This is a genomic window from Corynebacterium sp. CTNIH16, assembly GCF_032821655.1.
In the GTDB taxonomy this organism is placed as follows: Bacteria; Actinomycetota; Actinomycetes; order Mycobacteriales; family Mycobacteriaceae; genus Corynebacterium; species Corynebacterium marquesiae.
Genome location: NZ_JAVBIG010000006.1, coordinates 1 through 57,671, shown reverse-complemented (window position 1 = coordinate 57,671; position 57,671 = coordinate 1). Strand labels below are relative to the sequence as shown.

Annotated in this window: 52 protein-coding genes (1 of these 52 running past the window's edge); 22 read left to right on the top strand and 30 right to left on the bottom strand. The window is 60.9% G+C overall.

All coding sequences use genetic code 11. The features are described 5' to 3' along the window. The 10 genes in view from RAE04_RS07080 to dacB are tightly spaced (at most 39 nt apart) and all read right to left on the bottom strand, a layout consistent with a single transcriptional unit that may run on beyond the window. Window positions 1-457, bottom strand: partial view of a DUF6779 domain-containing protein gene (locus tag RAE04_RS07080; protein ID WP_284787296.1) — the start only. The gene continues 587 nt to the left of window position 1, outside the view; only the first 457 of its 1,044 coding nucleotides appear in the window; its start codon is at window positions 455-457; the stop codon falls past the left edge of the window. A 5-nt stretch (window positions 458-462) separates the two neighbouring features. After that, complete coding sequence (locus RAE04_RS07075) at window positions 463-936, bottom strand: DUF3180 domain-containing protein (protein ID WP_317026888.1); 474 nt, start codon at window positions 934-936, stop codon at window positions 463-465. Continuing rightward, complete coding sequence (gene folK / locus RAE04_RS07070) at window positions 933-1,418, bottom strand: 2-amino-4-hydroxy-6-hydroxymethyldihydropteridine diphosphokinase (RefSeq protein ID WP_317026887.1); 486 nt, start codon at window positions 1,416-1,418, stop codon at window positions 933-935. Before folK ends, RAE04_RS07075 begins: the two co-directional genes overlap by 4 nt. Further along, window positions 1,418-1,798, bottom strand: a complete 381-nt coding sequence (gene folB / locus RAE04_RS07065; protein WP_317026886.1) for a dihydroneopterin aldolase — start codon at window positions 1,796-1,798, stop codon at window positions 1,418-1,420. Before folB ends, folK begins: the two co-directional genes overlap by 1 nt. Window positions 1,799-1,801: 3 nt before the next feature. Next, on the bottom strand, window positions 1,802-2,764 hold the full coding sequence (gene folP, locus RAE04_RS07060; protein WP_317026885.1) for a dihydropteroate synthase: 963 nt from the start codon (window positions 2,762-2,764) through the stop codon (window positions 1,802-1,804). A 39-nt stretch (window positions 2,765-2,803) separates the two neighbouring features. After that, window positions 2,804-3,397, bottom strand: a complete 594-nt coding sequence (folE, locus tag RAE04_RS07055) for a GTP cyclohydrolase I FolE (protein WP_005325658.1) — start codon at window positions 3,395-3,397, stop codon at window positions 2,804-2,806. Further along, window positions 3,397-5,745 carry an ATP-dependent zinc metalloprotease FtsH gene (gene ftsH / locus RAE04_RS07050; protein ID WP_317026884.1) on the bottom strand — a complete coding sequence of 783 codons (2,349 nt, stop codon included), beginning with the start codon at window positions 5,743-5,745 and terminating at the stop codon, window positions 3,397-3,399. The genes folE and ftsH overlap by 1 nt, the downstream gene beginning before the upstream one ends. Before the next feature lie 12 nt (window positions 5,746-5,757). Beyond that, window positions 5,758-6,345, bottom strand: coding sequence for a hypoxanthine phosphoribosyltransferase (gene hpt, locus RAE04_RS07045; RefSeq protein ID WP_198492084.1), 588 nt, complete (start codon window positions 6,343-6,345; stop codon window positions 5,758-5,760). A 12-nt stretch (window positions 6,346-6,357) separates the two neighbouring features. Then, window positions 6,358-7,305 (bottom strand): tRNA lysidine(34) synthetase TilS, encoded by a 948-nt coding sequence (gene tilS, locus RAE04_RS07040; protein WP_284811474.1) that lies wholly within the window; start codon window positions 7,303-7,305, stop codon window positions 6,358-6,360. Then, a complete protein-coding gene (dacB, locus tag RAE04_RS07035) occupies window positions 7,295-8,581 on the bottom strand; it encodes a D-alanyl-D-alanine carboxypeptidase/D-alanyl-D-alanine-endopeptidase (RefSeq protein WP_317026883.1) in 1,287 nt (428 codons plus the stop codon). The genes tilS and dacB overlap by 11 nt, the downstream gene beginning before the upstream one ends. A 67-nt stretch (window positions 8,582-8,648) precedes the next feature. On the opposite strand from dacB, the gene RAE04_RS07030 reads away from it, so the two are divergent. From RAE04_RS07030 to RAE04_RS07010, 5 genes are all read left to right on the top strand, one after another. Next, entirely contained in the window at window positions 8,649-9,137 is a 489-nt protein-coding gene (locus RAE04_RS07030) for an inorganic diphosphatase (protein WP_251068681.1), read from the top strand. 256 nt (window positions 9,138-9,393) lie between these two features. Further along, on the top strand, window positions 9,394-10,215 hold the full coding sequence (locus tag RAE04_RS07025; RefSeq protein WP_317026882.1) for a hypothetical protein: 822 nt from the start codon (window positions 9,394-9,396) through the stop codon (window positions 10,213-10,215). Window positions 10,216-10,270: 55 nt separating this feature from the next. Then, entirely contained in the window at window positions 10,271-10,567 is a 297-nt protein-coding gene (locus RAE04_RS07020; protein ID WP_239236070.1) for a rhodanese-like domain-containing protein, read from the top strand. A gap of 37 nt (window positions 10,568-10,604) precedes the next feature. Beyond that, window positions 10,605-11,063: a MarR family winged helix-turn-helix transcriptional regulator gene (locus RAE04_RS07015; RefSeq protein ID WP_317026881.1), complete on the top strand. Its 459-nt coding sequence runs from the start codon at window positions 10,605-10,607 to the stop codon at window positions 11,061-11,063. Beyond that, entirely contained in the window at window positions 11,064-14,966 is a 3,903-nt protein-coding gene (locus RAE04_RS07010; RefSeq protein WP_317026880.1) for a Pls/PosA family non-ribosomal peptide synthetase, read from the top strand. It begins immediately after the preceding gene. A gap of 22 nt (window positions 14,967-14,988) precedes the next feature. On the opposite strand, the gene RAE04_RS07005 is transcribed toward RAE04_RS07010, so the two are convergent. The 7 genes from RAE04_RS07005 to RAE04_RS06975 form a co-directional block, all read right to left on the bottom strand. Next, window positions 14,989-16,635 carry a metallophosphoesterase family protein gene (locus tag RAE04_RS07005; protein ID WP_317026879.1) on the bottom strand — a complete coding sequence of 549 codons (1,647 nt, stop codon included), beginning with the start codon at window positions 16,633-16,635 and terminating at the stop codon, window positions 14,989-14,991. A gap of 106 nt (window positions 16,636-16,741) precedes the next feature. Then, window positions 16,742-17,884 (bottom strand): alpha/beta hydrolase, encoded by a 1,143-nt coding sequence (locus RAE04_RS07000; protein ID WP_317026878.1) that lies wholly within the window; start codon window positions 17,882-17,884, stop codon window positions 16,742-16,744. A 276-nt stretch (window positions 17,885-18,160) separates the two neighbouring features. Then, window positions 18,161-19,060, bottom strand: coding sequence for a polyphosphate kinase 2 (gene ppk2, locus RAE04_RS06995; protein WP_023019951.1), 900 nt, complete (start codon window positions 19,058-19,060; stop codon window positions 18,161-18,163). 152 nt (window positions 19,061-19,212) lie between these two features. Continuing rightward, complete coding sequence (locus tag RAE04_RS06990; protein WP_255632127.1) at window positions 19,213-19,347, bottom strand: hypothetical protein; 135 nt, start codon at window positions 19,345-19,347, stop codon at window positions 19,213-19,215. Window positions 19,348-19,382: 35 nt separating this feature from the next. Continuing rightward, window positions 19,383-19,556 (bottom strand): hypothetical protein, encoded by a 174-nt coding sequence (locus RAE04_RS06985; RefSeq protein ID WP_161798934.1) that lies wholly within the window; start codon window positions 19,554-19,556, stop codon window positions 19,383-19,385. Window positions 19,557-20,221: 665 nt separating this feature from the next. After that, window positions 20,222-21,868, bottom strand: a complete 1,647-nt coding sequence (gene groL, locus RAE04_RS06980; protein ID WP_049377919.1) for a chaperonin GroEL — start codon at window positions 21,866-21,868, stop codon at window positions 20,222-20,224. 232 nt (window positions 21,869-22,100) lie between these two features. Beyond that, window positions 22,101-24,071, bottom strand: a complete 1,971-nt coding sequence (locus RAE04_RS06975; protein ID WP_317026877.1) for an OPT family oligopeptide transporter — start codon at window positions 24,069-24,071, stop codon at window positions 22,101-22,103. A gap of 228 nt (window positions 24,072-24,299) precedes the next feature. Between RAE04_RS06975 and RAE04_RS06970 the strand changes: the two genes are divergently transcribed. The 8 genes from RAE04_RS06970 (at window position 24,300) to RAE04_RS06935 (ending at window position 33,987) form a co-directional block, all read left to right on the top strand. Then, window positions 24,300-25,667, top strand: a complete 1,368-nt coding sequence (locus RAE04_RS06970) for a M20/M25/M40 family metallo-hydrolase (RefSeq protein ID WP_317026876.1) — start codon at window positions 24,300-24,302, stop codon at window positions 25,665-25,667. Between the two features lie 331 nt (window positions 25,668-25,998). After that, entirely contained in the window at window positions 25,999-28,980 is a 2,982-nt protein-coding gene (locus tag RAE04_RS06965) for a Na+/H+ antiporter subunit A (RefSeq protein WP_317026875.1), read from the top strand. Continuing rightward, window positions 28,981-29,481: a Na(+)/H(+) antiporter subunit C gene (locus RAE04_RS06960; RefSeq protein WP_198492095.1), complete on the top strand. Its 501-nt coding sequence runs from the start codon at window positions 28,981-28,983 to the stop codon at window positions 29,479-29,481. Continuing rightward, window positions 29,474-31,300, top strand: a complete 1,827-nt coding sequence (locus RAE04_RS06955; RefSeq protein ID WP_317026874.1) for a Na+/H+ antiporter subunit D — start codon at window positions 29,474-29,476, stop codon at window positions 31,298-31,300. Before RAE04_RS06960 ends, RAE04_RS06955 begins: the two co-directional genes overlap by 8 nt. After that, window positions 31,293-31,820, top strand: a complete 528-nt coding sequence (locus RAE04_RS06950) for a Na+/H+ antiporter subunit E (RefSeq protein ID WP_317026873.1) — start codon at window positions 31,293-31,295, stop codon at window positions 31,818-31,820. Before RAE04_RS06955 ends, RAE04_RS06950 begins: the two co-directional genes overlap by 8 nt. Beyond that, window positions 31,820-32,095 carry a monovalent cation/H+ antiporter complex subunit F gene (locus tag RAE04_RS06945; protein ID WP_005325614.1) on the top strand — a complete coding sequence of 92 codons (276 nt, stop codon included), beginning with the start codon at window positions 31,820-31,822 and terminating at the stop codon, window positions 32,093-32,095. The genes RAE04_RS06950 and RAE04_RS06945 overlap by 1 nt, the downstream gene beginning before the upstream one ends. Then, window positions 32,092-32,472, top strand: a complete 381-nt coding sequence (locus tag RAE04_RS06940) for a monovalent cation/H(+) antiporter subunit G (RefSeq protein ID WP_239273377.1) — start codon at window positions 32,092-32,094, stop codon at window positions 32,470-32,472. The genes RAE04_RS06945 and RAE04_RS06940 overlap by 4 nt, the downstream gene beginning before the upstream one ends. A 15-nt stretch (window positions 32,473-32,487) precedes the next feature. Next, complete coding sequence (locus RAE04_RS06935) at window positions 32,488-33,987, top strand: glycosyltransferase 87 family protein (protein WP_317026872.1); 1,500 nt, start codon at window positions 32,488-32,490, stop codon at window positions 33,985-33,987. Window positions 33,988-34,011: 24 nt separating this feature from the next. On the opposite strand, the gene RAE04_RS06930 is transcribed toward RAE04_RS06935, so the two are convergent. From RAE04_RS06930 to RAE04_RS06920, 3 genes are all read right to left on the bottom strand, one after another. Further along, complete coding sequence (locus RAE04_RS06930) at window positions 34,012-35,148, bottom strand: glutamate--cysteine ligase (RefSeq protein WP_317026871.1); 1,137 nt, start codon at window positions 35,146-35,148, stop codon at window positions 34,012-34,014. Between the two features lie 180 nt (window positions 35,149-35,328). Continuing rightward, the gene (locus RAE04_RS06925; RefSeq protein WP_317026870.1) at window positions 35,329-36,129 is read right to left on the bottom strand and encodes a LytR C-terminal domain-containing protein; all 801 of its coding nucleotides are present in this window, start codon (window positions 36,127-36,129) and stop codon (window positions 35,329-35,331) included. Window positions 36,130-36,152: 23 nt separating this feature from the next. Continuing rightward, window positions 36,153-36,428, bottom strand: coding sequence for a DUF3263 domain-containing protein (locus RAE04_RS06920; protein ID WP_198492101.1), 276 nt, complete (start codon window positions 36,426-36,428; stop codon window positions 36,153-36,155). Here RAE04_RS06920 and RAE04_RS06915 point away from each other — a divergent pair. The 4 genes from RAE04_RS06915 (at window position 36,427) to cls (ending at window position 40,401) form a co-directional block, all read left to right on the top strand. Next, entirely contained in the window at window positions 36,427-37,050 is a 624-nt protein-coding gene (locus RAE04_RS06915) for a peptide deformylase (RefSeq protein WP_317026869.1), read from the top strand. The genes RAE04_RS06920 and RAE04_RS06915 overlap by 2 nt on opposite strands. Further along, window positions 37,050-38,039, top strand: coding sequence for a GNAT family N-acetyltransferase (locus RAE04_RS06910; protein WP_317026868.1), 990 nt, complete (start codon window positions 37,050-37,052; stop codon window positions 38,037-38,039). Before RAE04_RS06915 ends, RAE04_RS06910 begins: the two co-directional genes overlap by 1 nt. Before the next feature lie 88 nt (window positions 38,040-38,127). Then, entirely contained in the window at window positions 38,128-38,937 is an 810-nt protein-coding gene (locus RAE04_RS06905; RefSeq protein ID WP_317026867.1) for an exodeoxyribonuclease III, read from the top strand. Next, window positions 38,938-40,401, top strand: a complete 1,464-nt coding sequence (gene cls, locus RAE04_RS06900; protein WP_317026866.1) for a cardiolipin synthase — start codon at window positions 38,938-38,940, stop codon at window positions 40,399-40,401. It abuts the gene before it with no gap. A gap of 114 nt (window positions 40,402-40,515) precedes the next feature. On the opposite strand, the gene RAE04_RS06895 is transcribed toward cls, so the two are convergent. From RAE04_RS06895 to RAE04_RS06885, 3 genes are read right to left on the bottom strand one after another with little or no spacing between them, the layout of a single operon-like run. Continuing rightward, window positions 40,516-41,295 carry an ABC transporter permease gene (locus RAE04_RS06895; protein WP_317026865.1) on the bottom strand — a complete coding sequence of 260 codons (780 nt, stop codon included), beginning with the start codon at window positions 41,293-41,295 and terminating at the stop codon, window positions 40,516-40,518. Between the two features lie 6 nt (window positions 41,296-41,301). After that, window positions 41,302-42,285: an ABC transporter ATP-binding protein gene (locus RAE04_RS06890; RefSeq protein ID WP_317026864.1), complete on the bottom strand. Its 984-nt coding sequence runs from the start codon at window positions 42,283-42,285 to the stop codon at window positions 41,302-41,304. A gap of 29 nt (window positions 42,286-42,314) precedes the next feature. Next, window positions 42,315-42,809 carry an NUDIX domain-containing protein gene (locus tag RAE04_RS06885; RefSeq protein WP_049377936.1) on the bottom strand — a complete coding sequence of 165 codons (495 nt, stop codon included), beginning with the start codon at window positions 42,807-42,809 and terminating at the stop codon, window positions 42,315-42,317. A gap of 70 nt (window positions 42,810-42,879) precedes the next feature. On the opposite strand from RAE04_RS06885, the gene RAE04_RS06880 reads away from it, so the two are divergent. Genes RAE04_RS06880 through RAE04_RS06870 form a run of 3 tightly spaced genes read left to right on the top strand, consistent with a single transcriptional unit; the run spans window position 42,880 to window position 47,908 of the window. Further along, complete coding sequence (locus tag RAE04_RS06880; RefSeq protein WP_317026863.1) at window positions 42,880-44,325, top strand: hypothetical protein; 1,446 nt, start codon at window positions 42,880-42,882, stop codon at window positions 44,323-44,325. Further along, complete coding sequence (locus tag RAE04_RS06875) at window positions 44,325-45,338, top strand: glutamate ABC transporter substrate-binding protein (RefSeq protein ID WP_317026862.1); 1,014 nt, start codon at window positions 44,325-44,327, stop codon at window positions 45,336-45,338. Before RAE04_RS06880 ends, RAE04_RS06875 begins: the two co-directional genes overlap by 1 nt. Beyond that, window positions 45,335-47,908 (top strand): serine/threonine protein kinase, encoded by a 2,574-nt coding sequence (locus RAE04_RS06870; protein ID WP_317026861.1) that lies wholly within the window; start codon window positions 45,335-45,337, stop codon window positions 47,906-47,908. Before RAE04_RS06875 ends, RAE04_RS06870 begins: the two co-directional genes overlap by 4 nt. Before the next feature lie 89 nt (window positions 47,909-47,997). Here the strand turns inward: RAE04_RS06870 and RAE04_RS06865 are convergent, their stop codons facing one another. The 4 genes from RAE04_RS06865 to pta all read right to left on the bottom strand — a co-directional run bounded on the left by RAE04_RS06865 (window position 47,998) and on the right by pta (window position 51,721). Next, the gene (locus RAE04_RS06865) at window positions 47,998-48,552 is read right to left on the bottom strand and encodes a PIN domain-containing protein (protein WP_317026860.1); all 555 of its coding nucleotides are present in this window, start codon (window positions 48,550-48,552) and stop codon (window positions 47,998-48,000) included. Beyond that, a complete protein-coding gene (locus RAE04_RS06860; RefSeq protein WP_288211719.1) occupies window positions 48,552-48,998 on the bottom strand; it encodes a helix-turn-helix domain-containing protein in 447 nt (148 codons plus the stop codon). The genes RAE04_RS06865 and RAE04_RS06860 overlap by 1 nt, the downstream gene beginning before the upstream one ends. Window positions 48,999-49,135: 137 nt before the next feature. Further along, the gene (locus RAE04_RS06855; RefSeq protein ID WP_198492114.1) at window positions 49,136-50,359 is read right to left on the bottom strand and encodes an acetate kinase; all 1,224 of its coding nucleotides are present in this window, start codon (window positions 50,357-50,359) and stop codon (window positions 49,136-49,138) included. Beyond that, complete coding sequence (gene pta, locus RAE04_RS06850) at window positions 50,360-51,721, bottom strand: phosphate acetyltransferase (protein ID WP_198492115.1); 1,362 nt, start codon at window positions 51,719-51,721, stop codon at window positions 50,360-50,362. Window positions 51,722-51,949: 228 nt separating this feature from the next. Between pta and RAE04_RS06845 the strand changes: the two genes are divergently transcribed. Both RAE04_RS06845 and RAE04_RS06840 read left to right on the top strand, forming a co-directional pair. After that, on the top strand, window positions 51,950-53,311 hold the full coding sequence (locus tag RAE04_RS06845) for an FAD-dependent oxidoreductase (protein ID WP_317026859.1): 1,362 nt from the start codon (window positions 51,950-51,952) through the stop codon (window positions 53,309-53,311). A 3-nt stretch (window positions 53,312-53,314) separates the two neighbouring features. Continuing rightward, window positions 53,315-53,800 (top strand): GNAT family N-acetyltransferase, encoded by a 486-nt coding sequence (locus RAE04_RS06840; protein WP_317026858.1) that lies wholly within the window; start codon window positions 53,315-53,317, stop codon window positions 53,798-53,800. Here RAE04_RS06840 and purT read toward each other — a convergent pair. The 3 genes from purT to RAE04_RS06825 all read right to left on the bottom strand — a co-directional run. After that, a complete protein-coding gene (gene purT, locus RAE04_RS06835) occupies window positions 53,797-55,149 on the bottom strand; it encodes a formate-dependent phosphoribosylglycinamide formyltransferase (protein WP_317026857.1) in 1,353 nt (450 codons plus the stop codon). The two genes, RAE04_RS06840 and purT, sit on opposite strands and share 4 nt — an antisense overlap. 151 nt (window positions 55,150-55,300) lie before the next feature. After that, complete coding sequence (locus tag RAE04_RS06830) at window positions 55,301-56,134, bottom strand: class F sortase (protein WP_317026856.1); 834 nt, start codon at window positions 56,132-56,134, stop codon at window positions 55,301-55,303. 155 nt (window positions 56,135-56,289) lie between these two features. Continuing rightward, window positions 56,290-57,671 (bottom strand): VaFE repeat-containing surface-anchored protein (locus RAE04_RS06825; RefSeq protein ID WP_317026855.1); only part of this gene is annotated, 1,382 nt, incomplete at its 5' end.

Here is a 57,671-nt window from a genome sequence, read left to right as displayed (position 1 = left end):
CCGCGGTCTCGGCCTCGAGCTGCATGATGCGGCGCGCCTCGGCGTGCAGAGCTGCCGGTTCATAGGTGAAGTTCTGGCCGGAAAGATCCTCAATCTGCTTGCGGATGGAAGCCAGCTCGGTGCGAATCTCATCCAGCAGTTCCTGATCCGGCAGAGGCTGGCCATCGGCTGTGCGGGCTTGCTTGAGCTCGGCGCGGTGAGCGCGCTCCTGCAGCTCCAGCTTGGTCACGGACTCCTCGGCCTGGCGGCGGTAGCGCATCACCAGGAAGAAGCCAAGCACAGCGGCCCACAGGGCAGCAATGAGGGCAATCTTGAGCGCGGCGGCAGAGCCGGAAATCAGCATGACGATGCTGGCCACCACGGCCAGCACCACGAGGACGATGAGGCCGATCTGGCCCAGATCCGGCTTGGTCGTCTTGGCGGAAGTATTGCTAGAAGAAGAGCGAGGCTCAGTCATGCTCACTAATGTACCGCTTGAACCCCATCTGGTGGGGGCGGGGTCTCGCAGTGTCGCTCTAGCCGCAGGCCAGCGGCGGCCATCGCGAGGCCGCTGAGCGCGGAGGCAATGACCCCCACGAGGTCATCGGAAGCTGCCGCGAGCGTGCCGGCATTGGGGATGACATAAACGGCAATGCCGGCATAGATGCCGCCCACGATGGAACCCGTCCATGCCGAGGCCTTACCCACCAACATGAACTGCGTGATGGTCATGGGGTTGAGCTGCGAATTATCCAGGCCAATGCCATGCTCATCCTCGGTGGCTTGGTCCACCTTCCAGGTCAACGCCACACAGATGACGGCCATAAGCCACAACGTGGCCGAGACCGTTACTGGGATTTGCAGCATGGAGCCATAAAAGCGCGTGGTGAGGATGGCCGCCGCGGCGGCAAAAAAGACCCCGGTGCCGATGAGGGCACCCAGCGAGGTCCGTGTCATAGCTCCTCCATCATGCCCAGCCGGCGAATCTCGGCGCGCTCTTTCGGGTCGAGTGCTGCTACCCGCTTGGCGACGCCCTCCCCACTCAACCTAGCACTAGCATCCGCCGCCAACCACGGAATCAGCACGAAGGCACGCTCGTGGGCATAAGGATGCGGGACGATAAGCTCTGGGTCGTCGGAGGTGAAGCCCTCAATATCGACGATGTCCACATCCAGCGTGCGCGGGCCCCAGTGGCGCACGCGGACACGCTCGGCGGCCTCTTCAAGCTTCTGCCCGCGGCGCAGGAGTTCCTTCGGAGTCTCCTCGACGTCCACGATGAGCACCGCGTTGAGGAATTCGTCTTGGTCCGTCACGCCCCACGGCGGGGTGGCATAGACGGGCGAAGCGGCAACGATCTCGCTGGCAAACTCGTCGAATACCGTGCGCAAAAGCTCCACGCGGTCATCCATATTGGAGCCGATGGAGAGCACCGCGCGCATTAGAGGGTCCTCGCGTGCTTGCGGGAGCGGCGGGCGACCACGGCGACGTCGGCAAAAGTGCGTGGAATCGGCGCCTGCGGCTTGTGCAGGATGACCTCCACGGCATGCAGGCCTTCGAAGGTCTCCATGATGGTATCGGCCACCTCGCTGGCGACGGTCTCAATAAGGTCGCGGGCGGGGCCTTCGATGATTGTGGCGGCGACGTCGGCAAGCTCGGCGTAATTGATGGTCTTGGTCAGATCATCGGTGGCGGCGGCCTCGGCGAACTCGGACCAGCAGGTGATGTCCACGATGAAGGGCTGGCCGGTGCGCTTTTCTTCTTCGAAAACGCCGTGGTAGCCAAAGCATTCTAGGCCGGTGAGCTCGATGCGGTCTGCCATGTATTACTCCTCAGGGTTGCGCGGTAGGGCGGTGGATTTCATGGTGCCATTGCCATCGGCGCCATTGCTATAGCTGCCGGTCGCCCGGGCGCCGCCCGAGTAACCGTTGCCGGCGTTCCACGCGGCCGCAACATCGACGGCATCGCGCGAGACGGCGACCTCGTGCACGCGCACGCCCCACGCGCCCATCTGGGCGGAAATGGCGGTCACGGCCGCAGTCGCGGGATCTGCCAGCAGCGGGCTGGACTCCACGCCGCGGTCCTCCCGGATGGCGGCGAGGAAGCGCTTGCGCGAGGCTCCCACCAGCATGGGGAATTCGGCGTCGAGAAACTCCGGCAGGGCCTTGAGCAGCGCCCAGTTATCCTGCGGGGTTTTGGCAAAGCCCAAGCCCGGATCGAGCACGATATTATCGCGGCGTACGCCAGCCGTCAGCGCGTTATTCGCCAGGCGCTCGAGGGTCTCATGCACATCGCGCACCACATCGCCACCGTGGTCGGCGCTACCGGCCGCGGAGCCAAAGGCGCCTTCCTGCAGCGTGCGCCAGTGCATCAGGCACACGGGCACGCCGGACTCGGCCATCGCGCGATACATCTCCGGATCAGCCAGGCCACCGGAGACGTCATTAATCATGTCCACACCGGCCGCTGCCGCCGCGCGGGCCACCGAGGCGCGCATCGTATCCACGGAAGTGCGGATGCCCAGCTCACTCAGCGCCTTAATGACGGGAACCACGCGGCGCTTTTCCACATCCGCTTCTACCCGCACCGCACCCGGCCGGGTGGACTCACCACCGACGTCAATCATGTCCGCGCCCTGCGCCACGAGTTCGCGGGCGTGGTTGATGGCGGCATCGACGTCCAACCACTTACCGCCATCGGAGAAGGAATCCTCCGTGACGTTGACAATGCCCATCACCAGCGTGCGTTGGGCAATGGTCAGATCCGATACCGAGGTTGCCTGCTGCATGGCGTGCTCCTTCTCGCTTTCGTGGTAACCGGGGTGGGATTAGCTGCGAATCAGGCTGAGCACCTCGGCGCGGGAGGCGGCATTATTTTTGAAGCCGCCGCGCACCGCGGAGGTGGTCGTCGTCGCCCCCGGCTTGCGGATGCCGCGCATGGCCATGCACAAGTGCTCGCACTCAATGACCACGATGACGGACTGCGCACCGAGGACCTCCACCAAGGCGTCCGCTACCTGCTGGGTGAGGCGCTCTTGGACTTGGGGGCGCTTTGCGTACATATCCGCCAGGCGGGCGAGCTTACTCAAACCGGTGACGTGGCCGTCTTTGCCCGGGATGTAGCCAATATGCGCCACGCCGTAGAACGGCACCAAGTGATGCTCGCAGGTGGAATAGATGGGGATATCGCGCACCAGAACTAATTCTTGGTGGTCCTCGGCGAAGGTTTTGTGCAGGACCTCGGTGGGGTCCTCGTGCAGGCCAGCGAAGACCTCGCGGTAGGCGCGGGCCACGCGGGCCGGGGTTTCGCGCAAGCCCTCGCGGTCAGGGTCCTCCCCTACCGCAAGAAGCAGCTCACGCACCGCTGCCTCCGCTCGGTCTTGGTCGAAGGCGGCGCGAGCGGGAATGTGATTATCAGGCATTAGTTATCTTCTTGCTTATCGTCCTCGCGCGCATAGGGGTTCTTGCGGCGATCCTCCTCGTCCCAGCCAGGGGTAAACCACTGGCTGGTATCAGCGTACTGCTCTGCACCGGAATCCGGTTTGTGGTGCTTGCCACCGCCGGTAGCGGGGCGTGCGGCCGGACGGGCGGTTGGCTCGGAAGCCGGAGCAGACTGAGCGTCGTGATCCTGCTGGGCAGGCTGGCCCGGCGTGGAGTCCTCAGAATCCTTTACGGGGCCGCTGCCCAGCTCGCGGGCGGTGTCCGGGTCGACGTAATCGCCGGCGTGCTGGCCAAAGTTGAAGCCCACCTCACCCTTCGGCTCTTCGCCGGCGAGGCGACGCTCGCGGGCGGCCCGGGAGGCATCGAGAAGCGTCATGCGCTTAGGCAGCTCCTCGCCGCGCTCCTTCGCCAGCTCAACCGGGGTTTTTACTGGGGCGTAGCCAATCTGGCGCGGGAAGCGGTCGTCCTCACCTGGGAAGACATCGAAGGCCTCGCGCGGCTCGATGCCGTCAAAGATGCGCTCCAGGTCAGGGCGGCGCAGGGTTTCCCTCTCCAGCAGGGCCTCGGCCAGCTTGTCCAGGTAGTGGCGGTTATTGCGCAAGATGTCATAAGCCTGCTCGTGCGCGCGCTCGAGCAGGTAGCGCATCTGCTCATCAATCTTGGAAGCAACCTCATCGGAGTAATCGATGGAGCCACCGCCACCCATCTGGCTGAAGGGATCGCCCTGCTCCTTGCCGTACTTCACGGTGCCCAGGTCCGGGGAGAAGCCGTACTCGGTGAGCATGGAACGAGCAATCTTGGTGGCGTTTTCAATATCGGAAGACGCACCAGTGGTAGGCGCACCGAAGACCAGTTCCTCTGCCGCGCGGCCGCCCATGGCAAAGACCAAGCGGGAGAAAAGCTCGTCACGGGTGTACATGCCCTTGTCATCTTCCTGCGAGGTCATGGCGTGGCCGCCGGTACGGCCACGGGCCAAAATAGTGACCTTGTAGACCCGCTCGATGTCCTTGAGCGCCCACGCGGATAGCGTATGTCCGCCCTCGTGGTAGGCGGTGACCTTCTTCTCGTGCTCGGAGATAATTTTGCCTTGGCGGCGCGGGCCGCCCACCACGCGGTCGGTGGCCTCTTCCAAGGCGTCATAGGTAATGACGTTGCCGCCGATGCGGGCGGTAAGCAGGGCGGCCTCGTTGAGCACATTGGCCAGGTCCGCGCCGGACATGCCAGCGGTGCGCTTGGCCAGCTGCGCTACGTCAACCTCTTCTGCCAGTGGCTTATTCTTCGCATGCACGCGCAGGATCTCCTCGCGGCCGGCAAGATCCGGGTTGGTGACCGGAATCTGGCGGTCGAAGCGGCCCGGGCGCAGCAGCGCCGGATCGAGGATATCCGGGCGGTTGGTGGCGGCGATGAGGATTACGCCTTCGCGGTCACCAAAGCCGTCCATTTCCACCAGGAGCTGGTTGAGGGTCTGCTCGCGCTCATCGTGGCCGCCGCCGGTACCGGAACCGCGCTGGCGGCCCACGGCGTCAATCTCGTCCACGAAGATAATGCAGGGGCTATTTTCCTTCGCCTGCTTGAATAGGTCGCGCACGCGGGAGGCACCCACGCCGACGAACATCTCCACAAAGTCAGAACCGGAGATGGAATAGAACGGCACGCCGGCCTCGCCGGCCACGGCGCGTGCAAGCAAAGTCTTACCAGTACCCGGAGGGCCGTAGAGCAGCACGCCGCGCGGGATCTTGGCGCCCAGGTCGTGGTAGCGGGTGGGGTCTTCCAGAAAGTCCTTGATTTCCTGCAACTCATCTACGGCTTCGTCCGCGCCGGCCACGTCCGCAAAGGTATTGGTCGGCATATCCTTGGTCAGTTCCTTGGCCTTGGAACCGCCGATGCCAAACATTCCGCCAGCACCCTGCTGCATGCGGGACATGAGCCAGAAGAGCACGCCGAAGAGGATGATCATCGGCAGCAGCATGCTCAGCATGGAGCCCAAGAAGGATTCCTGCGTGACATTGGTCTGGTACTTCTCGGCGCCGGAATCCTTGACGGCGTTAAAGACCTGCTCAGAGGCGCGGGCCGGGTACTTGGCCACAATCTCTTTCACGCCTTCGCGCTCGTCTACCGTGATTTCATCCTTGAGCTTGATGCGCAGGCGCTGCTCGCGGTCATCAATTTCCACCTCATCGACGTTTTTGTCTTTGAGCTGGGTCAGCGCAACCGAGGTATCCGCTTGCACGTAGCCGCGGGCATCGTTGCTAAAGAAGGTAAAGGCGTACAGCGCGATAAGGATGAGGGCCGCAATCCCGCCGTAGCGAAGAATCTTGTTGTTTTTCATTACTGCGCGATTTTAGTTGGTGGTATAGACATCGGGGTGGAGGGTGCCCACGTAGGGGAGATCGCGGTAGCGTTCCGCATAGTCCAAGCCATAGCCGATGACGAATTCATTCGGGATATCAAAGCCCACATCCAGCAGATCAATATCAGCCTTGACTACTTCGGGCTTGCGCAGCAGGGTGACCACATTCAGCGAAGCAGGGCTGCGGCCTTCCAGGTTGCGGATGAGCCACGACAGGGTGAGGCCGGAATCGATGATGTCTTCCACGATGAGCACGTTGCGCCCGGCAATATCGCGGTCCAAATCCTTCAAAATGCGCACCACGCCGGAAGAGGAGGTGGAGGCACCGTAGGAGGATACGGCCATAAACTCCAGCTCGGAGGGGATGGATAGCTTGCGCGCAAAGTCTGTGAGGAAGAATGCGGCGCCCTTGAGCACGCAGACCAACAGCAGGTCGTGCTCAGAGTCGGCATACTTTTCCGAAACCATATCCGCGAGTTCTTGGACGCGGTTTTGCAGTTCCTCTTCTCCAATGAGGATTGCTTCTACATCGTCACCGTAGCGGTTTGCGGGAACGGCGAAGTCTTTCTTGTCGTGCACGTGTGCGCTCCTTTAATGACCAGACAATAGTGCCAGTTTGCCACCTATACGGGCTACTTCCAACCTCTGCCCCACCTGCCGGGCTGATCGCACGGCCACCGGTCCTTGCCCATGCCAGTGGGTACATAGCTTGCCGACGTCTCCCACTGCCCTCCTTGTCACTTCTACCCCCTCGCTGACCAGCCACGCCGCGATTGCCCGCCGGCGCCGCGGTTCTGCCATCGCCGCCAAGTCGGCACAGTCCGTGGTGGGTGGGGTGCGCAGGGCGGCGTCGTCAAGCGCCGCATCGCCTGCTGCTTGAGCCAGCGCTGGCACCGCATCCCCGCCGATGATACGGCTCAACTGCGGAATGACCTCGCGGCGCAGCGCCACGCGGCGGAAATGGGTGTCCGCGTTCTGCGGGTCCTGCCACGCCGATAGGCCCAGCTCCGCGCAGGCGCCCTCGGTATCGGCGCGGCGCACGTTCAGCAGCGGCCGCACCACGCGGGCGCCTTCCACCTCGCTGCGCTCACTCATGCCCGCCACTCGTCCGCGCAGCGCGCCGAGCAGCAGCGTTTCCGCCTGGTCATCGGCCGTATGCGCAACGGCAACCTCTAATCCTTCGTCCGCGCACGCGGCGGCCAGTGCTCGATACCGCGCTACCCGCGCGGCCGCCTCCATCGACTTCTGGCCCGTTGCGCCGGCCTCAACGTTCAGCACTCGCGCTCGCGCGCCTAGCTTTCGCGCCTGTTCGGCCGCGCGCTCGGCCTGCGCCCGCGAGCCGTCCTGCAACCCGTGGTCCACACACAGCGCGAGCACATCGTGACCCTCCGCCACGAGCGCGGCCATAAGCGCCAGCGAGTCCGCGCCTCCGGATAGCCCAACGGCCACCGCGTGGTCGAGGGCGGCGGCGCGCACGCCGCGCCGACACGTTAGAAAGTGCGGCGAAACCCGCGGCCAAAAGGGCTTTTTAGAACTCATGCAGTGCAGAAGCCAACGCGTCTTGAGCCTTGCGGGCGGCCAAGATATCGCCGTCATTCACAAGGAAGGCAAAGGCATACACGCGCCCGGAATTACCCTGCGCGGTGCCGGCCAGGGCGGAGACCCCAGTCAGCGTGCCCGTCTTGGCGCGCACATAGCCCTTGGCCGCGGAATCCCCGTAGCGCTCGTACAAGGTGCCATCACCGCCGGCTACTGGGAGGTAAGACACCAGCGGGCGCAGGCGCGGATCATTGACCGCGCCATTAATGAGCTGCGTCAACAGCCCGGCGGTGAGCCGATTGTCCACCGATAGCCCGGAATTATCCTTAATATCCACGCCGTCGACGTCGAAGCCCTCTTCCCGCAGGACATCCAGCGTGGCCTGCGTATCGCCTTCAAAGCTGGCCTCCTTGCCCCGGGAAACCGCCAGCTCACGCGCAATGGCCTCGGCCATGACGTTATCCGAGTGGCGCACCATCTCCCGGGCGCGGTCCGCTAGCGGCGGCGAATCCACGCTCGCCACCTCCTGTGCATTCTCCGCGACGGAGCCCATGCCTACCTTGCCCGCGCCGAGGCGATCGCCTAGCTGCTTAGCGACGTCCAAAGCAGGCTCATGACTCCTCGGCACATCCCCCGTCGTCGCGCCCAGGCGACCGCCGTAGAGCATGGCCGGTTCCATCGGCGCGACGAAGCCGCCGTCCACGTTTTCCGGATCCCAGCCCGGGGCCTGCGCCTCGCCGGACCACACGGAGGTATCGATGTAGACACCATCGACCTGTTCGACGTTCTTCGAAATCTGCTCAGCTAAGTCATCGAGCTGTTCGTGCGTCATCCACACATCACCCGCGGCCTTGATGACCACGTTCTTTTCGTTCGACCCGCGGTAGACCTTGGTGGTGATTTTCTCATTCTCATCCAGCGCTAACGTCGCTGCCGCAGTGGTGAGGACCTTCGTGGACGAGGCCGGGGTAAGCCGCTTATCCGCCTCGCGCTGCCACACTACGTCACCGGTTTCGGTATCGATCACCTCGCCGCCGAAAGTGGCGAGGTCCTTATTCTTAGCGAGCTCATCCAGCTTCGCCCTCAGCGCATCCAGGTTTGCCTCGCCCGGCTCTACTGCGCTCAACGGCTCCTCAGGAGCCTCGACCGTCTGCGCCTCTCCGTGCGAGAGATCGCCGTATTCGCGCTGAAGGGTAACGCCCAGCGCAGCCGTACCTCCGACCGCTGCCGCTACCACGAGCGCGGTCGCTGACCACCAAACATGCTTTGCTTTCATTGCCTTTAACCCTAGCGCGAATCCGCAACGCGCTAGACTATGGGCAGTAATTGATACCCAATCCCCCATGGAGGACATCGCTGTGAGCGTTGAAGTAACCATTGAAATCCCGAAGGGCTCCCGCAACAAGTACGAGGTTGACCACGAGTCCGGCAAGGTCTACCTCGACCGTTACCTGTTCACCCCGATGGCTTACCCGGCTGACTACGGCTTCATCGACCACACCCTGGGCGAGGACGGCGACCCGCTCGACGCCCTGGTCATCCTGCCGGAGCCGGTCTTCCCGGGCGTAGTCGTTGAGGCCCGCATCGTCGGCGTCTTCAAGATGACCGACGAGGCCGGCGGCGACGACAAGCTGCTCGCCGTCATCGATGACCCGCGCTGGGAGCGCTACCAGGACATCGACGATGTGGAGCAGCACATCAAGGACGAAATCGAGCACTTCTTCGTCCACTACAAGGACCTGGAGCCGAACAAGGAAGTCACCGGCTCCGGCTGGGGCGACAAGGCCGAGGCAGAGAAGATCCTCGACGAGGCAAAGGCTCGCTTCAAGTAAGATTTCTGGGCGCGGGCCCGCGGGCTCCCCTTAAGGCGTGGGCTCCCCTTAAGGCGTTTCGATCAAATAGCACTGCGTAAGCGGCGGTTTTCAAGGTCGTATTTGATCGAAACGCCCCCTTTTTGTCTTTTTCACACCCGCAAGGCCCTCCCCGCGACACAATCCCGTCCCCGCAGTACAATTCGATCACATAGCAGGCCGAAACCACCGGCCTCGGGGGCCTAAATGATCGAAATGAACGCCTAGGGGTGGGCGCATGAGAATCTTCACCACGCGCACGGCCGCGCGCCGCGCTATCGACAACCAAGCCGTGAAAATCTGCCACGGCCTCTATGCCGAACGGAAGCCCTCGCCGCGCGAACTGGCGGAAATCGTCTCCCGCCGCTGGCCCGATTCGGCGCTCGACGGCTACTCGTGCGCCCACCACTACCTCGGCCACGCTTTAAGTTTCCCACTCCATTTCCTGCGCGCGGGAACGATGGCCTCCAGCCCGTACTTCCGCAGCCGCCGCGCCCGTCCGAAGGCGCTGGGCCAGCTCAATGGCATTAACGTGTGCAATCCACTGCAGGCCACAGAAATCATGGCAGAGGAAGACGCCGTCGCGTTCCTTGAAGCCTACTTTGCCGGCCGGTACGGCGCTTCCCAGATGGAAGGCCACATGCTCGACTTCCAGCGCTTTCCGCAGCACACCCGGCGCGTACTGGAAAACACCATCCTCGGCGCTGATAGCGTCCCCGAGCGCAACCTCACCCGCGCGCTTCGGCCCCATGTCACCGTGCACAACAACAAATACATTGGCCCGTACCGCTGGGACTTACTCTTGGAGGAGCACAAGCTGGCCATCGAGGTCGACGGCTACGCCTACCACCAGGGCGAGAACCGGCAACGATTCGAAATTGACCGCCAGAAGCTTAACGACGCCGTCCAAAGAGGCTACAAACCCCTCCACTTCACCGCCGCCACAATCGAGCACCACCTCGACGTAGCCGTAAACCAGGTACTCGCCATTGTTCGGGGGAAGGGCGAGCATATAAACCCACCGTGGCAGTGGCACCACTACTGGCGGTTCCAGCATTAGCACAAGGCCACCGGTCGGCCGATCCACAAGCGCGCTAGTAACTAAGGTGAATGGCATGAAAAACGTTCAACCAACTGAAGTACCAGAAGGCGCACAGCTCATTGATGTCCGCGAGAATGACGAGTGGGCGGTGGAGCGCGCGAAGGGCGCGACCCATATCCCAATGAGCGAGATTACGGGTCGCATCCAGGAAATCGATCCGGACAAGGATATCTACGTCATTTGCCACGCAGGCGGCCGCAGCATGCAGGTCTGCCAGTATTTGGAGCATGCGCTGGGCTGGGACACCATCAATGTGGAGGGCGGCACGGATAATTGGAAGGCTTCCGGGCTTCCTATTGAAACGGATTAATTGGCCTTAACCAATCTTTTGGGATTATGATGATGGTATGTCTTCCACGAATAATTCTGTAATCCCAACGACCCTACTCGAATCCCCGTCGTTCCAGTTGGAGCGCCTCCGCCGCCGCACCCGCGATGGCGTCGAGGCCGCTCTGCAGACCAAGCAGACGACGCTGCGCGAGTACTGGGTCCTTACCTGCCTGGTGGACGCGGATGCCGCGTCGCAGTCCTACCTCTCCGAGACCCTGGCCATTGACGCTTCTGACATGGTGCGTCTTATCGACGCCCTCGAGGACCGCGGCTGGGCCAAGCGCGAGCGCGACCCGAAGGATCGCCGCCGCCAGATCGTCGCGTCTACCAAGAAGGGCGCAAAGGTCCACAAGGACTTGGCGGAGCTTGTTTCCGCCGCCGAGGACGAGGCTTTGGATGAGTCCACCAATAAGCAGCTCAAGCACCTGCGTAAGTTGGCCAAGTCCATCATTGCTGCGGACGAAGAAGAGGCATAAATGGCAGGACCCGAATCGTTCGTCCCGCAGCAGTACCTTCTAGGTAGCGCGGCGCCGCAGCCGCGCACGCTGTGGGACATCATCACGGCCACCGCGGAAATGCATCCAGACGCCGCCGCGCTTGACGACGGCGAGATCATCACCTACTCCGAGCTCATCCACGAGGTCGAGCTGTGGGCCGCCGAGCTGCACGCCAATGGCGTCCGCCGAGGCGATCGCATCGGCATCCGGATGACCTCCGGCAAGCGCGAGCTCTACCTCGCCATTTTGGCGACCCTGGCGGCGGGCGCGGCCTACGTGCCTGTCGACGCCGACGACCCAGACGAGCGCGCTGAGATGGTCTTCGGCGAGGCCGATATCGATGGCGTCTTTACGGACGAGGGCTTCCGCTTCCTGCGCGATTCCGCGCGCCCGGACGCCCCAGCCGAGGAGTCCAATGCCCCGCTCCCAGAAGACACCGCGTGGATCATCTTCACCTCCGGTTCTACTGGCAAGCCGAAGGGCGTGGCCGTGAGCCACCGTTCCGCGGCTGCCTTCGTGGATGCCGAGGCCAGCCTCTTTTTGGTAAACCACCCGCACGGGCCGCTCGGCCCGGAGGATCGCGTGCTCGCCGGGCTGTCCGTCGCCTTCGATGCCTCCTGCGAGGAAATGTGGCTGGCCTGGGGCCACGGTGGCTGCTTGGTCCCGGCGCCGCGATCCCTGGTGCGCTCCGGCATGGATTTGGGTCCGTGGCTCATCCGCCGCGATATCACCGTCGTGTCCACCGTGCCTACCCTGGCGGGCCTGTGGCCGGCCGAGGCGCTGGATAATATCCGCCTGCTTATCGTCGGTGGCGAAGCCTGCTCGCAGGAACTGGTAGACCGCCTGGCCACCGAGGACCGCGAGATGTGGAATACCTACGGCCCTACCGAGGCCACCGTCGTCGCCTGTGCGCAGCAGATGCTGCCCGGCCGGCCGGTGTCCATTGGCTTGCCGTTGAATGGGTGGGACCTGGTGGTCGTCGATAAGCAGAGCATGCCTGTGGAAATGGGCGGCGTCGGCGAGCTGGTGATTGGCGGCGTGGGACTGGCGTCCTACCTGGATCCGGCCAAGGACGCGGAAAAGTACGCCCCGCTGGAGTCGATGGGCTGGCAGCGTGCGTATCGCACCGGTGACCACGTGCGCCTGGAGGAAGACGGACTGTACTTCGTCGGCCGCGTGGATGACCAGGTGAAGATTGGTGGGCGTCGCATTGAGCTCGGCGAGGTTGAAGCGAACGTCGCAGCGCTGGATAACGTCTATAACTCGGCCGTGGCCGTGCAAAAGACCCCGGGCGGCGAGTCCGTTCTGGTGGGCTATGTTTCCCTCGAGGATGAGGCCAAGGGCTTCGATCATGAGGCCGCGCACGCTCGCCTGGCCGATACCATGCCGGCCGCGCTCGTCCCGCGCATCTGTGTGATGGAAGAGCTGCCGGTGCGTACCTCCGGCAAGGTGGATAAGAAAGCCCTGCCATGGCCGCTGCCTGGAGTGGGCGTGGAATCAACCACGCTGACCGAGACTGAGAAGTGGCTCGCGGAACTGTGGGTAGAAACGCTCGGCGTGTCGGTGGAGGACGAGAACGCCGATTTCTTCTCGCTTGGCGGCACCTCGTTGGCGGCCGCGACCCTCGTGGGTCATATCAGAGAGCGCTACCCCAACGTGGCGGTGCGCGACCTCTACGACCACCCGCGCTTGGGTTCGCTGGCCGAGCTCATCGCCGGTGCCGAGCCGCGCCCCGCGGCTGCTGACGTCCCCATGCGCGAGGTCACCAAGGTCGACTTCGGCACCCGCCTCGCCCAGACCCTGATTCAGATCCCCGTCATGACGCTGGCCGCATCCAGCTGGCTGGCCTGGCTCATGTTGGGTTCCACCGTGGCGGCATCGCTGGGTTTCGAGTGGGCCACTGCTTTCCCGTGGTGGCTGGTCATTGCCATGCTCATCGTCTTTGTCACCCCAATCGGCCGCATCCCCATCGGCGGCTACGGCGCGCGTCTTATTACGGCCGGCATCAAGCCGGGCGATTACCCGCGCGGCGGTTCGACGCACCTGCGCATCTGGGCGGCCGAGCGCTGGGCTAATGCCTCCGGCGCGAGCTCCCTGGCCGGTGCCACGCGCGTGAATAACTACGCCCGCGCGCTCGGCGTCAAAGTCAAGCGCGGCGTGGATCTGCACTCCCTGCCGCCGGTTACCGGCATGCTCACGCTGGGCAAGCACGCCGCCATCGAGCCCGAAGTGGACCTTTCCGGTTATTGGCTGGACGGCGATATCTTGCATGTGGGCACCATCGACGTCAAGGAAGGCGCTCGCGTGGGCGCGCGCTCCACGCTGCTGCCTGGCACCGTGGTGGGCAAGTATGCCCACGTGGAGGCCGGTTCCACCGTTACCGGCCGCAAGAAAATCAAGGACGGCCAGCGCTGGTCGGGCTCACCTGCCAAGAAGGTGGGCCGCTCCAAGCACCGCTTCCCGTCCCATACGCCAAAGCGCCGGCCGTGGTGGGTGGCTATTTATGACGCCACCTCCGTCCTCCTCGCCATCCAGCCGGTTGTTGCGCTGGCGATAGGCGCGGCCATCGTCCTCGCCCTTGTGCATTCCACGGGCGGCGATAGCTTCGTCGGCGCGATCTTCTTCGCGCCCGTCGGCGCGCTGGCGGCCTTTGCCACCTATATGCTGCAGACCTGGCTGGGCGTGCGCATTCTCTCGCTGGGTATTAGCCCAAGCGTAGCACCCGTGCGCTCGGTCACGGGCTGGCGCCTGTGGGCCATCGAGCGCCTCATGGACGAGGCTCGCACCAAGCTCTTTCCGCTCTATGCCTCCCAGCTGACCCCAGCATGGCTGCGCTCGCTCGGCGCGGAGATTGGCGCCAACGTGGAAATCTCCACCGCGGTGATGATCCCCAAGCTCACCGAGGTCAAAGAGGGCGCCTTCCTGGCCGATGACACCATGATCGGCGGCTACGAGCTCGGCGGCGGCTGGATGCGCACCGGCGAGACCAAGGTGGGCAAGCGCTCCTTCGTGGGCAACTCCGGCATCACCGCACCCGGCCGCAAGCTATCCAAGAACTCGCTGGTTGCCGTGCTTTCTTCTACCCCGAAAAAGACGAAGGCCGGCGCCAACTGGTGGGGTGCGCCACCAGAGCGCATGCGCCGCGTGACCGTGGAGGTGGACTCCCCCGCCAACTCGGGTGAGGCGCTGACCTATAACCCGGGCTTTGCCGTCAAGGCCGCCCGCGGCGTGGTGGAAACCATGCGCCTTTTGGCACCGATGTTTTCTGCCATGCTGCTCGCGGCAACCCTCAGCGTCTACAACTTGCTTCTCGACTCCCTCGGCTTCCCCCTCACCTGGCTCCTCTCCGGCCTCGTGCTCATGGGCATGGGTGCGGTGGCCATGGCCGTCACCGTCGCGGTGAAGTGGATCTGCGTGGGCAAGCACCGCGCGGCCGACCACCCACTGTGGTCCGCCTTTGTCTGGCTCAATGAGCTGCAGGATACCTTCGTGGAGGTCGTCGCCGCGCCGTGGTTCTTCCAGCACACCTACGGCTCCGGCGAGATCAACCTGGGGCTGCGCGCCCTCGGCGTGGAAATCGGCCGTGGTGCGTGGATCGATTCCTACTGGTTCCCGGAAACGGACCTCATCCGCATCGGTGAGGCCGCCACCGTGGGCCCTGGCACCGTGGTGCAAACCCACCTTTTCCAGGACCGCGTGATGAGCCTGGATACCGTCACCGTCGAAGCCGGATCTACACTGGCCTCCCATTCGGTGGCGCTGCCTGCCTCACTGATTGGCAAGGCCTCCACCGTAGGCCCCGGCTCGCTGGTTATGCGCGGCGACCGCGTTCCCACCAACGCCGTATGGCAGGGCAACCCCATCGAGCCGTGGAAGCGCTAGGCCGCCGGCAGTAACCTGCGCCCTACCGCGCGAAGTCCTGATACTTAATCATTTCGCCGGACTTGAAGTCCCAGGCCTCCACCCGGACACGGTCAACAAAGACCTTGACCCGCAGTCCGGTGGAGGCCTCTTCCTTTTCCTTGACGATTTTCTCGTCATTATCGCCATCCGGCAGGTACTCATTGAGGATGGCGCCGGTGTTGACCACCGGGAAGCCGGTGCGGCCAGCCTCACCGGTACCGTCGTAGCGGCGGGTTCCCCACCAGTTATTTTGGTGCAGCGAGGAATGGCTGTGGCTGCTAAACCACACGATGTTGTTGTATTTATTAACCACATTGGATAGCGCCTCGAGGTCCTCAAAGTCATTCTGGTACCACGCCGAATGCGACATCGATACCGTCTGCGGCAAAAGAGGATGACTAAAGACCAACGCCGGAGTGCCCTTAGCATCCCAATAAGCCAGGCGCTCATCTAGCCAATCGAGCTGCTCCTTGCTGATGCGCTGGAACGGCTCCTTGCCGTGGCGCAGAATATCGGAATAAAACTCGGTATTCACCGAAATCAGTGGCACTCCGTCAACTACCTCTTCCTTCCACGGTTTATCCTGGCCGGAGTATTTGAGGAAGCGCTCGAGGTACGTCTCAGATCCTTCCTTGCCATACATTTCGTGGTTGCCGATGGTCCACAATTCCTTGCCCGAATCGTGCGGCACCTCGCTGTGCGCAGCCAAGAAATCATCCCACTGCTGCTGCGAGCCATCATCGACGAGGTCGCCGTTGAGCACCAGCGCCCCGGCCTTGTCCTCCATACCGTTCAACTGGCGGACCGCGTCTTTGTAGTCTTGGGGGTCACCCTGGACGTCGGAAAGCACGTCCACGGTAGCCTGCGGCGAGCCTTTGAGCTCACCCAGCGGCTTGACGACGCCCACGTTATCCACCGCCCACCACCAGTCATCATTGCCGTTGTTGTAGCTGAAGCTAACCTGCATATTCTTCGCGCCAGCCGGCACGTCCACGCCAATGGACTCATGCTTGGAGAAGACATCCTTATCAAAGACGGCGATTTCCTGGGCTTCCCCACCATCGAAGGAGACAGTCACCGTGGCATTTTGCCCGTCCTTGCCCTGGCGGTAATGGTGGTCGAATTCCAAATTCACCCGCTCCTGCCCCGCTACAGGGATAGCCGGGCTTTCCAACTTGGCGGTCATGGAATCGCCCTCGGCCAAGCGCTGCTGCTTGTTGTCGATGATGGCGAAGGTGTCATGCGCTTGGGTGAAGTAGTGGCGCATATCGGTACCGGACGCCCAAGTCCAGTGGCGCATATCGCCAAAGGTCCAGCCCTTCCAGCGGGCCTCGCCCGAGTCCACGCCCTGCACGTCGGTCTTCCACCCCTCCGGCGCGTGGTGGGTAAACCATGCCGGGGTATCCACCCCGTCGAAGCTTTCCTGCCACAGCACGCGCGATTCTGTGCCTTCCCCCGGCTGCACATCGTCTCCCGCCGAGGACCCCTCGGACGAGCCCTGGGAGGACCCCCAGGAAGAGCCCAACGACGAATCCAAAGAAGAACCAAAGGAGGAACCCGGAAGCGAGGACTGGGCCGCTGCAACGGGCGCGCCCACCATTCCGGTGAGCGCCAGGACAGATGAGAAAGCACAGAGTTTATTTTTCATAATTCAATTTCTATCCGGCCTGGGCAACGACACGGTTACATATACGTAAACTCTTGGCAAGCACTACATGCCTGCCAAGAGTCCTCGCTTTGAGTTCAGCGTGAATTTAGGCGTGACGGTCTAGCCAGTCCACGACGGTATCGAGAGCCTGATCGGCAGCAGGCTCATTAAAAACCTCGTGCTTCTGCCCCTCCCAGGTCACGTACTCCACGTCCTTGGAGGAGATGGAGTTATACCAATCCTGGGAGAAGTACGGCGGAACGATGCCGTCTTTGGTGCCGTGCATGATGAGCGTCGGTGCGGTGAAGAGGTCCGCATTGACGGCGTCATAGTTTGCAATCGCCGCCAGCTGCAGAGCGGTACCTGCGCTGGTCTTCTGCGCGATGAGCGGGCTCGAGGCATACTCGTCTTTCACCGCTTGGTTAGTGGAGATGCCATCCGTAAACGGATTAGAGAACTTAATGTCCTTGCTCCACTCCGGCGATTGTGCGCCGATTTCAGTGCGGTGCGGAATCAGGTTCTGCGCATAGTGCGCGTTAAAGCTGGTGAGCTGGGCTAGCGGCAAGCGCTCAAAGATGGTGGGATCCAGCTTCTTCTGGGTCTCCGAAATATCATCCGGGGTGATATTCTTTCCGGCCACATTTTTGCCCGAAAGGTTCAGCGGCGCCCCGCCACCGTTGGTAATGATGCCATCGACCTTGCCCGGCTCACGGATGCCATAGGCCTCCACGGTCAGCGAGCCCATCGAGTGGCCCAGCAGGAAGGTCTTTACTCCCTGATTTTCCTCCTTGGCCATGTCCACCACATGGTCAAAATCATCGAGGATGTACTGGAAATTATCGATGTGCCCCAGAGGCACGCTGCCGCCAGCGGACTTGCCGTGCCCGCGGTGGTCTACACGGTAGACGTTGTAGCCCGCATCCAGCAGGCGCTTGGCGACGTAATCATATCGCCCCGAGTGTTCAGAAACACCGTGCGCAAGAACCACCGCACCGCGTGGGTTGGCCACCTTCTGCTTGCGGTAGTAGATCTTGACGCCCTCGCCGTGAGCGCTGTCGAAGTAGCCCTCCTCATCGGATACCTGCTTGTCAGAGACGGTCGGGCGCCCCAATACATCTGGTTTCTGGTCTGCCGCTGGCGCCGGTGCCTCTTGGGCGCCCGCGCCTACTGTAAGCGTTCCGGATACCGCCACTGGTGCCGCCATGACAGCAGCCGCCGTCAAGCAAGCGGTTAAATGCTTCTTCATCATCACTGTCTCCTCTTGGTGTTGTAACGCATAATCATTTCCCAGATGAGATTGAGATAACAGTGATGCTAAATATTCTGAGACGGAGACCACAAATAGTTTTCGACAATGCTACCTACGTTTCCGTAACATAACCGCACGGAAATAGCCCTTTAAAATCCCCAAATTTCCGGGAAACTATTCCTCTCCATTTACCCCCTTTTGGTACCCCTAAAACAAAAAGCGGGAAACCCGGACTTACCGAGTTTCCCGCCTAATGTGCGGCTAATTTAGCTCAACCTAGTCACCAATCTGGTCGCGACCACGCTTCACGATGTTCTCATCAACCTCGCCCACCAGCTCGTGGTCCTTGTTCGTGTACTCGAACTTGGACAGTACGTAGCGCATCGCATTAATACGGGCACGCTTTTTGTCGTTGGACTTAATGGTGATCCACGGCGACTCTTCCGTATCCGTGTAGCGGAACTGCTCTTCCTTCGCACGGGTGTAGTCATCCCACTTATCCAGTGAAGCCAAGTCCATCGGGGATAGCTTCCACTGGCGCACCGGGTCGATCTGGCGAATGGCGAAGCGGGTGCGCTGCTCCTTACGGGTAACCGAGAACCACAACTTGGTCAAGGAGATACCCGAACCCAGAATCATGTTCTCCAGCATCGGAACCTCGCGGAGGAACTCCGCGTGCTGGCTTTCGGTACAAAAGCCCATCACGCGCTCCACACCGGAGCGGTTGTACCAAGAGCGGTCAAAAAAGACGATTTCGCCACCGGCTGGGAAGTGTTCAATATAGCGCTGGAAATACCACGAGGTGGACTCACGCGGCGACGGCTTCTCCAATGCCACGGTGCGAGCACCACGCGGGTTCAGGTGCTCATTAAAGCGCTTGATGGTGCCACCCTTGCCGGCCGCATCGCGACCCTCAAAGATAATGATGTGGCGCTGGCCAGTTTCCTTGGTCCAGTTCTGCCACTTCAGCAACTCAATCTGCAGCGCGCGCTTAACGGACTCGTACTCATCGCGAGTCATACGTTCATCGTAAGGATAATTTTCACGCCAAGTCTGAACCGGGGAACCGTCCGGCATGATCAGCGAAGGATCATCCTCATCAGTTCCATCGACGACGTAGCCGTCAGTTTTTGCCAGGTCGATCTCGGGAAGGTCGTCGTCTTTAATATCAGCCATGCATTAAGTGTAACCCGAATATAGACATCTAGCGCGCTAAATTTTCGCTTTTACCCCTGCACGGAATGGTCCACAAAACAAAAAAGAAGGCCTACCAAAATGGCAGGCCTTCTTGCTTCAGTGAGCTTTAAAGCTCAGAGCTGAAGTAGTTCTTATGCGAACATACCGATCAGCTGGGAAGCACCCTTAGCAACCTCGGTCAGCGGCTCAATGAGGGTGTAAGCAGCATTGAACAGGCCACCGAAGATGTCGAAAGCAAAGTTCAGAGTAGAGGAAAGGTTCTCCATTTTAGTGTCTCCTTAGAAAATTAGAGCTGGTTGAATTAGTTGGAGCTGAGAGCCGGAAGAGCTGCGTCAACTACCTCAAGGGAGGTCTTGAAAGAGTCGAAAGCATTAGCAATGCCAGCCCAGTTGGACAGACCCTCGACAACCTTGTGCCAGCCTTCCCAGGTGTTGACGAAGTTGTCCAGGTGCATCTGGATGGTGGAGAGATCCATGTTTGAACTCCTAAAATAGATCCGAAGCTATCTTGCCCCGGAGGGGTTTGCAGTTTGCAGACACCCTCAGTGGGCGTCACAAGAGATATTTTGGCACAAGTTTGAACGAAATCAAGTCAAATTTGCATAGATATCCCGATACGCAGGCAACTTAATAAGGATAAGTTTATACCTTATAGCAGTCGTTAAATATTTTTACCTTAATTGAAAGCCCGCTGAACTGGGCTTTTATTTCACACTTTATATAGCTAAGCTAAATAGGACTTAACACTGTAACGCTTTCCGGTGTAACGAACGATAGGTAGGCGCAAAACCCACCCCCTGAGAGCGAAAAACTTTTTTAATTTCCGCCCCTTCAGTTACCCCTATACGGGGTCAATGGGGCGCATGGTTCGCGTGTTAAAAGTTGTGGCGGCGATTGTCACACCACTTTCCGCGGTGGATTGCCTGAGTTTTCTTTGCATTAAGGACCAAATCGAAACCGTCTATGACGAGCGATTTTCGGAAAACCTTTCCGTAAAGCAGTGCTGCCATATCGCATTAATTAACCAAAGTGCTGCAGACACGCCGAAGCGCCCCGCTTCATGCGCTCAAAAGCACAGAAACGGGGCGCTCAGAAGGGGCTAGAGGGCTCTAAAAGTGCCCTAATACCTCCCTTTCGGGACCTAGAAGCCCATGCCGCCCATGGCGTCAGCATCCGGCATGCCGTTGTTGGCGCCGGCCGGCTCAGGCTTATCGGCGACGACAGCCTCGGTGGTCAGGAACAAAGCTGCAATGGATGCAGCATTCTGCAGTGCGGAGCGGGTGACCTTGACCGGATCATTGATGCCAGCCTCCATGAGATTGACGTACTCACCGGTAGCAGCGTTCAGGCCCTCGCCTGCTGGCAGGGAGGCAACCTTATCTGCCACAACACCCGGCTCCAGACCAGCGTTGTGTGCAATCTGCTTCAGCGGTGCGGACAGGGCCTCGCGCACGATCTTGACGCCAGTAGCCTCATCGCCCTTGAGATCATCCAAGGAATCCAGGACGGCAGCAGCCTGCAGCAGTGCTACGCCGCCGCCGGCAACGATTCCTTCTTCCACGGCAGCCTTTGCATTGCGGACTGCGTCCTCAATGCGGTGCTTGCGCTCCTTGAGCTCAACCTCGGTAGCGGCACCGACCTTGAGGACAGCAACGCCGCCGGAGAGCTTAGCCAAGCGCTCCTGCAGCTTCTCGCGGTCGTAATCGGAATCGGAGCTTTCGATCTCGGCACGGATCTGCTTGATGCGGCCATCGATCTGCTCCTGGGAACCAGCACCCTGAACGATGGTGGTCTCGTCCTTGGTGACGACAACCTTGCGTGCCTGGCCCAGGTACTCGAGCTCGGCGGTCTCGAGGGAGAGGCCGACCTCCTCGGAGATAACCTGGCCGCCGGTGAGGATGGCCATGTCCTGCAGGGTGGCCTTGCGGCGGTCGCCGAAGCCCGGTGCCTTAACCGCAACGGACTTAAAGGTGCCGCGGATCTTGTTCACAACGAGGGTGGATAGGGCCTCGCCCTCAACATCTTCAGCGATGATGAGCAGCGGCTTGCCGGACTGCATAACCTTCTCCAGCAGCGGAACCAGGTCCTTGATGTTGGAGATCTTGGAGGAAACCAGCAGGATGTACGGATCCTCCAGGACTGCCTCCTGACGCTCCATATCGGTAGCGAAGTAGCCGGAGATGTAGCCCTTATCAAAGCGCATACCCTCAGTTACTTCGAGGTCAACACCAAAGGTATTGGACTCTTCCACGGTGATAACGGAGTCCTTGTTTACGGAGCCGTTGCCCACGGTGTACATAGCCTCAGCGATCTTCTCGCCGATGGCCGGGTCAGCAGCGGAGATGCCAGCGGTGGTAGCGATCTGCTCCTGGGTTTCTACTTCCTTGGCGGAAGACAGCAGGGAGTCCACAACCTTCTTGGTTGCGGTCTCGATGCCGCGCTTGATGCCCATTGGGTTGGAACCTGCGGCTACGTTGCGCAGACCCTCGCGTACTAGAGCCTGTGCCAGCACGGTTGCGGTGGTGGTGCCGTCGCCTGCGACGTCGTCAGTCTTCTTAGCAACTTCCTTGACCAGCTCGGCGCCGATCTTCTCGTAAGCATCCTCGAGCTCGATTTCGCGAGCGATGGAAACACCGTCATTGGTAATGGTCGGGGCGCCCCAGGACTTTTCCAGGACAACGTTGCGGCCCTTGGGGCCGAGGGTGACCTTGACGGCGTCGGCAAGCGTGTTTAGGCCGCGCTCAAGGCCGCGGCGGGCCTCTTCATCAAAAGCGATAATCTTTGCCATTGTGTTTGTGCTCCTTGGTTTATTGAGGACGACACTCACGTCTTTCTCGCTGCGGACGCCCGCGACGGCATGGCTGGTGAGTGTGAACCAACCTCAACCACAACGATGTAGATTTATCTAGCACTCATACTGTGCGAGTGCTAACGACCATTCTGGCACTCTCCCACCGCGACTGCAAGAAAAAATGGCGCCCCCGCGAAGGGACGCCATTATATAAGGAATGGTTCAGAGACTAGGAGCTCTTCACCGTGCGTTTGGTCCAGCGGTAGATAAACGTTAGCGCGATAATAAAGAGGACCACGCCCACCACGGTGGCGGAGGCGCCACCCTCAAAGATTTCCAGTGGGCTCTCGCCACCCGCGGCGGCGATGATGCCGGCGTTGACCACGCCGAACAGGGACTCACCTACAATGAGGCCGGTGGCCAGGAGGGTACCCATACGCTTGGCAAACTCCGGGTGAGATTGCTTCGCGGCCCACTTGTCATAGAAGGTGCCCAGGATGGCACCGATGGGGATGACGATGGTCAGGGCGGCCGGTAGGTACATGCCCATGCCGGCGGCCAGTGGGGACAGCGAGTACTTATCGGTGAACTTGCGCAGGAGCTCGTCAATAATAATAAGGACAGCGCCAATGGCCATACCGATGAAGATGAGGTTCCAATCCAACGAGCTATCGAAGATGCCGGAGGCAACGGAGGACATCAGGGCGGCCTGCGGGGCGGCCAAGGCGTCTTCGCCGGCGCCTTCCATACCTTGGAAGCCGAAGCCGTTGAGCATGACCTGCAGAATCGGCGGGATGACCAAGGAGCCAAAGACCACTCCGATAATGAGCGCTACCTGCTGCTTCCACGGAGTAGCGCCGACAAGCTGACCGGTCTTGAGGTCCTGCAGGTTGTCATTAGAAATGGTAGCAATGCCAAAGACGATGGCCGCGGTGAAGAGCGTGTAGGCCACCAAAGACAAAGGATCCGCAGTGGTGCCGCGGGTGACGGCCGCGATGAGCAGCGAGGCAGCGAGCACGGCAATGATGCCAATGGAGGAAATTGGCGAGTTAGATGCACCAATCAGGCCGGCCATGTAACCGCACACGGAGGCGATAATCAGGCCCACCAGCAGGGTAAAGAGGACGGATACAGTAATGAGCACGGCCATGTGGTCGTGAATATCAGTACCGCGCACAAAGTCCCACAACAGCAACGCGATAGGCACCATGAACGCCACGATGGTGGTGGCGACATAGGGGAAGGGAATATCGCGCTCGGTGACGTCCACGGCGGAACCGGACTTGCGCGCACGCGAGGAGGCTAGGGACTGGCGGATGCCCACAGCAATGGGAGCGGCAATCTTCAGCAGGGTCCATATGGCGGCGATGGCCATGGTGCCCACGCCGATGAAGCGGATGTCATCGGAAAAGGTGGTATCGACGACGTCGGCAAGCGCGGTGGCCCCCGTAATATCGCCGGTGGTGAAAATGGGCAGCAAAATGAAGTAGGAAATCACCACGCCGACCAGCATGGCAATGCCTACCGGCAGGCCCACCAAGTGGCCGACGCCGATAAGGGCAGTAGAAAGGCTTGTACCCAGGGTGGTCGCGCCGGCGCCGAGCTTGAAATAGGCGGTGACCTCGGAGGCGGCGGCCTTCATTGCGGTCAGCAACGCCATTACGGCCGAGGTAATGCCACCGGCGACGATGACGCGCAGGCCCTTGGCATTTTCTTCCTGGCTGGTGCCGGAAGTATTTTCATCGCCCACCTTGAGGACCTCGGCCGCAGCCACACCCTCCGGGTAGGGCAGATCGGAGCCGGTGACCAAAGCGCGGCGCAGCGGGATGGAATACATCACGCCCAGCACGCCGCCGATGATGCACACGCCGGCCGTCTGCAGGAAGCCAAAGCCCTGCCAGTACCCCACCATCACCAGGCCCGGGAGGACGAAGATGATGGCGGACAGGGTGCCCGCAGCAGAGGCGATGGTCTGCACGATGTTGTTTTCTTTAATGTTGTGGCCCTTGAACCGGCGCAGCACCGCCATGGAAATCACGGCGGCCGGGATGGAGGTAGCAAAGGTCAAGCCCACCTTCAGGCCTAAGTACACGTTGGCAGCGGTGAAGATGAGGGTAATCAGGCCACCGATAATGATGCCGCGCAGAGTCAGCTCGGGCAAGGTGGCCTTGGAACCTGCGGCGGATGATGCGTTCGCCATGCCAGGTCCTTTCTATTCTCGGCTATGAAAGTTTCTCGTTTCACCCTGCGTAGCAAACCGCGGCCTGCCACGTCCGTTTCTGTCTGTTTGGCGCCGGTTTCTTCCCGGAATAGGGTCCGAACGGGCAAAATCCGCACAGGGTGGAATGAAAAAATTTTAGTTCACCACCCCAGTGTTTTCCTATTCCGGTTGCTCTATAGCTTGGGGCGGGCGGGTACCGTAGAGAACATGACTGCACTTAATGAAAGCATTCGCAACGATCGCGAGACCATTTTCCGCCAGCTCAGCGAGCTCGTGGCCTTTAATTCCGTCCACGACGAGGAAGGTTTGGAGGACCAGACCAAGGGCGCAAGCCAGTGGGTTAAGTCCGCACTGGAAGAAGCCGGAGTGAGCGTGGAAACCATCACCACGGCCGATGGCTCCACCGCCATCTTGGGCGAGCGCAAGGGCGATGAAGGCGCCAAGACGGTACTGCTGTACTCCCACTATGACGTGGTGCCGGCCGGCAACCGCGAGGCTTGGGAATCCGATCCGTTCACCCTTACCGAGCGCGAGGCCGCCGATGGCTCCACCCGCTGGTATGGCCGCGGCGCCGCCGACTGCAAGGGCAATGTGGCCATGCACTTGGCCGCTCTGCGCGCGGTGGACAATAACGGCGGCACCAAGGCGAACCTGAAGTACCTCATCGAGGGCTCCGAGGAGCGCGGCGGCGAGGGCTTGTCCCAGCTCATCAAGGACCGCCCGGAGCTTTTTGCTGCCGACGCCATCCTCATCGCCGATGCGGGCAACGCCGCTGTGGGCCAGCCGACCTTGACCACGTCCCTGCGCGGCGGCGCGCAGATTGGCGTGCAGGTCGATACCTTGGCCTCCGCCGTGCACTCCGGCCAGTTTGGCGGCGCGGCACCGGATGCCGCCAAGGCGCTGATGCGCGCCATCGACTCCCTGTCCGATGAGTACGGCCGCACCGTTATCGACGGCGTGGGTACCACCGCCGAGTGGTCCGGCCAGGAGTACCCGGCCGAAGCCTTCCGCGCCGATGCGCAGCTGCTGGAGGGCACCAAGATCATGGGCGAAGACGACCCGGCCGGTGCCACCCCGGTGGCCAACATGGTCTGGTCCCGCCCGGCCATTACCGTGACCGGCTTTACCTCCACCCCGGTTTCGGAGGCGGTCAATGCCGTGCCCGCCACCGCTTCCGCCCAGCTCAACCTGCGCGTTCCGGCCGGTGCCGATGCCGCCGCGATTGCCGACGCCGTCTGTGATCACCTCCGCGCCCACACCCCATGGGGCGCCCATGTTAAGGCCGAGGTACTGGAATCCAACGCTGGCTTTGCCACTGATCCCGAAAAGCCAGCCGCTGCCCTGCTGGGCGAGTGCCTGTCTGAGGCTTATGGCAAGGAAACGGCCGCACAGGGCATGGGCGGCTCCATTCCGCTGACCACCGAGCTGCAGGAGGCTCACCCCAACGCGGAGATCGCTCTCTACGGCGTGGAGGAGCCAAAGTGCACGATCCACTCCGCCAATGAGTCCGTCGACCCCACCGAGATCGAGAACATCGCCGCCGCGGAAGCACTCTTCTTGCAGCGCTATTCCTAAGGCTTGCGCCCCCTAGCCCAGCCTGGGCCCTACCTACCGCCGCGGCGCTGCGGCGTACCCCGCTCCCCAAGGAGCGGGGTTTCTTTATGCCGCAAAACAGCAGCATATAATACAGTGCCAAAAATAATTCTTTCCAAGCCGTAGAAAAGCCGGTAAAATGGCAAAAAGCTGGCCCCGCGCTCGGCCATGTTGCTTGCACTATGCCACCGCGGCGTACTCAGCGGCGTGCGGCTCGTGAATGTTCTCGTCTCTCATTAGTTGTGATGCTCGTGGTATTCGCGGCAGCGGGGCAAGAGAACGTGACACAACCAAAAGGAGCGCAGTAACCAACGTGCTAATACTCCTGGGTACTCTCATCGCCGCCACCCTGGTAGCACCGCTGCTCATCATGCGAATGGGTCGCCCGGCATTTGGAATTTTGGCCTTAGTCCCCGGCGCAGGCTTTGTGTGGACGCTCATGCACTTTCTGCGCGGCACCTTCGCAGACGGTGGCGCAGTTAAGCACACTGTGGAATGGATGCCGTCCGCGAACTTAAGTTTTGACCTCCGCTTAGACGGACTAGGCGCGCTATTTAGCCTCATCATCTTGGGCATGGGCGCGTTGGTATTGGTCTACTGCTGGGGCTATTTCGACGGCACGCGGCGCCGCTTGGCCATGTTCGCGGCGCAAATGGTGGGCTTTGCCACCGCCATGTTTGGTCTAGTGGCCGCGGACAATTTCCTGCTTATGTACGTGTTCTGGGAGATTACCTCCCTGCTGTCTTATCTCTTGGTTAGCTACTATGCGGAACGAGCCTCCTCCCGCCGCGCGGCACAGCAGGCGCTGATGGTCACTGCTCTGGGTGGTCTAACCATGCTCATGGGCATTATCTTGCTCGGACGGCAAACTGGGGCGTGGACCTTTAGTGATATCTCCGCCTATGAAAACTTTGCGCAGACACCCTATGTCACGGTGGCCATCGTGCTCATCTTGGCGGGCGCACTGACAAAGTCTGCAATTGCACCGGCGCACTTTTGGCTCCCCGGCGCGATGGCGGCACCGACTCCAGTCTCCGCTTATCTCCACTCCGCCGCGATGGTTAAGGCCGGCATCTATCTAATCGGGCGCCTGGCGCCCTCAATGTATGAGGTAGCCACCTGGCACGTGGTGGTTATCTCCCTAGGCGTATTTACCATGCTGCTCGGCGGCTGGATGGCGCTCAAGCAGCGCGACCTGAAGCTGATTTTGGCTTATGGCACCGTCTCCCAGCTAGGGTTTATCACCTCCATCATGGCCGTAGGCTCGCGGGAAGCCATGCAGGCCGGTCTCGCGCTGACCTTTGCACACTCGCTATTTAAGGCGGCGCTTTTTATGGTCGTCGGCGCTATCGATCACTGCTCAGGCACAAGGGATATCACCAAGCTATCCGGATTGGGGCGCAAAGAACCATTCCTCTTCGGCATTGCGATCATTTCCGGGTTCTCCATGGCCGGCGTCCCACCTCTATTTGGCTTCGTGGCCAAAGAGGCCGTGCTGGAAGCAACCATGCACGAGGAGCTCTTGGTCGGCATGCCACGCAATATGATGCTTGTGGCCTATGTCCTCGGTTCTATCCTCACGATGGCCTATACGCTGCGCTTTTTGTGGGGTGCCTTTGCTACCAAGAAGGAGGTCAATGGAACGGAGCCGACAGAGGCCGTCGCCAAGATGCATCCCGTAACTATGGGATTATGGCTCTCTCCTGCCCTGCTCACTGCCCTAACCGTGGCACTTGGTGTGTTCCCCAAGCCCCTATCGGCGGCCTTTGACCAGCATCTCGACTCCACCTTCGCCCCGAAGGAGCATAGCGAACTAGCCCTGTGGCATGGACTTACCGTGGCACTCGGCCTCTCCGCACTCATTATCGTGGGCGGTATTATTATGCACTGGCAACGCCAGGTCCTGGTCAAGTGGCAATTCGCCTATCCTGCGCTGGGCAATGCGGATGATGCCTATGATTCGGTCATCGCTCTTTTGCGCCAGCTCTCGCTGCGCACGACGGCAACCACGCAGCGCGGCTCCCTGCAGCTGAACTTGACGGTCATCTTTGCCACATTGATGCTGCTGCCACTGGCTATGATCATCAAGGGCGATCTCACCGATATCCGCATGATTGTGGCGGAAAATCCTTGGCAGATCGTCGCCGCCTTCCTCATCATGGTGGCCGCCGTAGCCGCCACGGTCACCGATAATCGTTTATCAGCCGTGATCATCGTCGGGGTGACTGGCTATACCCTCGCCTTCATCTTCGCTCTGCACGGTGCGCCGGACTTGGCGCTGACGCAGCTGCTGACTGAGACCATCGTGATGGTTCTTTTCATGCTGGTTCTGCGCCGCATGCCGGCCTCCACCGAGTGGAAGCAGGACCCTAAGATGGGGCGCCTGCGCGCGTGGCTTTCCGTGGGCACGGGCCTTACCGTCACCGTGGTGGCGATGTTTGCTATTAACGCACGTCAGTCTATGCCCATCTCCGAGTTCATGCCGGATCTGGCCAAAGAGATTGGACACGGCGCCAATGCTGTCAACGTCTTGCTAGTGGACTTGCGCGCCTGGGATACCTTTGGCGAAATCACGGTGATCATCATCGCCGCACTGGGCGTGGTCTCTCTGATTTATCGCACCCAATCCTTCGGCCGCGAAAGCCGCCGTCCCACCCTGCGGGTTACCGGCCGGCGGTGGCTGGCCGCCGGGGTGGAATCAGAGCAAGCACTCAACCGCTCGCTGATGATCGATGTCTCCACGCGCGTGCTCTTTCCGTCCATGGTCGCACTGTCCTTCTACTTCTTCTTTGCCGGCCACAATGCCCCTGGCGGCGGCTTTGCCGGCGGCCTCGTCGCAGCGCTAGCGCTCATCTTGCGCTACCTGGCTGGTGGGCGCGCGGAGCTGGAAGAAACCCTGCCTATTGATGCCGGCCGCACCATGGGCACCGGTCTCTTGCTGTCCGCACTGGCCACGGTGACCCCGATGTTCTTTGGACACCCGCCGCTTACCAGCGGATACACCTCGCCGGAGATTCCGCTCATCGGCAAGGTTTCACTGCCTTCAGCGTTGGTCTTTGACGCAGGTGTCTACCTCATCGTCGTGGGGCTCACGCTCTACATCCTGAATTCCTTGGGCGCCAAACTGGATGAGGAAGAGGATATGCGTAAGCAACGTGCCCGCGATCGCGCCCGCTCGCTGGCCCGGCAGCAACGCCAACGCACCGCCAAGCAAAAGGCGCAACGGGCCCAGCGCAAGGAAAAGAAACAAGCCGCTACAGCAAGCACAACCGCCACCACAGGGAAGGAGAAATAAATGGAAGCCAACCTCTTCCTCCTCTTGGCCGCCGGTGTGCTTGTAGCCGCGGGCGTCTACCTACTCCTGGACCGCGCCATGACCAAAATGCTGCTTGGACTGTTGCTTTTGGGCAATGGCGCCAACCTCTTCTTGCTGCAGTCCGGCGGTTCGGCCGGTTCCCCGCCTATCGATGGCCGCGAGTCGGAGCCTTACGGCGCCGAGATTGCGGATCCACTGGCGCAGGCAATGATTCTGACCGCCATCGTCATTTCCATGGCGTTGACGGCTTTCATCCTCACCTTGGCATACCGGCAGTACCGCTACCGTACAGACGATGTCATTGAAGATGACGCGGAAGATACCGCAATTGCCGCCAAGGCCGCACGCCCCGGCAATGCGGCCGCCAGCCCAGACCACGATGCGTCCAATGATCCGACTACGGGCCGCGCCACCAAGCAAGGCGATAATTTCGGCCCCGCATCTTTCGAGGAACCAGTAAAGGGAGCCCACGATGAGTGAGACCGTACAGCCGCTTGTCGATGTCCTCTTTCCCTACATCGGATACCTCATTCCGCTGCCGATTATCATCCCTGCAGTGGCCGCGGCCCTCGCATTGATTTTTGGCCGCATTCCCAATGCGCAGCGCCAGATCGTGTTTTTCTCGCTGCTCCTTACCGCAGTAGTCAATGCCTTACTCATCCTCATAGCGGATTTTGAAGGCATCCAAACCCTGCAGATAGGAGGTTGGGACGCCCCGGTGGGCATCACACTCGTGGCGGATCGCCTCTCTGCAGTCATGCTCTTTACTTCCTCCGTAGTGCTGTTTTCTGTCATTTGGTACGCCATTTCCCAGGGCGTGCGCGATGGCACCAAGGACGAGCCGGTGGCCGTATTCCTGCCCACCTACATGCTGCTGACCATGGGCGTTAATATCTCCTTTTTGGCCGGCGATCTCTTCAACCTCTACGTGGGATTCGAGGTCTTCCTCGTGGCGTCCTATGTGCTGTTGACCCTAGGCGCCTCAGCCGGTCGAGTTCGCGCCGGCGTGGGCTACGTGATGGTGTCCATGGCTTCGTCAATGATCTTCTTGCTCGCGTTGGGTTATGTGTATTCCTCCGTGGGCACGATGAACATGGCCCAGATCGGCCAGCGCATGCAGGAAATTCCAGAAGGAACTCGTACCGCCATCTTTGCCACGCTACTCGTCGCCTTTGGCATTAAAGCCGCCGTGGTGCCGCTGGATGCCTGGCTGCCGGACTCCTATCCCACGGCCCCTTCGCTAGTCACGGCCGTCTTCGCCGGCCTGCTGACCAAGGTGGGTGTCTACGCCATCATCCGCGCCCGCACTTCCATTTTCACTGCCGGGGGACTCGATACCGTGCTCATGTGGGTGGCCCTCGCCACGATGCTGGTGGGAATTTTGGGCGCCATCGCGCAATCCGATATTAAGCGCCTTTTGTCTTTTACCCTGGTCAGCCACATTGGATACATGATCTTCGGCGTCTCGTTGGGAACCGCACAGGGGCTATCCGGCGCCATCTTCTACGCCGTACACCACATTCTGGTCCAGACTGCGCTGTTCCTCGTGGTCGGACTGGTCGAACGCCAGGCCGGTACGTCTTCGCTGCGCCGTTTGGGCTCGCTAATGTATTCTGCCCCGCTCATCGGAATCTTGTATTTCATCCCTGCCATTAACCTGGGCGGCATCCCGCCGTTCTCCGGTTTCCTGGGCAAGGTCATCCTGCTGCAAGCCGGTGCGAATGAAAGCTCCTGGATGGCGTGGGTACTCATCGTCGGTGCCGTAGTCACCTCGCTGCTTACGCTCTACGTCATGATGTTGGTGTGGGCCAAGGGCTTTCAACGCGACCGCGCCGATGCCCCAGAAGGCAACGTGGCGCTCGCCCGCCCGGCCCCGCTTTCCGATATCACCGATGAGGTGGAATTTTCTTCTCGCCAGGATGTAGGCAGGGTGCCCTTTGGCATGATCGCCTCTACGACCCTGCTGGTGGCAGCGTCTACGTCCATTACCTTCTTGGCCGGACCGATTTCCGGTATCACCTCACGCGCGGCCGAATCCGCGCAGGATACGTCCATTTACCAGTACGCGGTACTGGGCGACCGCGCGGATGACCCCACCCGCCACCTCAACCAGAAGGAGCGCTACACCGGCGGCGCTGATTCCTATAAGAATCGCCGCAACCCTTCCCCGGAGGCGGAGCCGCCGGATTCAGCAGGTTTGGATGCCCGCACCGACTCGGAAGCCGGTGGGCGCGATGCGCATTCCACCGACGTAAAGTCCCCGGATGCCGCCAAGAGGAAGGATATTAGCGATGACTAACACGCGCTTTTCCGGCCTGCGCCACCGCTTCCGCCCGTGGTTCATCGTCTGGCTGGTAGTCATGTGGTGCATGCTCATGGGCGAGGTCACCGTGGGCAACCTGGTGGCCGGGCTTATCATCGGCGTCGTCATTGTCTTTGCGCTGCCGCTTCCGGCCATGCCTATCGCCGGCATCGACGTGTCCTGGGGCAAGCTCATCGCATTTATGGTCCGCTGGTTCTGGGAGTTGTTCTACGCCTCGCTCAAGGTGGGATGGCTGGCCGTGCGCCCGCAGCCGGTACCCAAGACCGCCATCTTGGAGCTGCCCATGCGCTTGGATAATGAGTTTGCTATCTCTTTGGCGGTAACGCTGTACAACCTGCAGCCAGGCGGCACGGTGACCGATATCGACATTGCAAACCGCATGATTACCGTCCATATCTTGGATGCCCACGATGAGGAACAAATCCAGCGCGAAATCAATGCTGTGGCCCGTTTGGAGGCCTCATTCATCGACATCTTTGAAAGGAGCCACCCCTAATGGATCCCCAGATCTATAACGCAATTTTGCTGGTGGCCGCCGCGCTGCTGGTGGTCTCCTTCCTCATTACCGTCTGGCGCATTGTCACCGGCCCCAATTCGCTGGACCGCTTGGTGGGTATGGATGGTTTTACCGCGATGTTCCAGTGCGCGCTGGCTACCTATATGTGCTGGTCACTTAATACCACGGTGGTCTCAGCCATGCTGGTCATTGCACTGCTGGGATTCATCTCCACCGTATCCGTCACCAGGTTTAGGAAGAGGGATAGCCAATGAGCTGGTCTTTTATTGCAGATGTACTCTCGCTCATCCTCATTATTGGCGGCAGCGTCCTCACCTTGGCCGCAGCCATCGGCGTCGCCCGGTTCAAGGACACGATGTCGCGCGTACACGCGGTGAGCAAACCGCAGACCACCGGTCTTATCCTCACCATTCTTGGCGCAATCATCCGCATCACGGGCGCGGAATCCTTCAGCGTTGCCGAGCGGGGGGATTTAGGAATGCTCGTTTTGCTGGTACTGTTTGCCATGTTCACTAGCCCGGTAACCGCGCAGCGCACCTCGCGTATTGCACGCCGCGAGGGTCTGTACGGCACCGAGGAAACCATGTCCCGCAACGACCGACCCGCCGCGAAGTCGCTGCGCCGCAAGTAGGAGACGCTTTTCACCGTGAAAAAGCTTTATGGGCTTCCCACTGTGGTGACTTTGCTCGCCGCCCTTATCGGCGTCATCGTCTACCGCTTCAGCATCTTCGACGGCAATAGCGCCTTTGTGTGGCGCGTTCCCCTGGATCTGAAGATTTATTGGCTCGCCGGCGGAGAGGTGGCCCAAGGCGCGGATCTCTACGATAACGCTTACATAGGCGACCTGCCTTTTACCTATCCGCCCTTTTCCGGAACTCTTTTCACGTGGCTTTCCAGGCTTGCCGACGCCCCCTTGATCCTTCTCTGGCAGGGCGGCACCGCCCTCGCCTTGTTCACGGTTATTATGCTGGTCCTGCGCGAGCGCGGTCTCAAGCTCTCCCCGGCAATGTGGCTGCTGGGCCTTTTGCTGCTGTGCTGCACCCCGGCGAATGAGCCGGTGCACGGCACCTTATTCTTTGGCCAGATCAACATCTTTTTGATGCTGCTGGTGGCCTTGGACATCCTCCCGCGCAAGCGCGCTTTGCCGGGCATCGGAATTGGTTTGGCCGCGGGTATGAAGCTCACCCCGGCCTATATGGGTCTGGTCTTGCTCTTCCAGAAGCGCTGGTGGCAAGCGATCATCGCCATCCTTACCTTTGCGGTGACCGTTGCCATTGGTTTCGTGACCATTCCCGATGCCGCCGATTTCTGGACCGACGCTATCTTTAAGTCCTCCCGCGTGGGCGAACACACCAACCCAGGTGCCCAGTCCATTCGCTCGGTGATGGCCCGCGCATGGGGCATCGATGGCGGCTGGATCTGGCTCGCCGCCGTGGTCGTGGTCTTCATTTTGACCTGCCTGGCGCTGCGCACCGCGATGAAGCACCGCAATAATTCTGCCGCACTTGCGCTTGCCGGCATCAGCTCCTGCTTGGTCTCCCCCTTCTCTTGGTATCACCACTGGGTGTGGACGGTGCCGCTGGCCGTCGTCGTGCTGGTTGCCGTCAACCAGGGTCTGGGCAAGCGCCTGCCCGGCATCCTTGGCGCGCAGGTCGCTGGCCTCGTGTCGGTGCTCGCCATGTGTGCGGTGACCCTGCCGTTCATCTCCGCACCCGTGTGGCTATCTGCGGCTAGCCGCTCGCTCAACCACTGGGATCTGCAGCCGTGGGGAATGTTGGCCTTCACCGGCGCCGGCGTCCTCTTTATCGCCTTCTACGCGGTGTGGGGGTTTATCCCTGGCACCCAACCGGAAGAGGAAGCGCCCGCCCCGGGCCGCCACCACTTACCTGCGCAGCCCGCTGGTGCAAAGCCCGCTGGTGCGCAACCTGCTTCCGCGGAGGCCGGGGCACTCCCGGCGCGCTCGTTTAATACGGAAGCTACGAGCCGGAGGGGCCAGGGTCATCCACGGGCAGCGCAACCCGTCAGCGATGAAACGGCAGAAATGCCCGCGGTAGGGCCGGAAACGCGCGCCTTCCCGGCGGCTCAGGACATCACCAATATCCCCGATACCCCGGCCTACGGTCGCCACTCGCGCTCCGAGGACTAACCCCAGGCCCGCCTGCCCGCCGCTTTAGAGCGGGCGGAAGGTATGCAACTCGCGGCAGGTCTCCTCGACCACCTCGCGCCAGCTGCCGGTCTCTTTGAAGAGACGGCGCTGCCGCTCATAGCCGGCACCGCCTTCGATAATTTCGTGGATGAGTTTTAGCTCGTTGACGCATCCCAGCTCGCGCGCAATGGGGCTAAGCTCATCCACCATCTCCGCTAGCTCATCCTTAACCCAGGCCTCATCGGTCTCACGGGAGGTAATCACCAGCGCATCCAAGCCATAGCGGGCACCGCGCCATTTATTTTCTGCCACGTGCCAGGGCTGCAGGGTAGGGAGGGGCTCCGCAGCGTCGATAAGCCGGTCGTAGTACACCACCAAGCAGTGGGTCAGCGCCACGATGGCGGAGAGCTCGCGCAGGTTGGACGTCGCATCAGAGACGCGCACCTCCACCGTGCCCCACTTGGACGCCGGCCGAATATCAAAGTGCATGGAACCGGTGTGGTTAATAACGCCGGAAATCGCTTGGTCGCGCATATAGGACTGCCACTCGGCCCAATCGCGGAATTGATACGGCATACCTGCGGTGGGCAGCTGTTGGTACAGCATGGTGCGGTTGGAGGCATAGCCGGTATCTAGGCCCTCCCACCCAGGCGAGCACGCAGAAATGGCCAGCAGGTGGGGGTACTTAGTCATCAATGCATTGATGATGGGCCATACGCGGTCCTCATGGCTAATGCCCACGTGCACGTGCGTGCCCCATAGCAGCATCTGCTTGCCCCAGTACTGAGTGCGCGCGATGATTTCCTGATAGCTGGGCTTATCCGAAAGTGGGTTCTCGCGGAAATCCGTAAACGGGTGGCCGCCAGAGGCCCAGACATCTACACCCAGCTTATCGGCAGCTTCTTCCACCGCGTTCAGGGAATTTTGTAGGTCAGCGATTGCTTCCGGCACGGTGTGACAAATGCCTGTGACTAGCTCCACCGTATTTTGGAGAAATTCCTTTTCCAGATGGATATCGGGGTGGGTCGCATTGGCTAGATCGATAAGTTCCGCACCGCGCGGGACGAGGTCGCGCATGTCGCGGTCCACGAGCGCTACCTCCCATTCCACGCCGAGCGTTGGTTCGGGAGAGCGGGCGAATTGTTCTGCCGGGATCTTCACCCATTCAGCTTAACGGCTGACAGGTATTAAGACATGAATTTTATTTAACCTACTTTTACCGGCGGCCTTGCAGGTGCGGAAAAGTTCAGATCACAAAAGTCCAAGGCATTCGGCCGAAGAACTATTGTGCTTGCTCTCCGGCCGGATGGCCTTGGACTTTAAGTCAGGTGCGCGGATTGCTTAAGCCTGCGGAACCGCCAGGGCGACGACGACGGCGCCGTCATCGGTTGCTTCCTTAGGCAAATCGCGGTTCATCGGGGCGACATCGGCCTGGTAGCGGGCGGCTACCTCCTTGGCCAGCGCCTCAGCAGAGGCGTCGCCCTCGGGGAAGAAGACGGTGGTCTTCGGGACGGTAAGGACGTCGCCAGGCAGGTTGCCTACGTAGCCAACCTTGAAGCCGCCGCCCTTGAGGGAATCGGCTTCCTTCTTGGCCTTGTCTACCTCGCCGGAGTTATTAAGCACGCTGACCTTAATGTCATTGCGGTCGCGCGCGGCGGAGTGGGCGTTGTCCTCGCCTGCGGCTTCATTCTCAGCTGCGGCACGCTCGTCAGCGTCACCGGAAGCGGCTGCATCACCCGGCTTATCGCCCTCCCCTGCTGGGGCGGGGGCAGGAGCGCCGGGTCGATCGGATACCTCTGGGGCACCCGGAGCGCGGGAGCCTGTGGCGTCGGAACCAGCAGAGCCTTCGGGCGCGGCACCGATGGTGGAACCGGCAGAGTTTTCCTGCGTGCTCTCAGACGCCACGGTGGAGTCATCGTCACCCGAGGTCATGGAGTATAAAGCCCAGAGGCCGAGCATGACGGCCACCGCGATGAGGACCATCGCCAGGCCGCGCAGCGGGAGGCCACCCTTTTTAGCATGCGCACCGCCACCAGCGGGGCGCTGCTTAGCAGCACTGGAAGCGGAGGCGCCGGCAGCAGAGCCGGCGCGGGTTTCGTCGGATACCTTGTCGGTCGAATTTTCCGGATTCACATTAGTCACATACGCAACACTAGTACCCAAAATTAACTATCTGGGGTATTTCCCTGCGCGGCGCGCCGCGTGTCTTCTCGCTCTTCGCGCAGGCGACGCAGCCGTGCAACCAGGAGGGGATGGGATTGGGCGGCCGCGGGGGCGTCGAGAAGCAGGTTAAGGCGCTGGTGGTAGCGCACCGGGGAGATATCCAGCTGCGCACGAATAGCCTCTTCTTTGCGGCCGATGCTGCGCGGCGCGGTTTCCTCGAAGTCCAAAATGGCGGCGTCTAGGTCAGACAAGGGGTTCATGCCTAAACTGTAAGGCATGACTATTCGCCCCATCGTTATCCACGGCGAGACCGTGCTTCACGAACCCACCCAACCGGTGGAAGAATCCGAGATTTCCACCCCGGAAATGCAGCAGCTCATCGCGGACATGTATGAAACCATGGATGCCGCCCATGGCGTAGGCTTGGCCGCTAACCAGGTAGGAATTGGCAAGCGCCTCTTTGTCTACCACTGCCCCGATACGGATGGCCCCAATGGCACCGAGCTGCCGTCCGAAAAGGCAGGCATGCGCAAGGGCTGCGTTATTAACCCCGTGCTGGAGACCTCCGAGATTCCAGAGACCATGCCGGCCGATGACGGCTCCGATGACGAGGGCTGCCTCTCCGTTCCCGGCGAGGGCTTTCCCACCGGCCGCGCCGACTGGGCCCGTGTGACCGGCAAGGACGAAACCGGCAACGACATCTCCGTCGAAGGCTATGGTTTCTTCGCCCGCTGCCTGCAGCACGAGACCGGCCACCTCGATGGCTTCCTCTACACCGATACCCTCATCGGCCGCTATAAGCGCCAGGCCAAAAAGGCCATCAAACGCAATGGTTGGACCGAGCCGGGGTACTCTTGGGTACCGGGCGAGGACGCCGATCCCTTCGGCCACGACGACTAATGTCACGTATTTTCCGCTCCGATGCCGTCCAGGTGGGCGAGCGCGTGGTGGCCCGGCGCGATTTCGGCGATGTGCATAGCGATGTCATCGGGCATGTGCTCAGCCTCAATCCGCTGGTCATTCGCCCACAAGAGGTCGGCGGTTACCCTTCCGACCTAGATGCGGTGGAGATCCCGCCGGAGCAGCTGAAGATCATCAAACGGCTCTCCCCGCGCATGGTCCGCAACTCCGATATCCGCGCAGTGGAGGTTGCAGCGGCCGCGGCTTTCCCCGGCACAGACCACGCCTGGACCAGCGACGGTTCCTGGCTGTTGCGCGCGAGCGACGGGGTTCCCGGCTGCTCCAACTCGGCCGTGCCCGTGGGCCCTTCCGCGGGCTTCACTCCGGTGCCACTGGAGGAGATTAAGGCCTTCTACGCCCGCCACAACCTCCCGGTGCGCCTGGTGGTTCCAGAGCGCATTGGCAAGCCGGCCGAACGCCTGCTCGCCGACCCCGCCTGGGAGACCGAGCCGGAGGTCCTCGCCATGGTCCTGCGGGATCTGCCCACGCTTGCCGACGCCCCCTCTACCTCCCCCACTTTCCGCATCGCCGCCCAGCCCGATGACCCGTGGCTGGCGATGTATCAATCCCGCACCGATGCCCTTCCTGCCGAGGCGTTGCAAAGTCTTGGCGCTCACGTCGAGGGAATGCTCGGCTTTGGCCGCCTAGTCGTCGATGGCGAGACCGTCGCCATTGCTCGCGGCGTCCTGAGCGAATCCGGCGATGGCACCACGTGGCTGGGTCTTTCTTCCATCGAAGTGGCCAAGGACTTCCGGCGGCGCGGATACGGCACGCTCGCGCTCCAGCACCTGCTGCACTGGGGGCGCAATAACGGCGCCGAGCACGCCTACCTCACCGTGCCGGCTTCCAATACCGCAGGAGTACGCCTAGCTGAGGAGCTCGGCTTCATCGAGCAACACCGCCGCATCTATGCCCGCCTGCGGGGCTAAGCTCCGCGCTGCGGACTTCCGGTCGGGACGGTGAGCCTTATGGGACTGCCCGCTGACCCCGCTGCAGCGGGCAGGTAACCTATGTGGCATGCGCATCGCCACGTGGAATATTAACTCCGTTCGCACCCGCATACAGCGGGCGCTGGACCTTATCTCCAAGCACGACATCGACGTTTTGTGTTTGCAGGAAACTAAGGTGAAAGACGATAAGTTTCCACGCGAACCCTTTGAGGACGCGGGCCTACATGTCACCTGCCACGGGCTCAACCAGTGGAACGGCGTGGCCATTGTGTCCAAGGAAGAGCCGGAGAAGGTCTTGGTCGGCTTTCCGGGCCAGCCGGGCTTCGCCAAAGATCCGGAAAAACCACAAGACCGTGAGGCCCGCGCGCTAGGGGCCCGCATCCGTGGCGTAGAAATTTGGTCCCTCTACGTGCCCAACGGCCGCGAGATCACGGACCGCCACTATGACTACAAGCTGGACTTTCTCTATCACCTGGCACACTATGCGGAAAATAATGCGCAGTCTAAGCTTCTTTTGACCGGTGATTTCAATATTGCTCCGCGCGATGAAGACGTATGGGACATCGAAGCCTTCCGCGGGAAGACGCATGTCACCGAGCCAGAGCGCGCCGCATTCCAGATGCTGGAAGAAGCCGGGCTCGAAGAGGTCACCCGCCGATTCACCGAGAACCAACGCTATACCTACTTCGATTACAAGGGCATGCGCTTCCAAAAGAACGAAGGCATGCGCATCGACTTCCAGTTAGCTTCAGCCCCACTTGCTCAACACGTAACCGGCGCGCAGGTAGACATGGTCGAGCGCGCCGGCGATAAAACTTCCGATCACTGCCCACTTCTCGCAGATTTCGATCTGCCCGATTTCGATTCCGTGCGATAAATGTCCTGGTCGCTTGATCTCAGCTTCTGGCAGCTTTTATTCCTAATCCTGGATTACGGCATCAAGATTATTGCCGTTGGCTTCGTACCCGAAGGCCGCCGCCCGTCCAGTTCCACCGCGTGGCTGCTGGCTATTCTCGTGCTGCCGTTTATAGGTCTGCCGCTGTTTTTGCTCATGGGCTCGCCGTATATCAACCGGCGCCGCCACCGCATCCAGCAAGAAGCAAACGAACAGATTGAAAACGTCACGGCCCGCACCCCGGATCACCCACAAGGGATCCTTTCGGCCGAAATTGAATCGGTCATCAGACTCAACCGCGAGCTGACCGGGTTCCCAGCGTTGGTGGGCCACAACCTAGGTCTGCACGCGGATTATGACGAGTCCATTCGCGCCATCGCAGCCGCCATTGACCGCGCCGAGAAGTACGTGTCCATCGAGATCTACATCCAGTCCTGGGATGAGGTCACGGACGTATTCTTCGAGTCGCTGCGCAGGGCTACCGCCCGCGGTGTGAAGGTGCGGCTGCTGCTGGATCAGATCGGCAGTTTTAAGTACAAGGGCTATTTCAAGCTGGGCAAGCAGCTAACAGAGATAGGCGTGGACTGGCATCTCATGCTGCCTATTCAGATACACAAGGGCCGTTTCCGGCGTCCGGACCTGCGCAACCACCGCAAGCTGGTGATCATCGATGGCAAGGTGGGATTTATCGGCTCGCTGAATATGATTAAGCGCCAGTACAAAACCAAGGATCGCTACTGGATTGACTACATGGTGGAGCTCTCCGGGCCAATTGTAACTTCTATGTCTGCGGTCTTCGCCGTGGATTGGTACCTGGAGGCAGAAGAGAATCTTCCGCTAGATGAGCTGCCCTATGACGACGCCCAGACTGCCGACGCCAACCACCTCCAAATAATCCCCTCCGGCCCTGGTTATACCACTGAGCCAAACCTGCGCATGTTCAACTCCCTGGTCCATCACGCTAAGGACCGGCTAGTTTTGTGCTCGCCCTACTTCGTCCCGGATGAGTCCCTGCTGGAAGCTGTGACCACCGCCTGCTACCGCGGCGTGGACGTGGAACTTTATGTATCAGCAAAGGCGGACCAGTTTATGGTCAACCACGCCCAGTCCTCCTACTACCAAGCCCTGCTAGAGGCAGGCGTACACATCTACCAATTCCCCTACCCCTTTGTGCTGCACTCCAAGTTCATTATCACCGACCCGGACGATCCCGGCCGCGACCCGTTGTGCATGTTCGGCTCCTCCAATATGGACCCGCGCTCGTTCGGCCTGAACTATGAATCCACCATGTTGGTGGCCAAGGGCGACCTCATTGACCAGTTCAACCAGCTTGTATCCAACTACCGGGCCGTATGCCATGAGCTGACCCTAGAGGAGTGGAATGAGCGCGGCTTCATCCGCCGCTACGTGGATAATGTCATGCGCCTTACCTCCGCACTGCAGTAGAGCGAACACGAACCATCATGACTGCAGCGAAGACAGTCTGGCAACAAGAAACCGCCCCGGCGGGCAGCGAATGAACTGCCGGCCGGAGCGGTGAAGCGTTATATGGGTGGGTGTTTAGGCGTCGCGCTTTTGCAGGACGATGACTCCTAGGACCCACAAAAGGAGAGCCCAGGCGAGGAATACCAGCCCAAATCCCCAGGATTCCTTCCAGGGAGCATCCACCGGATCTATCTCCCAAAGCCAAGACTGGAAAGACTTGAACGGCATGAAGTTAACCAGCTTGCTACCAACCTTGGGGATGCTGGCCACAAGATTATCTACGCCGAGGAAGAGGATGAGGCCAATGGCCACGGAGCCAGCCGTCGAGCGCAAGAGCAAACCAATTCCTTGGGAAAAAAGGACGAGCAGCGCGGCAGCCAGCGGGTACTTCCACAGCTGCTTTTGGCCCATCTCATCGTCCCAAGGGTGGAATTCCGCGGCTACCTCATCGTGAGCAAAAAGCTCGGTAAGTAGGTAGGCGCCCGCCACGGCGATAAAGGTCAGCGCGGCCGCGATAACCGCGTACATGAGCAGCTTGACCAAGGCCACCGACCAGCGGCGCGGGGTAGCCATAAACGTGATGGTCTGCGTACCAAAGCGGTACTCGGTGGTCACGATCATGATGGCTTGGATCATGAGCACGGGCAGGCCGAGGCCCAAAAGAACAGACACCGCGCCATCCGGGGTGATAACACCCATACCCAACGCTGCATCCTCGGGGGTTTCTGCCGGTTGGGTAAGGCGAGCATTCAAGATAGCCCAGCCCCACACAAAAAAGAGGAATATGAAGGTGGTCCACCAGAAGGAGCGGGTGGTGTGCAGCTTGGTCCATTCGGACTTCAAGGTATTCAGCATGGCGAATTAAACCTCCTGCTGGGTGGGTCGAGCGAACGGAGTGGCGGCGCCAGCGGTTCCGGGGGTGGGGCCACCAGTGGAGCCGTGGTACTGGACGGCGTCGCCAGTAAGCTCCATGAAAGCATCCTCGAGGGAGGCGCTCTTGAGGCTGAGCTCATTAAGCGGCACACCGGTGGAGTAGGCCAGCTGACCTACGAAATCCGTGGTCTGGTTGGCAATCACCAAACGGGGGCGGCCTTCCTCGTCGGTGGACTCGGTAAAGGAGATTCCCTCGGCGCGCAGAGCAGAGCCAAAGGCATCAAGATGGTCGGAGCGCACCAGCACGGAGGACTGCGAGTGGTCCTTCACAAAGTCATAGGTGGGCTGGTCCGCTACCAAACGGCCCTTACCAATGACCACGAGATGGTCGGCGGTCTGAGACATCTCCGAAAGCAGGTGGGAAGAAATCAAAATGGTGCGGCCCTCATTGGCTAGGGCGCGCACGAGCTGGCGGACCCAGCGAATGCCCTCCGGGTCGAGGCCGTTGACCGGCTCATCCAAAATGAGGATGCCCGGGTCACCGAGCAGCGCGCCGGCTAGGCCTAGGCGCTGACCCATGCCGAGGGAGAAGCCACCGACCTTCTTACCGGCGACGTCGGAAAGCCCTACCAGCCCCAGGACCTCATCAACGCGGGAAGTAGAAATGCCATTGGCCTGCGCAATCCACTTCAGGTGGTTGGCGGCGCTGCGGTTGCGGTGCACCGCCTTGGCATCGAGCAAGGCACCTACCTCACGCAGGGGTTGCTTGAGCTCGTGGTAGTGCTTGCCGTTGATGCGCGCCTTGCCGGCCGTTGGAGTGTCCAAGCCCAAAATCATGCGCATGGTGGTGGATTTGCCCGCGCCATTGGGGCCCAGGAACCCGGTGACCATGCCGGGTTTTACCTGAAAGGTGAGATCATCAACGGCGCGGACAGACTTATATTGTTTAGTCAATCCTTCTACTTCGATCATGGCACTAGCGTGCCATAAATCCGGCAACTTTACCTGTTCAATGCCTCCACACTCTCCCGCAGGGCGGGAAAGGCGTGGCGGAAGGCGGCCAGAAGGGGGAGGCTTTCTACCTCCTCAAAAGGCACCCAGCGCAGCTCATAGGACTCTTCATTAGCTGTAGTAGGAAGCGGTGCGCCAGTACGCGTGCGTGCTAGGACGGTGGTATAGGTCCACTCCCCCGGCAGATCCCCCGCCGCGGGATAGGGCCCGGCCGTTACTCGCGCATCGAGCACCTCCACATCTTGGGGCGCAATCGCGCATTCTTCATGGGTTTCACGCAGCGCGGCCTGGGTAGGCGTCTCCGTAAAATCACGGGCGCCACCCGGAATCCCCCAGGTATCGCCGTGATTGGTCCACGCGGCGCGGTGCTGGAGGAGCACCTTGCGCCCGGCGACGAGGAACAGGCCGGCGGCACCAAATTTTCCCCAGACGCGAATGCCGCCGGGGCCTGCCGCCCAGCCGTCTCCACTGTGAGGGTTATGCATGCTGCCTATCCTAGCCACACACGCGGGTATATGGTGGCGCCCAGCACACTGCGGGCGCTATTCTAAGTGAATGACCGAGCAGGCAGTCCGGGCAGAAAGCGTGCACGACGAGCACGCTCACCCGAGCGATCACTGGCTCGATGAGGTCACCGCGCCCACCGGCCCGGCCTTCAGCGGGCTCAGTAGCCGCGCCATGGAATGGTTCGCGGGTCCGGCGCGCCTGCTGCGCCGCTTTTACTACTTCGCCTCCACTACCCCAGGCAAGCTTTTTACGGTCACGCTCATTCTCACCGTAGCCCTAGGCGCTGCCGGCTTATCAATGTCCCAGTCTTCCGCCGCCCGCCACTCCGATTTGGACGAGCTGCTAAGCACCACCGAGCCGATGTCGAATGCGGCGCACCACCTTTATAGTTCGCTCTCGGTGGCCGATACCGTGGCCACCACCGGCTTCGTGCAGGCCGGTGTGGAATCAGAGCAAAACCGCGATAGCTATAACGAAGCCATTGATGCCGCTTCGGTGGCAGCCACCGAATCCGTGCTGGGTACCACGCAAGAAGACGACCGTGTGCGCGAGCTGGTGACCTTTATCCAACGCGAGCTCCCCGTCTATACCGCAATGGTGGAAAAGGCCCGCGCCAACCACCGAGCCGGCAATGCGGTAGCCAATTCCTATATGTCCAATGCCTCGGCGCTGATGCGCGAGCGTATCCTGCCGGCTGCCTCCGAGCTGTTCCAGCTGACCACCGCCAAGGTAAACCAACAACAGCAAAAGCTCACCTCCCCGCAGTGGGTGCCGCTCTCCGGCCTCTTGGCGGCGCTCTTCTTCCTCGCCGTGGCCCAATGGTGGCTGTGGCGCCAGACCCGCCGGCGTTTTAACCGCGGCTTCTTAACTGCCAGCGTGCTGCTTTTCTTGGCCATCTCCTGGGTGGCACTATCCAACCTCGCCACCTGGTCCACCGGCCACCAGGGCTTTGAGACGGCCTCGCGCCCATGGGATTCGCTCACGGCCTCGCGGATTGAGGCGCAACAGGCGCGTACCTCTGAGACCCTGGCGCTGGTGCTGCGCTCCTCCGAGGAGGATTCGATGGTGCGCTTTTCCAGCTCCATCAACTCCATCGAAAGGGCCCTCGAGGATTACGAGGAAGCGCTCAATGATGAGGACGTGGAGGTCACCGACCCAGAACTCATTCACAGCGCCCGGGCGGCCGCCGAGCAGTGGCGCGGTACCCACGACAAACTCATGGGTGCGCTCAAGGACGGCGACTATGACGAGGCCATCTACCAGGCCACGGCCACCGAGCCCAAGGACGGCGAAATGACCACAGCGCGTTCCTATGACCAGCTCGACGCGGAGCTCTCCGATCTCATCGGTCAGGCGCGCATCGCCATGCGCAGCTACTTGGAGCGCGGCCTGACCGCCATGACTGCGGTGTCCTCGGCTGTGTTCCTGCTGACCTTGTGCGCCATTATTGCCGTGTGGCTGGGCATCCGTCCTCGACTGCAGGAGTACCTCTAATGCGCCGCACACGCCTTGCCCTCGCTACCCTTGCCTGCATCTGCGCCGCGCTGCCGCTAGCCTCGTGCGATGTTCGCTCCACTCCGCCGCTGGAGGCGCCCGCCGAGCACGCCCTCGATTCAAAGCCGGGCCCGCCGCTGCCGGAAGGAGCGGAAATTGAAAAGGCCGGATCTACCGCAGCTCACCGTGCCTCTGATGAGGAAATCAGGGGCAGCTACCGCCCGGATGATAGGAAGGCGAAGGAGCGGGTGCCAAACATCGTCAAGCGCGGCCGTCTCATCGTAGGCGTGGACCGTTCCAATAACTTGCTGAGCTACCGCGATGCCGCCTCTGGTGACGTGCGCGGCTTCGAGGTGGAGATTGCCCGCGAGATTGCCCGCGATATCTTTGGTGATCCCAACAAGGTGGACTTCCGCTTCGTGGAATCCTCCGACCGCGTCGATACCCTCAATACCGGCGCGGTGGACATGATTGTGCGCACCATGACCATTAGCCCGGAACGCGAGCGCGACGTGGCCTTTTCCATTCCCTATATGAGCACCCAAACCCGCATGCTGGTGCTCACCAATTCCGGCATGAAGTCCGTGAAGGACGCCGCCGGTAAGACCCTATGCGGTGTGGGCGCGTCCACCGCGCTGGAAACTATCCGCGAGCACGCCCCCAAGTCCGATATCTTGGTTACCCGTTCCTGGGGCGATTGCCTGATGGCCCTACAACTCAACCAGGCCGATGGCATCGTCGTCGATGATGCCTTGCTCTCCGGCATGGCCGCCCAAGACTCCTATACCTCCATCGTGGGCGAGCCGCTAGAGAACGAGAACTACGGCGTGGCCGTGCGCCGCCCCAGCAAGCAGCAGGACACCCGCCCGCTGCTGCGCCAAATAAATTCCACGCTCGAACGCATCCGCCGCGACGGCACGTGGTCTTCCATTTTTGAGGAGTGGCTCGGCGCCTACCTGGAAGAGCCCACGCTGCCGGCCGGCAAGTACATCGAGGAGGACGCTAAGCCATGAGCCATAACCCAAACTTCAGCGACGACGAGCTCGAGTACATTGAGCCCGAGAACCTCGATACCCAGCGCGCCTTCCGCCAGCCCACCAACGCCGCCAACTCCGCGCAGGAGCCGGATGCGCTGGACGATGCCCCCTTGGATGATGGCCCCACCACCGCCGCCGTTGCTTTCGACCCCTTTGCAGACGAAGACGAAGAGGGCACTGCGGCCGTGGCCTTCGACCCCTTCGCCGCCGAGGATGAGCCCAGCGATGATGCCGGCACTTCCGCGGTTGCCTTCGATCCCTTCGCGGACGAAGACGAGGACGGCGATGGTTCCATCGACCCAGACCACATCTCCAGCCTTCTGGCGGATCTGGATAATATCCGCGCCCAACGCGAACAGCAGCGCGTCCAAAAATCCCAAGAGGACTCCTCGCAGCGCTCGCGCCGCCGCGCGCTCGATACCTTCCGCGAACGCCGCGGCACCCACCGCACCGAACGCCGCGTGGCCGATGGCATGGTGCGCCTGCCCTTTATCACCCCGGCCGAGCCGACCGACGCGCTCATTGACCCCTCCGAGGAATCTTCAGGCAAGAAGATTCCGCCACCACAGCTACAGCCCGGTGACATGGTGGCCGGACAGTACGAAATCTTGGGCGTTATCGCCCACGGCGGCATGGGCTGGATTTACCTGGCCAATGATCACTTTGTCTCCGGAAGAGTGGTCGTCCTCAAAGGTATGCAGGCCCAAAAATCGGCCGATGAAACCGCCGCTGCGGTGGCAGAACGCGAGTTTCTCGCCGATATTACCCACCCTGGCATCGTCAAGATTTTCAACTTCATCGATGACGCTCGGGTGCCCGGTGGCTTTATTGTCATGGAGTATGTCGGCGGGCCGTCGCTAAGAAGCAGGCGCAAAAAGCAGCCGGATAAGCTCCTGCCGGTCGATATCGCCATTGCTTATATCTTGGAAGTCCTGCCCGCGCTGGAGTACCTGCATTCGCGCGGGGTGGTCTATAACGACCTAAAGCCGGATAACATCATCGTCACCGAGGACCAGGTCAAGCTCATTGACCTGGGCGCGGTCTCCGGCATTGGCGCGTTTGGCTATATCTACGGCACCAAGGGCTACCAAGCCCCGGAAGTGGCCACCGAGGGCCCTTCCATCGCCAGCGATATTTACACCATCGGCCGCACCCTGGCTTCGCTCTGCCTCAAGCTGCCCACCGAGGACGGCGTCTACCTGCCCGGCATCCCCACCCCGACCGAGGAGCCGGAGCTGCGCCGCTTCTTGTCGCTCTACCGCCTATTGCAGCGCGCCACCGACCCGGATCCGGAGCGCCGCTTTACCTCCATTAAAGAGCTGCGCACCCAGCTCTACGGCGTGCTGCGCGAGGTCATTGCCATCCGCGACGGCCTGCAGTACCCATCCCAGCACTCGCTCTTTTCTCCGCAACGTACCACCTTTGGCACCAAGCACCTGGTTTTCCGCACGGATCAGCTTATCGACGGCATCGATCGCACCGTCCAAATCACCGCCCCCGAGGTCGTCTCCGCCCTGCCTACTCCGCTGCTGGACCGTGACGATGTAGGCGCCGGCCTGCTGCAGGGTGCATCCTATGCGGAGCCACAGGAGGCCCTGGAGACCCTCCGCCAGGCCATGCAGACCCCCGAGTACGAGCACTCGGCCGAAATCCCGCTAGGCGTGGTGCGCTCCATGATCGACCTGGGCTATACCGGCCAGGCCCGCCAGTGGCTGAGCTCCATCGAGGACCGCCTCGGCCGCGACTGGCGTTTCCAGTGGTACGCCGGCATTACCGAGCTGCTTCACGACGACTACCGTGATGCCCAGAAATACTTCTCTACCGTCCTCGACCTCCTGCCGGGCGAGGCGGCTCCCAAGCTCGCCATCGCCGCCATCAACGAGCTCATCCTGCAGCAGCTGGACTATAGCGATACCTCGCTTATTGACCCCACCGTGGCGCGGGCCTGCTCCAATATGCATTCCACGCTGGCTGATCTCCCCAACTCCGCCTTTGAGGGCCAGCCGGAAATCTGGAACCACGTCACCCAGGATCCGGCCGCACTGCGCTTTAACTCCATGCGCCTCTACGGCATTGTGTGGTCCACCAACCCCACCACCGTCTCCTCTTCCTTTGGCCTCGCCCGCCAACTGCGCTCCGAGGGCCAGGTGGAGGTAGCCGTCGTGGTCCTTGACAAGGTCCCCAATGCCTCGCGCCACTACCGCATGGCCCGCTTGACGACGATCCTCCAGCTCATCGTCCACGATCTCTCCGAATCCCGCATCCGCCGCGCTGCCCGACGCCTCGAAGAGGTCCCCACCAACGAGCCGCGCTTCCTCCAGATCAAGATCGCCGTCATCTCCGCCGGCCTGAATTTCCTGCGCAATGCCGATCTCTCGCGCGCCGCCTCCCCCAACGATCTCTTCGAGTACGCCTTTACCCAGCGTGGCCTGCGCACCGGTCTCTCCGAGACACTCCGCGCCCTTGCGCGCCAAGCCCCGTTTAGCCGCCACCGCTACGCGCTCGTTGACCTTGCCAACCAGGTCCGCCCCGTCACTACCTTCTAATCGCTACATAGGCTCGTACAGCCGCCCCCACAAGCAGCACATCATCTAAGCCTTTTGCGCTACATAAATCAGACGACACGTTTGAAAATTTAAGAACGAAGCATTTCAACTGCCCTCGGTGTTCCCGATAACGCTAATGCCGTTAGGACATCCTCCACGCTTCGCGGTGGCTTTTGAAAAGTGGCAGCCGCGTCCTCAATCGATTGCTGCACAATCGCGGACGAGGAAGCGATTAACTCGCACAAGAACTCATCGGCGCTCTGCCGCCTAATGCCAAAACCATCAAGAATGGAACAAGGAAAGTCTTTTACATTTTCAGTAATGATACTTTGAGCACCACAACTAATTGCTGCCGCTAGGACATGCCTGTCATTCGGATCTGGTAGCCATAGATCATCGATTAATTCCTCGTATCCAGTCACAAGACAGTCCTCGACCGCTAAACACATCAATCTACGGGTGCGGGATAACTTCTTAGGGTTTAAATCAGGGCGATTGCGCTGCAAGTTAAAGAAGACTTCATCAAGGATTTTCTCCGTCCATCGGGCATGGAATACACCGCTACCAGCTACCCTTATCAAGACATCACGGAGCATGCTCGGGTAGAGCACATTGGCGTCATAAACTACCGTCAGCAGCCCCACTAATAAAGCTCCAGGTCCTCCGATAAGGCTGTCAATTCAGCTACGGCACGGCGCTGACGGGCATCTCTTTCATTCTTGTATTTCTGCAGATCCGCAAGATTCACACGCCGATGGGAACCAACTTTGTAGCCGGGAAGGCTCCCTTCATCAATGAGCTTTACAACGTGTGGCCGCGAAACATTGAGAAAGTCTGCTGCCTGTTGCGTGGTGAATTCGGATTCCTCGGGCACTACGCGGACCGATTTCCCTGCCGCTTCGATTGCGAGAACTTTCTGCAGGGTTTCGGCGATCTCTCGCGGAATTGCGATTATTTGCTCGGTTCCTTGCACGAATATATCCACTGGTGCCGGTGAATCTTTTGCCTCCAACACAGAATTGAGCCTTAATAAAGCCTCTTCCGCTGGGCTGGTATCCCGAGTTGCCCCGCCATTTTGTAAGTCCTTCATACCCTCACTTTACAGAATAAACGCAATAAACGAAACGCTTGCTGTAATAGGTTCAGAGATAAAAAAGAGGCGCGCGATCCCTTGTGGATCGCACGCTTCTCGTTCACATTCCAGCTTCTAACTGGCCGTGAAAGTCTTTACTTGTAGAGGCCAGCCTCACGCGCCATAGCGGCGATTTCGGCGGACTTCTGGGCGATAGCCAGCTCCTCATTGGTCGGCACAACGAAGACCTTGACCGGGGAATCCTCGGTGGAGATCATGCGCGGCTGGTCGGAGCGGACCAAGTTGCGCTCCTTATCAAAGTGGATGCCGTACATATCCAGGTTGTACAGGGAATCCTGGCGCACCTCGGTATCGTTTTCACCCACACCGGCGGTAAAGGTGATGGCGTCAACGCGGCCCAGGGAAATCATGTAGGAACCGATGAAGCGGCGCAGCTGGTGAATGTAGATGTTATAAGCCAGCCAAGCGTCCTGGTCTTCGTTGTCGATGCGCTCGCGCAACGTACGGAAGTCATTGACACCGGAGATGCCCTTGACACCGGACTGCTTATTGAGCAGGGTGTCAATCTCATCCACGCTCATGCCCGCCTCGCGGACGAGGTGGAAGATGATGCCCGGGTCAATGTCACCGGAACGGGTACCCATAGCCAGACCGGCCAACGGGGTCAGGCCCATCGAGGTATCGATGGCGCGGCCATTGCGGATGGCCGCAGCAGAAGCACCGTTGCCCAGGTGAAGAGTGATCTGGTGGGTGTGCATTGGGTCGCGGCCCAAAAGGGCCGGCACCTGCTGGGAGACGAACTCGTGAGAGGTGCCGTGGAAGCCGTAGCGGCGGATATCGTACTTGGATGCCACCTCATTGTTGATGGCATATAGCGCAGCTGCCGGCGGCAGGGTGTTGAAGAACGCGGTATCGAAGACGGCAACGTGCGGAATATCCGGCAGCATCTTGCGGGCCACGCGGATGCCGTCCAGGTTGGCCGGGTTGTGCAGCGGAGCCAGCGGGATGAGGTCTTCAATCATGGACTCAATCTGGTCCACGATGAGCTGTGGCTCGGAGAAGAGGCGGCCGCCGTGAACAACACGGTGACCAACGGCGATAACATCCACGTCGGTCGGGCCAACGTTGTGCTCGCTCATGATGGCAAAAGCGCGCTCGAGGCCGAAGGAGTGAGTAGGGATTTCCAGCTCTTCCTTGTACTTCTCACCACCGGTCTTGACGGTGACGGCGCCGAGGGGCTCGCCAACCTGCTCGACCAGACCAGAAACCAGCGGGGTATCCGTGGCGCTGGATTCGGGATCGACCAGCTGGAATTTAACGGAGGAAGAACCTGAGTTAAGGACCAGAACGTATGACATTTATTTCTCTCCAGCCTGAATAGCGGTGATTGCAACGGTGTTGATGATGTCCGGAACGGTTGCGCCACGCGACAGATCGTTTACCGGCTTGTTCAGGCCCTGCAGGATCGGGCCCACGGCGAGTGCGCCGCCGGTGCGCTGTGCCGTCTTGTAGCCGATATTGCCGGCCTCCAAATCCGGGAAGACGAAGACGTTTGCCTTGCCGGCCACCTCAGAATTCGGCATCTTCTTAGCCGCAACGCCTGGGTCGCAGGCGGCGTCGAACTGCAGCGGGCCATCCACCTTGACGGAGGAATCCAGCTGCTTGGCGGCCTCCACGGCGGCCACGGCGCGCTCAACGTCCGGGCCGGAGCCGGAGGTGCCGGAGGAGTAGGACAGCATGGCCACGCGCGGGTCGATGCCGAACTGGGAGGCAGTCTGTGCGGAAACGATGGCGATCTCGCCCAGCTGCTCGGCGGTGGGGTTCGGGTTGACGGCACAGTCACCGAAGGCCCACAGGCGGCCGCGCATGACCATCAAGAAGATAGAGGAGACCACAGAAGCGTTCGGCTTGGTCTTGATGATCTGGAAGGAAGGCTTGATGGTGTGGGCGGTGGTGTGGGCAGCGCCGGAGACCATGCCATCGGCCAAGCCCTTGTGCACCATCATGGTGGCGAAGTAGGAGATGTCCTTCATCGTTTCGCGAGCCTGCTCGAGGGTGACGCCCTTCTTCTTGCGCAGCTCGGCAAAGTCGGCGGCAAACTCCTCTGCCAGCGGGGACTCGAGGTGGTTGATGATCTCGGCACCGGCCAGGTCGAGCTTGAGCTCTTCGGCGCGGGCCTTGATATCGGCCTCGTTGCCCAGGATGGTCAGCTTGGCAACCTTATCGCGCAGCACCACGTGTGCGGCCTCGAGGATGCGGTCATCGTCGCCCTCTGGCAGAACGATGTGCGAACCGGCGGCGCGGGCCTGGTCAATAAGCTGCTTCTGGAAGAGGTCTGCGGACATGACCGGGGAGACGTCGCCAAGCGCAGCAAGTGCGCCCGGAACCGCTTCCAGGTCGGTGAAGATGCCAGCAACGGTGGCACCCAAGGATTCCGCATTGTGCTGTGCCAGCTCGCCGGTGCGTTGCGGGGCGCCGGAAATGATGGCCAGCGGCAGGCCAAGGGCGGCAGCTACTTCGGCATCGAAGGCGATATCGCCGGTGCCCTGCGCCACGATGTTCTCAGCGGCGGGAGCCTCAGCAAGTACGGCGGCGACGGTGGCATCGAAGTCTTCGAGGCGGATGAGCTCCGCGCCTAGGTCTTTAGCCAAGGCGGGCACATCGAGGCCATCGAAGCCACGGCCGATAGCGCTAATAACTGCGGAATGAGATGCAGACATGCAATTTACCTTTCAGTCACGGTCACTTGAACACAATTAACGCGTGTCATAACTTCATGTCAGCCATCACAGTTATTAACACGCGGTGACTATTCCACTGTACGCGATTTACCCCCTCCTATGCCCCATCGTGACCGCCCTAAACTGGGGTTAGTAATGCTGTGGTTTTTATCGCATAGTGACCGCGTAGAATATGCAGCACAACGAAAGAAAGGACACCCTAAGCACATGACTAACCCAGCGCGCGTCGCCGTGGTCGGCTCCGGCCCGGCAGGCATTTACGCCTCTGACCTTCTAGTGAAATCCGACCTCGATGTGCAGATCGATCTTTTTGAAAAGATGCCGACGCCGTTCGGTTTGATCCGCTACGGCGTGGCACCGGATCACCCGCGTATTAAGGGCATCGTGCAGTCCCTGCACAACGTTATGGAAAAGGAAGAGATCCGCTTCCTGGGCAATATTGAGGTGGGCAAGGACATCACCGTCGAGGAGATGCGCGAATATTACGACGCCATCATCTTCGCCACCGGTGCTACCGCCGATAAGCGCATGGGCATCCCGGGCGAGGACCTCAAGGGCAACCATGGCGCCGGCGAATTCGTGGGCTTTTATGACGGCAATCCCAACTTCGAACGCGACTGGGACCTCTCCGCAGAGTCCGTCGCCGTGGTTGGTGTGGGCAATGTCTCCCTCGACGTCTCCCGTATTCTGGCCAAGACCGCCGACGAGCTGCTTGTTACCGAGATCCCGGATAATGTCTACGCAGCACTCAAGAAAAACCGCGCCAAGGAGGTCCACGTCTTCGGCCGCCGCGGCCCGGCACAGGCCAAGTACACGCCAAAGGAGCTCAAGGAGCTAGACGAGTCCCCGACCATCGAGGTCATTGTCAACCCCGAGGACATCGAGTATGACGCCGCCTCTGAGGAGGCACGCCGCGCCGCCAAATCCACAGACCTGGTGTGCCAGACGCTGGAGTCCTACGCCATGCGCGAGCCGGGCGATGCCCCGCACAAGCTCTACATCCACTTCTTTGAGTCCCCGGTAGAGGTGCTGGGTGAGGACGGGCACGTTACCGCGATCAAGACCGAGCGCACTGAGCTCAACGGTGATGGCACCGTAACCGGTACCGGCAAGTACACCGAGTGGCCGGTCCAGGCAGTCTACCGCGCCGTGGGCTACTACCCTCAGTCCGTCGATGGCGTGCCTTTCGACGAGACCAAGGCCACCATGCCAAACGACGGCGGCCACGTGCTGGCCAATGTCGACGGCGAAAAGCTGCCCGGCCTCTACACCACCGGTTGGATTAAGCGCGGCCCGGTGGGCCTGATTGGCAATACCAAGTCCGATGCCAAGGACACCACAACCATGCTCATCGCCGATTACAAGGCCGGCGACTTGGAGCCTGCCACCAAGCGCGACCTGCAGGACATCCTAGACTTCCTGGCCTCCCGCGATATCGCCGTGACCACCTGGGAAGGCTGGCACCGCCTGGATGCCGCTGAGCGCGCCGCCGGTGAACCGCACGGCCGCGAGCGCATCAAGATCGTCGAGTGGGACGAAATGGTCAAGCACGCCGGCCCGCAGGCCTAGCCCATGCCGCATTTCATTTCCGCCGCGCCCTTGGGTCAACTGGCAGCCTTGGACGTCCACCAGCTCTACAAGCTGCGGGTAGACGTCTTTGTCCACGAGCAGCGCTGCCCGTATGCCGAGATTGACGCCACCGACGCAGACCCCCAGACCGTGCACCTGCTGGCCTGGGACGCGGACACCCACGAGCTGCTCGGCACGGCCCGCGTCTTTCCGGCTGCGCCTGCCGACGACGCCGCGCTTGCCGACGCCACCGGCGCCCAAATCGGCCGCTTCGCGCTCGCGCCCGCCGCGCGCGGCACGGGCCTCGGCCGCGAACTTCTCCAGGCAGCCGTCGACCTAGGCGAGCGCATGCGCCCAGGCCAGCCGCTCTACCTGGAGGCGCAGGCCGGCCTAGTGGACTATTACGCTTCCTTCGGCTTCACGCCGACTGGAGAGCCATTCGATGACGAGGGAGTCCCCCACCAGCCGATGCTGCGCCCCGCTTCTTAGTCGGCGTCGTCCACGCCGGAGGCGAGCTTCGGATCGAGCTCCACGCCGCCCTCGTACTCCACGACCTCAATATCGGGAACATTCTCGGTATCTGGATCGATGCCGCGGGCGCCGTCTTGCGCCAGCAGGCCCGGCGTGGAGGTCACCTCGATCTTGTGTGCCGCTAGTGCTGCGCGGTCGCGCGCTTCTTCCACATTTTCTGCAGTAGAAGAGACCAAACCCATGCGGCGGCCCTTGTAGGCCCCCGGCTTGCCAAAGAGCTTCACGTCCGTCTCCGCATAGCTGAGGGCCGCGGCGACGCCGGTATAGGCCACCTCATTCAGCTCCTCGTCCGCGTGGATGACCACGCTGGCACCCGGGGTGACCAGGGTGGCGTCAATGGGGTAGCCCAAAATCGCGCGCGCATGCAGGTCAAACTCGGAAAAGCGCTGGGTATAGCAGGTCAGCATCGCCGTATCCGCGGGACGGGGGGACACGGAGGAAAAGTACACGTCATCGCCCGCAACGAAGAGCTCCACGCAGTACACGCCGCGCCCGCCCAGCTCATTGGAGATGCGCGCGGCCACCGAGCGGGCATTTTCCAGCGCAATCTCGCTCATGCCGGTCGGCTGCCACTCCTCCACGAGGTCACCGCGCTCATGGCGGTGACCAATGGGCTCGCTAAACCACGTGGCCAACTTGCCCGTGGCCGGGTCGACGGACCGGATGGCCAATAGGGTGACTTCCAAGTCAAAATCTACGAAGCGCTCGGCCACTACACGCTGCGAGTCCGAGGACACCCGCCGCACGGTCTCCCAGGCCACCCGTACATCGTCCTCCTCGCGGGCAATCATGTGGCCCTTACCGGAGGTGGACACATCCGGCTTAATAATGCACGGAAAGCCCAGCTCCCCGACTGCTTCTTCCAGCTCCTCCACAGAGCTGGCAAAGCGGTATGCCGAAACCGGCAGCCCGATATTCTCCGCCACCTCGCGCACGCACTGGCGATCTTGCGTCATGGCGCAGGCACGAGCGGAAGGCACCACGATGGCGTCGCTATGCGCTTCCATCTCTTCCAAAGCTTCTACCGCTACGGTTTCTACCTCCGGGACCACAAAGTGCGGCTGAATCTCCTGCGCTAGCTGCAGGATGCGGCCGGTGTCCTTAATATCGGCGACGTAGCTAAACTGCGCCACCTGGTGCGCCGGCGCGCCCGCATACGAGTCCACCGCGTGGACCTCAAGGCCGAGGTTCTGGAAGGACATGGCCAGCTGCTTGCCCAGCTCGCCCGAGCCCAGCAGCAATACCTTGGTGGCATTGCTAGTCAGCGGCGTGCCAATATGACCGGCGATCTCGCCTGGATTATCCATGAAAATGCTCCTTCTAAGCCGCAGGCAGCGGCGGCTACTGGCTTAGATTATTTCATATTTGGGCCCTAACCCCACTACCCACATGCCAGATGCCACGGATAAGCAAAGGTGCCCTGTGGGCAATTCCACAGGGCACCTGAAACATTTCCGCCTAAGCTGCAGGAGCCTCAGCCGGCGCCTCCCCGGCCGGTTGCTCGGCGGGCTGCTCTGGCTCGCCTACCGGCTCCGCCACGGTAATGATGTTGTCCTCATAACCCAGCGCGCCGCCAACAAACTGGCCGCCGCAGGTAATAAGAACCAGGCGATTCTCGCCTTCCTTATCGTTGACCACATCCGGGAATCCGGAACCCTTGGGCAGACGATACGGCGCTTCGGTCACGCGGAAAGTGCGCTCTTGGCCGTCGATGACCACGGTAAATTCCTGGTCCTTCTTCAGCTTGGTGAACTTCTCCGCATAACCAGTGCCCTGGCCCTGGTAGTTAATGTGGCCGGTAATCACACTCGAGCCCACATTGCCCGGCTCACCCGGCACTGCGGAGGCGGAATACCAACCCACGCGGGTGACGTCGTGTGGCGGCAGCAGTACGCCCTGGTCCGTGACCTGTACGGGGTCCACGGTCGCGTACTCGCCGTCGATGCCCACGGACATGCCCTCGAAGCCCTTGAACTCGCCAGGCGCGGCCTCATACTCGTGCTCCTGCTGGCCCGAATCATCCACGAAAGCATCAGACTTCGGTCCAGATTCCTCCGGTGCGCTCTCGCTGGCCACCGTCTCCGGCGCCGAGCCGGCCTCATCCTCATCATCGCGCGCCAGGTACAGCACCACCTGCAGCAAGACCAACGCCACGACAATGATGGATGCGATAATAGCGATCAGCTTGCCACGGCCCATGCCCCGCTTGCCGACGCCCCCTTCTTCCCCACTCGCCGGATACTGCGAAGCGCCGTTTTCCTCCGGCTGCTCTGGCTCCCTGTGCTTTCCCATAGCTAGCTTCCTTCACTTACTCGATTTGTCTACCCTGTGCAGGTTATATGCAAATCCCCTCCAGCGTGTGCAATCACACCCTGGAGGGGATTTTTGGTGTTTAAGTCTCAGCCCCGGCGGGGCGGCCCGTGGGCCACCTCACCAGAGCTTTTGGACTACTTGATGTAATCCTGCATACCCGGCTCAAGCTCGGTTGCGCCGGACGGTACGGACTTAATCTCAACGCGGTCAGCGTTGGATGGCAGTGCGTTACCAGTCTCTTCAGGTTGCTGACCCTGGACCTCGATGCCGTGGCCGTGTCCATTGTCAGAGTTGCCGCCCTTAGGAGCGTCCTGGCCCTTGACCTCGTGACCATTGCCGCCATTGTGGCCGTCGGTGTGCTTACCGTTGCCACCATCATGGTTACCGGTGTTGTCACCGTGGCCACCGTTGTGGTTGCCATGATCCTTGTGGTCGAAGTGATCCTTGATGATCTTGCCCAGGCCGATGCCCGGAATCAGGATGAGCCACCACTTACTGTCCTTGGAGGAACCGTTGGAAGAACCGTTAGAGGAACCACCTGGGGTGTCCTGATCGTGAACCTCGTGGGAGGTCACGGTCTGGTCGCCATCATTGATGTCCTTGTGCTCAGCGATGTGGTTCGGCTTCTCCGGAGTAGTACCCGGAGTCTCCTCACCCTTGTCATTGACCTCGGTAGAGGTGAGCTCCTCGAAAGCAACCGCAGCCTGGACAGGCTCCTTCACATCATCGTTCACGGTGATAGTGACAGGCACCATGCCCTTGGACTTCTCTGGAGTGAAGGTAGCTTCACCCTCGCCCAGCACAGACTTGCCGTCCTTCTTGTTAATGAGCTCAGCCTTCAGGGTGTATTCCTTGCCCGGAACCAGACCCTCGTAGGAAACCTTGTCCACAATCTTGGCACCAGCAACAACAGCGTGGGAGCCCTTCTCGAAGTCAGCGTTAGTAGTGATCTTCGGGGTCTTCTCAAAGTCCTCGGAGGTCACAGTCTGGTCATCGTCATTGATGTCCTTGTGCTCACCAACCGAGTTCGGGTTGTCCTCATCGGTCGGGTTGTTCTCACCGTGCTTATCCACCTGGGTGGAAGTCAGCGTCTCGAAGGCAACCGCAGCCTCAACCGGCTCAGTGACCTTCTCATCGACAACGATGGTGACAGCCTCAGTACCGTTAGCCTCATCCGGGGTGAACTTGTGACCCTTGGTCTCACCCAGAACGGTCTTGCCGTCCTCCTTGGAAATCAGCTGGGCATCCAGAGTGTATTCCTTGCCCGGAACCAGACCCTCGTAAGAAACCTGGTCCACAACCTTGGCACCAGCAACAACCTCACGCAGGTCGCCCTCGAAGTCCGCATTAGTGGACACCTTCGGGCCATCCTCAGAAGTTACAGTCTGATCCTCATCATTGATGTCCTTGTGCTCACCAACCGAGTTCGGGTTGTCCTCATCGGTCGGGTTGTTCTCACCGTGCTTATCCACCTGGGTGGAAGTCAGCGTCTCGAAGGCAACCGCAGCCTCAACCG

Excerpts from the sequence above, each read along its gene's own strand:
- RAE04_RS06915 (WP_317026869.1), top strand. The coding sequence starts at position 36,427 with ATGACTATTCGCCCCATCGTTATCCACGGCGAGACCGTGCTTCACGAA.
- RAE04_RS06945 (WP_005325614.1), top strand. The coding sequence starts at position 31,820 with ATGGATCCCCAGATCTATAACGCAATTTTGCTGGTGGCCGCCGCGCTG.
- RAE04_RS06970 (WP_317026876.1), top strand. The coding sequence starts at position 24,300 with ATGACTGCACTTAATGAAAGCATTCGCAACGATCGCGAGACCATTTTC.
- RAE04_RS06860 (WP_288211719.1), bottom strand. The coding sequence starts at position 48,998 with ATGAAGGACTTACAAAATGGCGGGGCAACTCGGGATACCAGCCCAGCG.
- RAE04_RS06940 (WP_239273377.1), top strand. The coding sequence starts at position 32,092 with ATGAGCTGGTCTTTTATTGCAGATGTACTCTCGCTCATCCTCATTATT.
- pta (WP_198492115.1), bottom strand. The coding sequence starts at position 51,721 with ATGTCTGCATCTCATTCCGCAGTTATTAGCGCTATCGGCCGTGGCTTC.
- RAE04_RS07000 (WP_317026878.1), bottom strand. The coding sequence starts at position 17,884 with ATGATGAAGAAGCATTTAACCGCTTGCTTGACGGCGGCTGCTGTCATG.
- RAE04_RS06830 (WP_317026856.1), bottom strand. The coding sequence starts at position 56,134 with ATGGGAAAGCACAGGGAGCCAGAGCAGCCGGAGGAAAACGGCGCTTCG.
- RAE04_RS06905 (WP_317026867.1), top strand. The coding sequence starts at position 38,128 with ATGCGCATCGCCACGTGGAATATTAACTCCGTTCGCACCCGCATACAG.
- RAE04_RS06845 (WP_317026859.1), top strand. The coding sequence starts at position 51,950 with ATGACTAACCCAGCGCGCGTCGCCGTGGTCGGCTCCGGCCCGGCAGGC.
- RAE04_RS06895 (WP_317026865.1), bottom strand. The coding sequence starts at position 41,295 with ATGCTGAATACCTTGAAGTCCGAATGGACCAAGCTGCACACCACCCGC.
- ppk2 (WP_023019951.1), bottom strand. The coding sequence starts at position 19,060 with ATGGCTGATATTAAAGACGACGACCTTCCCGAGATCGACCTGGCAAAA.
- RAE04_RS06855 (WP_198492114.1), bottom strand. The coding sequence starts at position 50,359 with ATGTCATACGTTCTGGTCCTTAACTCAGGTTCTTCCTCCGTTAAATTC.
- cls (WP_317026866.1), top strand. The coding sequence starts at position 38,938 with ATGTCCTGGTCGCTTGATCTCAGCTTCTGGCAGCTTTTATTCCTAATC.
- RAE04_RS06960 (WP_198492095.1), top strand. The coding sequence starts at position 28,981 with ATGGAAGCCAACCTCTTCCTCCTCTTGGCCGCCGGTGTGCTTGTAGCC.
- folB (WP_317026886.1), bottom strand. The coding sequence starts at position 1,798 with ATGGCAGACCGCATCGAGCTCACCGGCCTAGAATGCTTTGGCTACCAC.
- RAE04_RS06840 (WP_317026858.1), top strand. The coding sequence starts at position 53,315 with ATGCCGCATTTCATTTCCGCCGCGCCCTTGGGTCAACTGGCAGCCTTG.
- RAE04_RS06875 (WP_317026862.1), top strand. The coding sequence starts at position 44,325 with ATGCGCCGCACACGCCTTGCCCTCGCTACCCTTGCCTGCATCTGCGCC.
- RAE04_RS07005 (WP_317026879.1), bottom strand. The coding sequence starts at position 16,635 with ATGAAAAATAAACTCTGTGCTTTCTCATCTGTCCTGGCGCTCACCGGA.
- RAE04_RS06975 (WP_317026877.1), bottom strand. The coding sequence starts at position 24,071 with ATGGCGAACGCATCATCCGCCGCAGGTTCCAAGGCCACCTTGCCCGAG.
- RAE04_RS07030 (WP_251068681.1), top strand. The coding sequence starts at position 8,649 with ATGGAGGACATCGCTGTGAGCGTTGAAGTAACCATTGAAATCCCGAAG.
- RAE04_RS07015 (WP_317026881.1), top strand. The coding sequence starts at position 10,605 with ATGTCTTCCACGAATAATTCTGTAATCCCAACGACCCTACTCGAATCC.
- RAE04_RS06950 (WP_317026873.1), top strand. The coding sequence starts at position 31,293 with ATGACTAACACGCGCTTTTCCGGCCTGCGCCACCGCTTCCGCCCGTGG.
- RAE04_RS06955 (WP_317026874.1), top strand. The coding sequence starts at position 29,474 with ATGAGTGAGACCGTACAGCCGCTTGTCGATGTCCTCTTTCCCTACATC.
- RAE04_RS06910 (WP_317026868.1), top strand. The coding sequence starts at position 37,050 with ATGTCACGTATTTTCCGCTCCGATGCCGTCCAGGTGGGCGAGCGCGTG.
- groL (WP_049377919.1), bottom strand. The coding sequence starts at position 21,868 with ATGGCAAAGATTATCGCTTTTGATGAAGAGGCCCGCCGCGGCCTTGAG.
- RAE04_RS06920 (WP_198492101.1), bottom strand. The coding sequence starts at position 36,428 with ATGCCTTACAGTTTAGGCATGAACCCCTTGTCTGACCTAGACGCCGCC.
- RAE04_RS07020 (WP_239236070.1), top strand. The coding sequence starts at position 10,271 with ATGAAAAACGTTCAACCAACTGAAGTACCAGAAGGCGCACAGCTCATT.
- RAE04_RS06885 (WP_049377936.1), bottom strand. The coding sequence starts at position 42,809 with ATGCATAACCCTCACAGTGGAGACGGCTGGGCGGCAGGCCCCGGCGGC.
- RAE04_RS06985 (WP_161798934.1), bottom strand. The coding sequence starts at position 19,556 with ATGGATCTCTCCACCATCCAGATGCACCTGGACAACTTCGTCAACACC.
- RAE04_RS07075 (WP_317026888.1), bottom strand. The coding sequence starts at position 936 with ATGACACGGACCTCGCTGGGTGCCCTCATCGGCACCGGGGTCTTTTTT.
- tilS (WP_284811474.1), bottom strand. The coding sequence starts at position 7,305 with ATGAGTTCTAAAAAGCCCTTTTGGCCGCGGGTTTCGCCGCACTTTCTA.
- purT (WP_317026857.1), bottom strand. The coding sequence starts at position 55,149 with ATGGATAATCCAGGCGAGATCGCCGGTCATATTGGCACGCCGCTGACT.
- ftsH (WP_317026884.1), bottom strand. The coding sequence starts at position 5,745 with ATGAAAAACAACAAGATTCTTCGCTACGGCGGGATTGCGGCCCTCATC.
- RAE04_RS06880 (WP_317026863.1), top strand. The coding sequence starts at position 42,880 with ATGACCGAGCAGGCAGTCCGGGCAGAAAGCGTGCACGACGAGCACGCT.
- RAE04_RS07025 (WP_317026882.1), top strand. The coding sequence starts at position 9,394 with ATGAGAATCTTCACCACGCGCACGGCCGCGCGCCGCGCTATCGACAAC.
- folP (WP_317026885.1), bottom strand. The coding sequence starts at position 2,764 with ATGCAGCAGGCAACCTCGGTATCGGATCTGACCATTGCCCAACGCACG.
- RAE04_RS06990 (WP_255632127.1), bottom strand. The coding sequence starts at position 19,347 with ATGGAGAACCTTTCCTCTACTCTGAACTTTGCTTTCGACATCTTCGGT.
- RAE04_RS06870 (WP_317026861.1), top strand. The coding sequence starts at position 45,335 with ATGAGCCATAACCCAAACTTCAGCGACGACGAGCTCGAGTACATTGAG.
- dacB (WP_317026883.1), bottom strand. The coding sequence starts at position 8,581 with ATGAAAGCAAAGCATGTTTGGTGGTCAGCGACCGCGCTCGTGGTAGCG.
- folK (WP_317026887.1), bottom strand. The coding sequence starts at position 1,418 with ATGCGCGCGGTGCTCTCCATCGGCTCCAATATGGATGACCGCGTGGAG.
- RAE04_RS06890 (WP_317026864.1), bottom strand. The coding sequence starts at position 42,285 with ATGATCGAAGTAGAAGGATTGACTAAACAATATAAGTCTGTCCGCGCC.
- RAE04_RS07010 (WP_317026880.1), top strand. The coding sequence starts at position 11,064 with ATGGCAGGACCCGAATCGTTCGTCCCGCAGCAGTACCTTCTAGGTAGC.
- folE (WP_005325658.1), bottom strand. The coding sequence starts at position 3,397 with ATGCCTGATAATCACATTCCCGCTCGCGCCGCCTTCGACCAAGACCGA.